This is a genomic window from Margalitia sp. FSL K6-0131, from assembly GCF_038008735.1.
Classification (GTDB): Bacteria; Bacillota; Bacilli; order Bacillales; family Bacillaceae_C; genus Margalitia; species Margalitia shackletonii.
Genome location: NZ_JBBOZS010000001.1, coordinates 5246105 through 5303775, shown reverse-complemented (window position 1 = coordinate 5303775; position 57671 = coordinate 5246105). Strand labels below are relative to the sequence as shown.

Below are 57671 nucleotides of genomic sequence, written 5' to 3'. Positions count from 1 at the left end.
ACGTGAAATAAAAGAATTACATGATTATGGAATCTCCTGGATTTTTTCTCCCGATGATGGAAGGAAATATGGCCTTCAAGGGATGATTAATATCATGCTGGAGGAATGCGACCATCCTACTCTAACCGGTTCTTTACAGGAAGAGATAGAAAAGCTGCAAGCCGGAAATATCAATGCGGTCGCGAAGCTTATCACTATTGCTGAAAATCAATTAGATTTAAAAGATGAGGCTGCAACAGCTGTTGAAAGTGCTCTTCTTGAATTGAAAAATGTTTCGTCCAAGTCTCCGGTAATCGGAATAACCGGTACAGGGGGAGCGGGTAAAAGCTCTTTGACGGATGAATTAATTCGTCGTTTCCTAAACGAAATACCTGAAAAAAGAGTTGCGATTCTATCTATTGATCCGACAAAACAAAAAACGGGTGGCGCATTACTAGGGGATAGAATTCGTATGAATGCTATTTTTAACTCACGTGTATATATGAGAAGCTTGGCAACCCGCGGTTCAAGAACCGAGCTATCCCTTGCAATAAAGGATGCCATTAATATAGTAAAAGCGGCAGGATTTGACCTTATCATCGTGGAAACAAGTGGAATCGGGCAAGGTGATGCTGAAATTACGGAGATTTGCGATATCTCGATGTATGTCATGACAAGTGAGTTTGGAGCCCCTTCCCAATTGGAAAAAATCGATATGATTGATTATGCCGATCTTATCGTCATTAATAAATTTGAACGCCAAGGATCAGAAGATGCTAGAAGCCAGGTTCGCAAGCAGTATCAACGCAGTCATCTGCTATTTGATCAAGAACTGAAAAAGATGCCTGTCTACGGTACCATTGCAAGTCAATTTAATGATCCGGGAACGAATGCGCTTTTTGCCGCACTTATTGAAAAAGTAAATGAAAAAATGGGCTTTAATTGGGAAGTGTCATTTTCAAAGGATGCAAAGGTTGAAAAGCAAAATGTCATTATTCCGAATAGCAGAAGATATTATTTGAGGGAGATTTCTGATACCGTAAGAAATTATCATAAAAAAGCGAAAGAGCAAGTCCAGTTTGCAAGGAAGTTATTCCAATTAGAGGGTGCAATTGCAGCAGCAAAAGAAACCGGATTAAATCAAGAAATTATTTCACCGCTTGAAGTATTAAAACAGGATACTGAAGAAAAACTCACGACGGAATCAAAAAAAATATTAAAAAACTGGCAGGAACTTAAAGAAAAATATGCAGGTGATCAATTTATCACGAGAATACGTGATAAAGAAATTGTAACAGAACTAAAAACAACCAGCTTATCTGGTCTTAAAATTCCTAAGGTAGCCCTGCCAAAATACGAGGATTACGGAGAAATTTTAGGCTGGGTGTATAGAGAAAATGTTCCTGGTTCCTTTCCTTTTACAGCAGGAGTATTTCCGTTTAAGCGTGAAGGCGAGGATCCAAAAAGGCAATTTGCTGGAGAAGGAACTCCGGAAAGAACAAACCGAAGATTTCATTACTTATCTAAGGATGACTCTGCAAAACGTTTAAGTACAGCATTTGACTCTGTTACTTTATATGGGGAAGATCCTGATTATCGTCCAGACATTTATGGAAAAGTTGGAGAATCAGGGGTAAGTATTTGTACACTGGATGATATGAAGAAGCTGTATGCTGGATTTGATCTTTGTCACCCATCCACATCGGTTTCTATGACGATTAATGGACCTGCGCCAATCATTTTAGCAATGTTTATGAATACTGCCATCGACCAACAAGTGAAAAGAAAAGAAGAGGAACTTGGCCGGTTAGTGACACCCCAAGAATTTGCTGAAATAAAAGAGCAGACATTACAGGTAGTACGAGGAACGGTGCAAGCGGATATTTTAAAAGAAGATCAAGGGCAAAATACATGTATTTTTTCTACTGAATTTGCCCTAAGAATGATGGGTGATATTCAGCAATACTTTATTGATCATAAAGTACGCAACTATTATTCCGTCTCGATCTCTGGTTACCATATCGCGGAAGCTGGAGCTAATCCAATTTCACAGCTTGCTTTTACATTGGCAAATGGCTTTACCTATGTAGAATATTATTTAAGTCGCGGTATGAATATTAACGACTTTGCACCAAATCTATCTTTCTTTTTCTCCAATGGTCTGGACCCAGAGTACTCCGTGATTGGAAGGGTAGCAAGGAGAATTTGGGCAATCGTTATGAGAGATAAATATGGAGCAAATGAGCGCAGCCAGAAATTGAAATATCATATTCAAACCTCCGGCCGGTCCTTACATGCTCAGGAGATTGATTTTAATGATATTCGTACAACGCTGCAAGCATTAATGGCTATCCATGATAATTGTAATTCTCTTCATACAAATGCATATGATGAAGCCATTACGACACCGACTGAGGAATCGGTAAGACGGGCAATGGCCATTCAAATGATTATTACAAAGGAACACGGTTTAACGAAAAATGAAAATCCATTACAAGGTTCCTTTATTATTGAAGAATTAACAGACCTAGTAGAAGAAGCCGTCCTTCAAGAATTTGAGAGAATTAATGATCGCGGCGGAGTTCTTGGCGCTATGGAAACCCAATATCAACGTGGCAAGATCCAGGAAGAATCCATGTTTTATGAAATGAAGAAACACACTGGCGAGCTGCCAATTATTGGGGTTAATACTTATTTAAATCCAAACCCTCCTTCCGAGGAAGAGATGAATAATATTGAACTTGCCCGTGCAACTACCGAAGAAAAAGAAACACAAATCCGCAACCTTCATGATTTCCAAGAACGGAATAATGACAAAGTAGAGGATGCGTTAAAGAAACTAAAACAAACAGCAGTGAATAACGGTAACATCTTTACAGAATTAATGGAAACGGTAAAAGTGGCAAGTCTTGGACAAATTACCCAAGCGCTTTACGAAGTTGGCGGACAGTATAGAAGAAATATGTAGGTAAGTATCAAAATAGCTCTGATTAAAAAGACAGGGCTATTTTGTTTCTAAAAAAAATTGCCTACGTCTAGTGCAAGCAGCCATCGGCTAGCGGATTTCTACGTCTCCTCGCCACGATAAGTCAACATCACCTCAGCACGGTTTCCTTTATCTCGAGGTGAGCGACTACGAAATCCGTACGCCGATGAGCAAGGCGCTTTCGCATTTGTATATTGCATATGACTAAAAAACAGGTAAAATGAATATTGAATTATTATATAAACTAATGAATATTAATCGTGTACATACATACTCTTAGTGGAAAAAAGATAACCAAATGACATGGAAAGGGCACCCTTGCTAGCATAATTGTTATAAATTTGTTTATAATGGTAAATATGTATTTTGCCCTAATGATGTTTTTTGCCTTTTTTCACTCTAATGAGTGTAAATATAGAAAGGGAGTGCGAAGTTGAGTTTACAGCAATTATCTAAAGAAGATTTAAAAGAAATGTCTCTTATCGAGCTTGCCTACCAGCTAATGGAGGAAAAAAAACAAGCCTATGCATTTTCAGATTTAATAGAAGAAATAGCAACTCTGCTTGAATTATCACAAGATGAAATTCGTTCACGTATGGTTCAGTTTTACACAGATTTAAATATTGACGGTCGTTTTCTTAGCTTAGGTGAAAATCGTTGGGGATTAAGAATTTGGTATCCATATGATCAAATTGATGAAGAAATAGCACCGGCTGTTAAGTCTAAAAAGAAAAAGGCTAAAAAGGCTTATGAAGAAGACGATGATGATCTTGAATTAATGGATGATGATCTAGACTACGATGATTTAGATGATTTTGAAGACGAAGATTTAATCGATGATGAGGATGAAGACGAAGAAGATGATGACTTCGTGGATCTAGACGAAGAAGATGATGATGCATTTGAAGAAGATGAAGATTTAATCGGTGAGGATGAATACGACCTTGATGTCGACGATGATGATATAGATGAGGAAGAAGAGGAAGAGGAAGAAGAATTTGATGAGGAAGAAGAAGATAAATAATCCACTTGACTTCTTTCATTTAGACAGGTAGTATTTTATTTGGGCTCCTTACAAAAGGAACTGAAAATATATAAACTATGCTCCCCTTGCATTTATTGCGATAGGGGGCTTTTTTTGTTTTTATGAAGGTTTTGCTCGTAAGCACACTCCTTTACTCACTTTAATTGTGCGAAAATGAGGAAGGAAAAGTATCAAAATTATTACATGAGGAACAATAATTTTTGACCAGAAGGGGGAAAAATTGTGACAAAATACATCTTTGTAACAGGCGGTGTCGTTTCTTCTTTAGGAAAAGGAATCACTGCAGCATCATTAGGAAGGCTACTTAAAAATCGGGGTTTAACCGTAACCATTCAAAAATTTGACCCCTATATTAATGTTGACCCTGGAACCATGAGCCCTTATCAACATGGGGAAGTCTTTGTAACGGATGATGGTGCGGAAACAGATTTGGATTTAGGGCACTATGAGCGTTTTATCGATATTAACGTTACAAAATATAGCAGTGTAACAACAGGTAAGGTATACTCCGAAGTTTTGAGAAAAGAGAGACGTGGAGAATATTTAGGTGGGACGGTTCAAGTTATCCCTCATATAACTAACGAAATTAAAAGCAGAGTATTTCGTGCAGGTGAAGTTACGAATGCTGATGTGGTTATTACTGAAATTGGCGGTACTGTTGGCGATATCGAATCACTGCCATTCCTTGAAGCAATTCGCCAAATTAAAAGTGATATCGGCCGTGAAAATGTAATGTATATCCATTGTACATTGGTACCATTCATCAAAGCAGCTGGTGAGATGAAGACAAAGCCTACCCAACACAGTGTAAAAGAACTGCGTAGCTTAGGGATCCAACCAAATATTATAGTTGTAAGAACGGAAATGCCAATTTCACAGGATATGAAAGATAAAATTGCCTTGTTCTGTGATATTGATCCAAAGGCTGTTATCGAATGTCGAGATGCCGATACATTATACTCCATTCCACTAGCCCTGCAAGACCAAAAACTGGATCAAATTGTTTGCGATCATTTGAAGATTCAATGTCCGGAAGCTGATATGACCGAATGGATTCAGCTAGTTGAAAGAGTACGAAACTTAAAGAAATCAACAAGAATCGCTTTGGTCGGAAAATATGTTGAGTTGCAGGATGCTTATCTTTCAGTGGTGGAAGCATTAAAGCATGCAGGTTACACGTATGATGCGGATGTTGACATTGATTGGATTAATGCCGAGCATGTAACCGCAGAAAATGTAAATGAATTACTAAAAGATGCAGATGGAGTATTAGTGCCTGGCGGTTTTGGTGATCGTGGAGTGGAAGGGAAAATCCTTGCGATTCAATTTGCTCGAGAAAATAAAGTTCCTTTCCTAGGTATTTGTTTAGGTATGCAGCTTGCTTCCATTGAATTTGCGCGTAACGTACTTGGATTAAAAGGAGCACATTCTGCAGAAATTGATCCAACAACAAAATATCCAATTATCGATCTATTGCCTGAGCAAAAGGAAATTGAAGATCTAGGCGGTACATTAAGATTAGGCTTATATCCATGCAGAATAGAAAAGGATACAAAGGCATTTGATGTATATGGAAATGAAATTGTCTACGAAAGACATCGTCATCGTTATGAATTTAATAATCATTACCGTCAAGCTATGGAGGATGAAGGTTTTGTATTCTCAGGAACAAGCCCAAATGGACGTTTAATTGAAATTATCGAATTAAAAGACCATCCATGGTTCGTTGCTTCACAATTTCATCCGGAATTTACATCAAGACCAACAAGACCACAACCATTGTTCCGCGGATTTATCGAAGCTACACTAAATAATAAGTAGCACGAAAAGGATAGGAAAATCTATTTCCTATCCTTTTTTTCCTTAAATACTATCTTCCAGGTACTCAGACATAATCTCATCTAATTGAAATTTTATACAATGATAAATAAAAAGCCCTGCTAATGCAGATGGAAATCCGACTCGATCACCAGTTTCTGAAGGCAGCATTGGTTTTAGTAAATTCGTATTGATATGCACATCTGCCAGGTCTGCTAAATCTTCTGTATCACTTTTTACCTTACCTGCAACGGATGCAAATGGAATATCTTTTTCTTTTAATTCTTTCCCCAGTAAAATTGCCTCTTCATCGGTTGTAAAACGTGAAATGATCAATACACGGTCAGCATCTGTTAAGTCTTTTGCATGTTGAAAAGGGGTGGCATAATTTAAAGGCTCGGCTCCAAAAAATGCTTCCTTGCAAACCGCTTCCATTTCGTTAAAACCTTTTAAATAAATTTTCCCTTCACCTATGGCTGCTTGAGCCAAAAGCCTTGCAGTATCCTCGATAGTTTCTTCTTCTTTTTCAAATATTCTTTGCTGTAATCCATTTAATTGCGTTAAAAACATTTTCAACAAGGTTTAAACACACCTTTCTAATGGGTATAAATCAATGGTTTTTCCAAATGTTGAGCGCAGGTTTTTTCTGCTTATCCACCAACATTTTTTACGTTTTTTATATATTTAAGTCGATTTTCGTAGAGATTGTTGCTTTCACTCTTTATGCAAATACTAAAACAGTATAGATTCTCGGGTTCTCTACTGAAAAAAGGAAATATAAGCAGGAAAATTTATGTGGTTTTTACTAAAAAAAGCAACAATTTTTAGGAAATTAGTTTAATCCAAATATAGATTGAATAGCATTTAAGATTTAGCAGGAATAATCCATATTTAAATAGAACTATACTTAGAAGAATAATACAATTAATATCATAAGACAAAGTGAAATATTTAAATTAAGAGTGGGGGGAGAGTTAATTAGGCTTTAAATAAAACGATATACATATGTTGAACAGCGAAATACCGGGTGAAAATAGCCAAGGCTTAAGAAAACAATTAAGGAAGACCATACATATTTTTAACAGGAATAACAGGGGGTAAGAAAATGGGTGAAGGGAAAGAAAAAATACTGATTGTAGATGACCAGTTCGGCATTCGTATTCTGCTTAATGAAGTCCTGCAAAAGGAAGGTTATCGTACATTCCAAGCAGCCAATGGTGTACAAGCACTAGATATAACGGAAAAACATTCGCCTGACCTTGTGCTTTTGGATATGAAAATCCCTGGAATGGATGGTATTGAAATCTTAAAAAGAATGAGAAAAATTGATCCAGATATAAGAGTCATCATTATGACCGCCTACGGAGAATTAGACATGATTCAAGAGGCAAGGGACTTAGGTGCACTTACGCATTTTGCTAAGCCATTTGATATTGATGATATTCGTTCGGCTGTAAGGAATTACCTGCCATTAAAAAAATAAAAAGGTGAACTATTGATTGCGCATTTGTTTTATGTAACAAAAGTAAATATTTTAAATTTTACTTCTTCAAAAATTGAGTATTGCCTATTGGTAAAAAATGCGGTAGTTTGATATGATGAAATTGCCGTATAAACCTGTATGAAGTCAAAATGTTTGTGAATGATAATGATGAGAACATATACTTACACATTTTGATAAATCTGAAGGAGGAAATCATTATGCCATTAGTTTCTATGAAAGAAATGCTTATTAAAGCAAAAGATGGCCATTATGCAGTTGGTCAATTTAATATTAATAACTTAGAGTTTACTCAGGCTATTCTTTTGGCTGCCCAAGAAGAAAATTCACCAGTAATCCTTGGCGTTTCAGAAGGTGCTGGTAAATATATCGGAGGGTTTAAAACAGTTGTAAAAATGGTCGAAGGTTTAATGGAAGACTATAAAATTACTGTCCCTGTTGCGATTCACTTAGATCATGGTTCTAGCTTTGATAAATGTAAAGAAGCAATCGATGCTGGTTTTACTTCTGTCATGATTGATGCTTCACACCATCCGTTTGATGAAAATGTAGAGATTACTTCTAAGGTAGTGGAATACGCTCATTCAAAAGGTGTTTCTGTTGAGGCAGAGCTTGGAACTGTAGGTGGACAAGAAGATGATGTAGTAGGTGGAATCATCTATGCTGATCCTAAAGAATGTCAAGAGTTAGTACAACGAACTGGTATTGATACTCTTGCTCCTGCTCTTGGATCCGTTCATGGTCCTTATAAAGGGGAACCAAACCTAGGATTTAAAGAAATGGAAGAAATCGGTGCAGCAACTGGCCTTCCACTAGTTCTTCATGGTGGAACTGGAATTCCTACAAAAGATATTCAAAAAGCAATTTCTTTAGGAACTGCAAAAATTAACGTTAATACTGAAAACCAAATTGCTTCTGCAAAACGTGTTCGTGAAGTATTAGCCGCAGATACGGAAATGTATGATCCACGTAAATACTTAGGACCTGCACGTGATGCAATTAAAGAAACAGTTATCGGTAAAATTCGTGAATTTGGTTCATCTAACAAAGCATAATAAAATTTTTAACATAAACTATACAGCAGCAGAATAAACATCAATGAGAAACCGCCTTTATAAAAGGGCGGTTTCCGTTTATTATTAGAAAAGCGAAAGCGCTTTTGTCATCTGTGTATGGATGAGTGAAATTCGCACTTCAAATTTTACCTACGCAGTCGCAGGCTCAAGATAAAGGAAACATTACGAGGGAAGAGTCGATGTTGACTTATCGTAGGGAGAAACCGTAGAAATCCACTAGATGATAGGCGCTGTAGCTAGACAATAGAAAAGTAAAAAATAAGGAGTGATAAAAATGAAGTTTTTCATCGATACAGCAAATATGAAAGAAATTGAAATGGCATATGAATTGGGAATTATTGCAGGAGTTACTACCAATCCCTCTTTAGTCGCAAAAGAAAATGTCTCGTTTGAAGATAGGTTGAAGGAAATTACAGCGTTGGTTTCAGGCTCTGTTAGCGCTGAGGTTATTGCGCTTGATGCAGAAGGGATGATTAAAGAGGGAAGAGAGCTTGCGAAAATTGCACCAAATATAACAATTAAAGTTCCAATGACACCTGAAGGCTTAAAAGCAGTACATACCTTTTCTAAAGAAGGTATTAAAACAAATGTTACCTTAATTTTCAGTGCTAACCAAGCATTAATGGCTGCTAGAGCGGGTGCATCCTATGTCTCACCATTTCTTGGCCGCTTAGATGATATAGGTCAAAGTGGTGTTGAGCTAGTTGGTGCCATTGCGGAAATTTTTGCAATTCATGATATAAATACAGAAATTATCGCCGCTTCTATTCGTCATCCACAACACATAACAGAAGCTGCTTTAGCAGGTGCTCATATTGCGACAGTACCTTATAAAGTAATTATGCAGATGTTTCACCATCCATTAACTGATAAGGGGATTGAATCCTTTTTAAACGATTGGAATAATCGTAAATAAACCAAGCTCCTTTTCAAAAATTGGAAAGTGTTAGAAAATACCAAATAAATATCAAAAATTTTTTACATGTTTTTCGAAAATTAGTTTATACTAACAACGATACTGTCTTTTTATTGAAAATATTATTGGAAATAAAATCCATTTATTAATAAAAACCATGGAAGGGAGTTTAAAATGGAAAAGCTTAAAATTGCAGGGGGATACCCACTAAAAGGAACGATAAAGGTTAGTGGGGCAAAAAATAGTGCAGTTGCCTTAATACCTGCTACTATTTTGGCGGAATCCCCTGTAACGATCGAAGGACTACCCGATATTTCTGATGTACAAATTTTGAAGTCACTATTAGAAGAAATTGGTGGGAACGTAACATTTGAAAATGGCGACATGATGGTAGATCCACGTTCAATGGTTTCCATGCCGCTTCCAAATGGTAAAGTAAAAAAATTACGTGCTTCTTATTATTTAATGGGTGCGATGCTTGGCAGATTTAAAAAGGCGGTTATTGGGCTGCCTGGAGGATGCCATTTGGGCCCACGGCCAATAGACCAGCATATTAAGGGATTTGAAGCCTTAGGAGCAAAAATCACCAATGAACAAGGTGCCATTTATTTGCGCGCGGATGAATTGAGAGGTGCCCGTATTTATTTGGATGTTGTCAGTGTAGGTGCAACGATTAATATTATGCTGGCTGCTGTTAAAGCAAAAGGAAAGACCATTATTGAAAATGCGGCAAAGGAACCTGAAATTATTGATGTGGCAACCCTTTTGACCAATATGGGAGCAAAAATCAAAGGTGCAGGTACAGATGTCATCCGTATTGAAGGGGTAGAAAGTCTTACTGGCTGCAAACACACTATTATTCCTGATCGTATCGAAGCCGGTACATATATGATTTTAGGTGCTGCTGTTGGAGAAGGAGTCTTAATAGATAATGTGATTCCACATCATATGGAGTCATTAATTGCAAAATTAAGAGAGATAGGTATACCTATAGAAACTGGCGACGAACAAATTTACATTGGAAAAGGGGAACAATTAAAGGCTGTTGATATAAAAACATTAGTCTACCCCGGATTTCCAACTGATTTACAGCAACCATTTACTTCTTTGTTAACAAGAGCAGAAGGATCAGCGGTTGTCACCGATACCATTTATTCGGCTAGATTTAAACATATTGATGAATTAAGAAGAATGAATGCGAATATTAAAGTCGAAGGCAGAGCAGCTATTGTGAATGGCCCCGTTACCTTACAAGGAGCAAAAGTGAAGGCCAGCGATCTGCGTGCAGGTGCAGCACTCGTAATTGCTGGGCTGATGGCAGAGGGAATAACCGAGGTTACCGGACTTGAACATATTGATAGAGGATATAGCAATCTAGTTGAAAAGTTAAATGGTTTAGGCGCTACCATTTGGCGCGAGAAAATGACAGAAGAAGAAATTGAACAGCTTAAAAATTAATGATGGATTAACCCCTACTATTTAGGTTAAATGGTATAACACATTCAGGGATTATTGTGATATAATAAATAAGTGAATGTGATATACTATTTATCGAATTAAAAATAATAATAATAATAATAAATCTTTTTATGTAGTAGGGGGAAAAATCGATGGAACGAAGTTTATCTATGGAACTTGTTCGTGTAACAGAAGCAGCCGCACTTGCCTCTGCAAGATGGATGGGCCGCGGCAAAAAGCCTGAAGCTGACGATGCAGCAACAAGCGCGATGAGGGATGTATTTGATACAATTCCGATGAAGGGGACAGTTGTCATTGGAGAAGGAGAAATGGACGAGGCTCCAATGCTATATATTGGTGAGAAACTAGGTACCGGTTACGGTCCGCGTGTGGATGTGGCAGTTGACCCACTAGAAGGAACAAATATTGTGGCTTCAGGTGGATGGAATGCATTAGCGGTATTAGCGGTTGCAGACCATGGAAACTTACTTCACGCACCAGATATGTATATGGAAAAGATAGCTGTTGGGCCTGAAGCGGTTGGCCAAATTGATATTAATGCTCCTATTATCGATAATTTGAAAGCAGTTGCAAAAGCGAAAAATAAAGATATTGAAGATGTAGTGGCAACAGTATTAAACCGTCCAAGACATGAACATATCATTGCCCAGCTGCGTGAGGCGGGTGCAAGAATTAAATTGATTAATGATGGGGATGTAGCTGGTGCTATCAATACTGCGTTTGATCATACAGGTGTAGACATATTATTTGGTTCAGGTGGAGCACCAGAAGGAGTTATTGCTGCGGTAGCATTGAAATGTCTCGGCGGTGAAATCCAAGGCAGACTTCTTCCGCAAAATGACACTGAAGTAGAACGTTGTAAAGGCATGGGGCTAGATATTCATAAGGTTTTAAGAATGAATGATTTAGTTCGTGGAGATGATGCCATTTTTTCAGCTACAGGTGTAACGGATGGAGAGTTACTTCGCGGTGTACAGTTTAAAGGTTCGTATGGGTCTACCCATTCCATCGTAATGCGTGCCAAATCAGGAACTGTTCGTTTTATTGAGGGCCAGCATAGCTTAAAGAAAAAGCCCAACCTTGTCATCAAACCATAAATTCTAATGCAGACTTAGTTTCGGGTATCCTTTCTGAATGTTAAGAGTTTTGGTTTATAAAAAAGCAGGCATTATTTAAGAAAAGGAACTATAAGTGAAATCTGAAAGGTGGTTTCACATTGGGAGGCCACCTTTAAAAATTTCCCGCCTTAAATCAATTACCAGTTAGAAAGAGGATTTTTACTCTATTCCTTTCATTTTCAACTCAGGTTTCTCCTTTCATTTTTGTTTTCGTATTTTGTATAAAATCCTAATGAATATTAGTTTTAGAGCATCTTTTTATAACAAGAACAAAGTTCCAAGCTAATTAAATAAATTTAGAAGATTTTAGATTCTAATGCAATAAAGTTTAAGAAAAGAGCCTTTCATATTGATTCTTTTCGATAAATATGGTTAAAATAGATATTGTTTTAAAATTTTTTTCGTAAAAATTATTTCTTTTCGTACATTGTTCAACCTACTGAAAGTGTTTAATTTCGGGTCATCTCTTCTTTAAGTTATCCCCGTTCCGAGGAAAATGGAAGAATCGAATAGATTTCCGATTAAAGAAGTAGTAAAGTTTAAGAAAAGAGTCTTTGTTAAAATGAAATAGTAAGAAATCAATTTATGCACTTCATAAACTTCTTAATATTCAGTCTCTTCTAACAATGCGATAAAGATTTATTCCTACCAACAAAAATTTCAAAAAATATAAAAGTGTGGTGTATATATGGAAGGTTTATCAATTACAAGTCTTGAGAATATGACATTAAAAGAGCTATATTCTTTAGCTCGTGAATATAAAATTTCTTATTATAGCAAATTGACAAAGAAAGAGCTTATTTTTGCTATATTAAAAGCTAGGGCTGAGCAAGAAGGTTACTTTTTCATGGAAGGTGTTTTGGAAATTATCCAATCGGAAGGATTTGGATTTCTTAGACCGATCAACTACTCCCCAAGCTCAGAGGATATTTACATTTCAGCATCACAAATTCGTAGGTTTGATTTGCGTAACGGGGATAAAGTATCTGGAAAAGTTCGTCCTCCAAAAGAAAATGAACGCTATTACGGATTATTACATGTGGAGGCTGTAAATGGTGATAATCCTGAATCAGCAAAAGAACGTGTTCACTTCCCTGCCTTGACGCCACTATACCCTAATCGTCAAATTAACTTAGAAACAACTCCGACAAAGCTATCTACGAGAATTATGGACCTAATTGCTCCAGTTGGTTTTGGACAGCGTGGATTAATTGTTGCACCTCCAAAAGCAGGAAAAACGATTCTTTTAAAAGAAATTGCCAATTCTATCACTGAGAACCATCCTGAGGCTGAACTAATTGTTTTATTAATCGATGAACGTCCAGAGGAAGTAACTGATATTGAACGTTCCGTTGCTGCGGAAGTTGTTAGTTCAACCTTTGATGAGGTTCCGGAAAATCATATTAAAGTAGCTGAATTAGTGCTTGAACGGGCTATGAGACTTGTAGAGCATAAGAGGGACGTTATCATACTTATGGATAGTATTACCCGTTTGGCTCGTGCATACAATTTAGTTATTCCTCCAAGCGGAAGAACTTTATCTGGTGGTATTGACCCTGCTGCATTTCATAGACCAAAGCGGTTTTTCGGAGCTGCACGTAATATTGAAGAGGGCGGCAGCTTAACGATTTTAGCAACTGCATTAGTGGATACCGGTTCAAGAATGGACGATGTGATTTACGAAGAATTCAAAGGAACAGGAAACATGGAGCTTCACTTAGATCGCTCATTAGCAGAAAAACGAATCTTCCCTGCAATTGATATTCGTCGTTCTGGAACTCGTAAAGAGGAATTATTGATTCCTAAAGACCATTTGGACAAGTTATGGGCAATCCGCAAGTCGATGACAGACACACCGGATTTTGCAGAAAAGCTTTTACGTAAGCTTAGACAAACAAAGACGAATCAGGAATTTTTCGATCTATTGTCGGTAGAACAGAAGAGAACCACTTCCGGAAACGGAAAAAGAACAGTTTAAAGAAAAAAATACATGAATTCTATCTAATAGATGCTAGTGTTTTACAAAGAATGGATAACATGACAATGTATTATTCTGGATATCTATGTAAGAAAATTGGAAATGATTTATTGTATTGAATAGTTGCATTTCAATAGAGTGCTTGCTATAATTAATTCATGTGTTTATAAGAATTCTTGCGGAAATCCCGCAAAGGAATATATAACTCTGTCTCGAAATGATTCAGGGCAAAGGAGATGAAAAGAATGAAAGCAGGTATTCATCCTGATTACAAAAAAGCTTTAGTTAAATGTGCTTGTGGTAATGAATTTGAAAGTGGTTCAGTTAAGAGCGAAATCCGCGTAGAGGTATGCTCTGAATGCCATCCATTCTATACTGGACGTCAAAAATTTGCTTCTGCAGATGGACGTGTTGACCGCTTCAATAAAAAATACGGTCTTAAATAAGAAAAGCTTAAATGCTATATGCATGAAGCTGAATAAGTTAAAAAACAGGCAAGAATGCTTGCCTGTTTTTTATTTCGCGTATTTTTAATATAATGGACGATAATTAGATAGATCAGGGGAGGATGAACGGAAAAAATGTATATTTTGAATCATCATTCTGGCTGGATTGAGGTCATTTGCGGAAGTATGTTTTCTGGTAAATCGGAAGAATTGATTAGACGCATTCGTCGCGCACAATTTGCAAAACAAGAGATCCTTGTTTTTAAGCCGAAAATAGACAATCGTTATAGTGAAGAATCGGTTGTATCACATAATGGGACATCAGTTATTGCCCATCCGATTGAAATGGCTAAGGATATTTTTAACTTTATTCAGGAAAAAGTTGATGTTATTGCAATTGATGAGGCACAATTTTTTGATCATGAAATTATTGAAGTGGTACAAGCGTTGGCAAATAAAGGGCATCGTGTAATTCTGGCCGGTCTTGATCAAGATTTTCGCGGAGAGCCTTTTGGACCAATGCCACAATTAATGTCTATAGCTGAACAAGTAACAAAGTTACAAGCAGTTTGTACTATTTGCGGCTCCCCTGCAAGTAGGACACAAAGATTAATTAACGGCAATCCAGCTTGTTATGAAGACCCTGTTATCTTAGTTGGCGCATCGGAGGCATATGAAGCTCGCTGCCGTCATCATCATGAAGTACCATCTGGAAAGAGCATTCAAATAGAACAAATGGTAAAAACAAACTAAACCTACTAGTCAGGTTTAGTTTTTTTGTACTTTAGAAAATTTATCACTGTTGATAACTATTTTTGCAAAAAAATCAAGGTCTAGCTTCAGCGTCTATAGGCTAAAGTAATTGTTTTTACTTGCTACAGTTTCGGATAATTTATAAATAAGTTTTCATAATAAGCATATGGAGGTGTTTTTTTATGTGGAAACCAATCATATGCTTTGTATTATGTTTATTGATACTTGTTGGATGCAGCTTCCCGCATAAAGAAAAGAAAGCTGAAAATAATGGAACGGACCAAGTGAAATATCAACGATTAAGCACGGAGTCGCCAAACAAAAGTCAGCAAAAGGTAGATTTAACGGGTCAAACGGAAACAGTAGGCACAGAAATAAATATCGCCAAAAAGATTATTAGATCTTATAAAGAGTATAAACTCGTTTCTGTCTCTATAAACGGAAATAATATGTGGGTTACAGCCCATACAAGAAACCGAATGGGTGTACATGAAAGAATGAGAAGAGAAGCAGAAGTGCATAAAAACCTAAAAAATGCACTCCCGCAGTATAAAATAAATGTGAAGCTGGAAGAAAAATAATGTAGGGATGAAAAGAGTATATATTTATTTTTGTCTGGCTCAGCGCCTATCGTCTAGCGGATTTCTCCGTCTCCTCCCTACGATAAGTCAACATCAGTTGAAAATTTGAAGTGCTATTTTCACTTGTTCGTGAACTACCTCACTGTGTTTCCTATATCTCGAGGTGAGCGACTACGAAATCCGTACGCTAGAGCTGCGGCGCTTCCGCTTTTCCTTATAGTAGCTTTACGGTATTTCCTGAGTATTATATAATAGTACCAGTGTGAAAAATATGTACGTAAAGCAATAGCCCTTATCATCTTAGGGCTATATGATAGAGGTGAATGCCATGTTTGATCGATTACAAGCAGTTGAGGATCGCTATGAAAAGTTAAATGAGCTTTTAAGTGACCCTGAAGTTATAAATGATACAAAAAAGTTAAGAGAATATTCAAAGGAACAATCGGATATTCAAGAAACCGTGCAAGCATACCGAGAGTATAAAGATGTAAGTCAGCAATATAAGGATGCTAAAGCGATGCTGGAAGATAAGCTTGATCCGGAAATGCGCGAAATGGTAAAGGAAGAAATTAGTGAACTCGAGGAGCAAATTCAGAGTCTTGAAGAACGGATGAAGATTCTTCTTATTCCCAAAGATCCTAACGATGACAAGAACGTTATTATGGAGATCCGCGGAGCTGCTGGAGGAGATGAAGCTGCTCTATTTGCTGGGGACTTGTATCGTATGTACAGCCGCTATGCGGAATCGCAACGCTGGAAAATTGAGGTTATTGAAGCTAGTTCGACAGGAGTTGGCGGATATAAGGAAATCATTTTTATGATTAATGGCCATGGGGCATATTCAAAATTAAAGTTTGAAAATGGTGCCCATCGTGTTCAGCGTGTTCCTGAAACGGAATCAGGCGGCAGGATTCATACTTCCACTGCAACAGTAGCGGTTCTTCCGGAAGCAGAGGAAGTAGAGGTGGAAATCCATGAAAAGGATATTCGCGTTGATACGTTCGCTTCCAGTGGTCCTGGCGGTCAAAGTGTTAATACAACGATGTCTGCAGTTCGTTTGACACACTTGCCTACAGGAATAGTTGTTTCATGTCAGGATGAAAAATCGCAAATTAAAAATAAGGAAAAAGCGATGAAGGTTCTGCGAGCACGTGTTTACGATAAATTCCAGCAAGAAGCACAAGCAGAATACGATGCGAATCGTAAATCTGCTGTTGGAACTGGAGATCGCTCTGAACGGATTCGTACTTACAATTTTCCGCAAAATCGTGTTACAGACCACCGTATTGGTTTGACGATTCAAAAGCTAGACCAAATTCTTCAAGGGAAGCTTGATGAAATTATTGATGCATTAATTTTAGAAGACCAATCCAGTAAACTAGAAAGTGTGGAGGAATAATGGTCGGGCACCTTAAAGTGTTTGAAGCCCTTAAATGGGCTTCTTCTTTTTTACAAGAAAATGACCGCGATGCAAATGCAGGAGAAATCCTCCTTTGCCATTTATTCAATAAAACGCGAGCTCAACTTTATGCAGATATGAGAATGGAGCTTCCCGAGGATATTCAGTTGAAATTTGAACAGACAGTAAAAGAGCATGTTGGAGGAGTACCCATTCAGCATATCATTGGATATGAGGAGTTTTACGGCAGGAAATTTCAAGTGAATGAACATGTTCTAATACCAAGACCAGAAACAGAAGAGTTGGTCGTTGGAGCCATTCAAAGAATCAAGAAGCATTTCGGTGAGCAGAGAGAGTTAAAAATGATTGATGTAGGCACTGGAAGTGGTGCCATTGCTGTTACCATGAAGCTTGAGTGTCCATTTTTATCTGTCACTGCAACGGATATTTCTCCCTTGGCTTTAAATGTGGCAAGGGAAAATGCTAGGTTGGCAGAAGCGGAAATTGACTTCAAACAGGGAAATTTGCTCCAACCGCTTATAGAAGGCGGAGGAAAGGTAGATATTGTATTATCAAATCCGCCATATATTCCAAATCGAGACAAAGATGTACTTTCAGTTGTAGTAAAAGACCATGAACCTCATCTTGCATTATTCGGAGGAGAAGAAGGGCTGGACTTCTATATTCGTTTTATGAAGGAGCTCCCATTAGTCATTAATAACAGGGCTTTAATAGGCTTTGAAATTGGAGCTGGTCAAGGAGAGCAAGTGGCGAAGTTATTAAAGGAAACCTTTGCCGAGAGTAAGGTAGAAATCGTGAATGATATAAATGGGAAAGACCGAATGGTGTTTTGCAGAGTACCGGGTTCTGAGTAACCCGGTTCTTTAATATTAACAATTCTATATAAATTTTTTTAGTTTACTAGTTTAAGATTCCTGCTTATTGTCCACACTGTTTTTAGAAGGATGGTGTGGGGAAAATGAAAAACAAATCTATCGCATGGATTTATATAGTAGTTTTATCACTTAGTACGATATTAAGTTTATATATACCGAAGCAAGAGACTGCTGCAAAGGATACGATTATCATTCCTAAGGAAGCAATTCGGCTGCGCATATTGGCAAACAGCGACACTCCGGAGGATCAGGCATTAAAGAGAAAAGTAAGAGATGAGGTAAATAAAAATATTACAAAATGGGTGAAAGACATTGATTCTATTAAGACCGCCCGTAAAGTAATTAAATCTCATCTGCCAGATCTTGAACAAATTGCTGAAAAAGTAGTCAAAGAGGAAAATAGCCATCAATCTGTCAGAGTACAATTCAGCCGTGTTCAGTTTCCTACAAAGCTATATGGACAGTATTTATATCCTGCCGGAAAATATGAAGCCATCTTAATCACCCTTGGTAAGGGTGAGGGAGCAAATTGGTGGTGCGTCTTATATCCACCGCTATGTTTTTTGGATTTTTCAAATGGGGTTGCCGTAAGTCCAGGGATTGATGAGAGTCATCGTACCAAAATAGAGACAAAGTCAAAAAGCAAGGAAAAGCCGAAAGCGGATGCTGAAGTAAATAAAGATACTGAAGTAAAAGAAGATAAGAAAAAGCAAAATAAAACAGATTCATCCACAACAGAGAATCAAGCAGATGCGACGGAAAGTGATTCCAAATCCCCTGTTTTTACAGCGGAAAAAGATGATGATGTACAAGTCAAGTTTTTCATTGTAGAACTGTTTAAAAAAATATTTTAGGAAAGCTCCTTATTGGGCTTTCCTATTTTTGTTTTGGAAATTATAAAATTAGAACCTGGGGATAATTTTCTTATATTTTCACTATTTTGTTCTAATTTATTCCTCTTCACATATGGATGGAGTATAGAAGTTTACTAGATTCTATCAATAAGTTAGGAGAGGAATTAGAAAATGGTAGAAATTATACGTCAAGCAGAAAGTATGGATGTGGATAAAATCATTTCTTTTTTAACGGATGCTAAGCTAAACTGTGATGGAATAAAAGAAATGATAGACTATTTTGTTTTAAGTGAGGATGAAGAGGGAAATATAACAGCGGTATTGGGAATTGAGCCTGTTCAGGGCATTGGAGTTCTTCGTTCGCTTGCAATCCGTTCCACCGTTAAAGAGGAGGGGCTTGTCCAACTTTTTCAACATGTGTATAACTTGGCAAAAAGTAAAAAGTTGCCCACATTAATGTTAATTACAAATAAAGAGGCCTTTATCCCGCTGCTTCAATTCATGGGTTTTGAACGGATTGCAAACAATGCTATTCCGAAGGAGCTGGAATATTCCACACATGTGAAGCAAATAAGTGGTTTAGACGGAGTATTTTTTATGAAAAGGGCTATTTAATGGATATAATTTATTCACACAATTCCCAATAGTTATCCACCGTTAAGGACGATTTATCCACAATATGTGGATAATGGTTGTTCATTTCTATTGTATTCAGTATAATTTTTACAATAATGGTCTAGACAATTCGACAAATATCTACTTTTTCTTCTAAAATAAAAGTAGATGCGTCAAAAATAGAAAAGGTGAACATGAATGAAAACATTGGAATGGAATGTGGATAACCATGTGGATAATTTGAAAAATAATCCACAGATTGTGGAAGCAGCAAATTTGTTAAAACAAAATGAAATTATTGCTTTCCCGACTGAAACAGTGTATGGATTGGGAGCAAATGCTACATCAGATGAAGCAATTGCAAAGGTTTATGAAGCGAAAGGACGTCCAAGTGATAACCCGCTCATTGTGCATATCGCTAATTTTTCTCAATTGCATGCTTTAGTTTTAGAAATTCCGGAAAAGGCAGAGAAATTAATGAAGGAATTTTGGCCGGGACCTTTAACGATTATTTTCAAAGTAAGACCTGGGTTCCTTTCCAAAAAGGTGACAGCCGGTTTAGATACAGTGGGTATTAGAATGCCTGATCATCCCTTAGCATTGTCTCTTATAAAAGCAGCGAATTTGCCGGTTGCCGCGCCAAGTGCAAATAGCTCAGGAAAGCCAAGTCCCACAACAGCTAAGCATGTACACGAAGATTTATTTGGACAAATAGCCGGTATTCTGGATGGCGGTGAAACTGGGATAGGGGTTGAATCAACGGTTGTTGATTGCACAGTAGAGGTACCGATTATTTTACGCCCGGGCGGTGTGACGAAGGAAGCGATGGAAAGTGTAATCGGGAAAGTAGAAATAGATCCTGCCCTAAATGAGAACTTAAAGTCAAAGCCAAAAGCTCCGGGCATGAAATATACACACTATGCACCCAATGCACCAGTTTATTTAGTAAATGGAACACCGGAATTTATTCAAGTGCTGGTCAAGAAAAGCCGCGAGGAAGGCTTGGTGGTTGGAGTTATTGCAACAGATGAAACGGCTGACCTATACGACGCGGATTATGTAAGAGCTTGTGGAAGCCGTCAAGATTTATCAACAGTAGCAAATAGGCTATATGATACTTTGAGATCATTTAATAGCAAAAATGTAGATATTATCTATTCTGAGGTATTTTCAACAGAAGGTGTTGGACTTGCCGTTATGAATAGACTGGAGAAAGCTGCTGGCCACAAATGGATTTATGAAAATGATTTAACTAAATAAAATACGATTTTAAACGGATTTTACTATCGATGATTCTAAACCGACTTCGGCATGCATAAGTATTCAATAGGCATGTCCGAAGGAGGAAAAAATATATGACAGGAGTCATCGCAGAAGTATTCACATTAATGTTAATGGCATTTGCACTTGGTATGGATGCATTTTCAGTTGGAATTGGATTGGGAATGTTTCAGCTTCGCTATAAACAAATTTTCTATATAGGATTAACTATCGGCTTTTTTCATGTCTGGATGCCTCTAATTGGGATGCTCGCAGGACATTTTCTTTCTGATACATTCGGAACCATTACGAAATATATTGGCGGAATATTAATCATTGTGCTCGGCATCCAAATGATCCTTTCAAGTTTTAAAAAAGAGGAGCGAAATTTGATAAAGCCTGAGGGATGGGGGCTAATAATATTTGCATTTAGTGTAAGTTTGGACAGCTTTTCAGTTGGTTTATCTCTGGGAATATTTGGAGCGCGGGCGGCTGCAGTTGTCCTTTGTTTTGGCATTGCTGCAACGATCCTTACATGGGCAGGGCTCATCATTGGTCGAAAAGCACAAGGCCTGCTTGGTACATATAGTGAAGTTTTAGGTGGAAGCATCCTTTTTGCCTTTGGTATTAAATTGCTTTTACCTTAAGGAGACACACTTGTAGAAGTGTGTTTTTTTCATACACCAGAAAGTTTAAGTAGTTAATTTAGATAAAAGGTTTAGTCTATGTCTTTCTGCAAGAGCCTATCAGCAAGCGGATGAGCATGACGCCTACGTTTTTTCTAATATTTTCACAAAGTTTTATCATTTCCCTTATTATATTGACTATGGAAACTAGGACTTTTCCACTATAATAAAAGCAAAACTTTAAAACAATATCCTCAAAGTTTGGAGGTTACAACACTTTGAACATTTTATTTATTTGCACAGGGAATACATGCAGGAGTCCGATGGCAGAAGCAATTTTAAAAAATGAAAATTTGGACGATATAAAGGTTAGATCAGCAGGGATTTTTGCCTCTAACGGGAGTAATGCAGCGGCTAATGCCTTAAAGGTGCTGGAGGAAAACAATATTTTTCATCAGCATTCATCTAAATTACTGACAAATGAGGATGTTGAATGGGCGCATTATATTTTTACCATGACGGAAGGACATAAGGAATCGCTTATCTATCAATACCCTTCTGCTGCAGATAAAACCTTTACACTAAAGGAATTTGTCTATGACTCAAAAGCTGACATGGATGTTCATGATCCTTATGGAGGGAGTCTTGATATATATAGAAAAACTTACAAAGAGTTGGAAAAGCTTATTAAAGAAATGATAAAAAAAATATGAAAGAGGTATTCCGATGGGGAGAAAGAGGTATAAATTCAGTTTACGGAAAAAGCTTGTCTTGTTTGTGACCATTTTGGCGATTATTACATACTCCACTAGTATGTTTTGTTTGGATTTTGTTTACGGCCATTTCGCCAATAAAATAAATGAATCATTATTTACCATTATAACATTATTGTTAGGAATTATTTGGACAGGTATTTTAGCGTTTTTGGTGGCAGGTTTTATTACAAAGCCGCTGCAGCGTTTAGAAAAAGCAGCCATTAACGCTAGTCAAGGGGAAATACATACGGATGTTATATTGCCAAAAACAGACGATGAAATTCGTTCTTTAGGTGTGGCTTTTAATATTATGTTAAAGAATTTAAGAGAAATGGTACAAAGCATTGAAGATAATTTTCAACAAACAAATGAAAATGTTATCTCTATTTCTGAAAAAGCTTCAAGTGCTACTGCACAAGCAGAAGGGATTGCTCAAACCATAAGTGAAATCGCTGCCGGAGCAGAAAGTTCTGCTATTGCCATCCAGTCAACGGCAGAATCCGCCCAGGATATGATTCGAATTGCAGAGCAGGTTCAGGATAATGCAAGATCATCGGAAAAAGTGTCGACGGAAATGCTGGATGAATTAAAGGAAAGTCAAGAAGTTGTTTTTTCTCTAGTCAATGGAATCGAAAGACTGGCAAAAGAAAATCACGAATCTTTACAGGCTGTTAAAAGGCTTGAGGATAATGCAAAAGAGGTTGAACAGATTATTTTACTTGTTGGAGATATTGCTGCTCAGACAAATCTTTTAGCTTTGAATGCATCTATTGAGGCTGCACGTGCAGGGGAACATGGTAAGGGATTTGCAGTAGTGGCGGAAGAGGTTCGGAAATTAGCAGATGAAAGTGCTAAAGCAGTACAAGGAATTACGGAATTAATTCACCGAATTCAGCAAGAAGTGGAAAGTGTTGTTAAACATATTTCTAGTCAAGTAGAGACCGCTAATCAAGAAGCAGCAAAAGGGACAAAAACGAATCAAGTAATTGAAAAAATGACAGAAATTATTCATGAGGTTGCGGAAAAAGTAAAAGGCATCTCTGGTTTAGTGGATAGGCAAATGGAAAGTATCCAGCTTACATCCCAACAATCACAAGAAGTAGCGGCAATTGCAGAGGAAACTTCAGCTGGTGCAGAGGAAGTAACAGAAGCAACGAAAGAGCAAGCTGACGTCATGGAAACGATTGATCAATTAGTCCTTGAATTAAAAGGTCATGCAGATAGACTAAAAGGAACAATTTCACGTTTTCATTTATAGGCCAAGACACAATGTCTTGGTATTTTTTTATTTTTGCGGGGAGCTTTCTTATTTATATTTTCGCTGGTTTATGTGAAAATTATTGTAGAAAAAAGAAAGGGGATATCACAATGAAAGTAGCATTGGCATCTGATCACGGCGGCATCCATATTCGTGAGGAAATAAAAGGATTATTAGAGGAAATGGGTCTTGAATACGAGGATTTTGGCTGTGACTGCGAGGAATCAGTAGATTATCCTGATTATGCACTTCCTGTTGCGGAAAAGGTAGCAAAAGGGGAATTTGATAGAGGTATTTTAATTTGTGGAACCGGCATTGGCATGAGTATTTCTGCGAATAAAGTAAAAGGAATTCGATGTGCATTAGTACATGACGTATTCAGCGCGAAGGCAACTCGTCAGCATAATGATAGTAATATGTTAGCGATGGGAGAAAGAGTTATTGGCCCGGGGCTTGCTAGAGAAATCGCAAAAGTATGGCTTACAACAGATTTTGAAGGTGGACGCCATTCACGCCGTATTGAAAAGTTAACGAATTACGAAGAAAAACACGAAAAGTAGAAGCGCCTTGTCCAGCGGATTTCGTAGTCTTCTACTTCAAGATTTAGGAAACAAGTTTAGGGAGCAGATGTAAAAATCCGCTAGCAGAAAGGCACTGAAACTATAAAGAGATTCTAATAAAAAACATCATGATTTCTTAGCTTTTAAATAAGGGAGGTTTCCCGTTTTGACAAGTGATCTAATCCATATAGAGAAACAGTTACAAACGATATTATCGGATTTTTCATCCCAAGTTACTTTTAAAAAAGATCAGGTTTTGGTAATTGGCTGTTCTACTTCGGAAGTAATGGGGGAAAGAATAGGCACCTCGGGAACCTTAGAGGTAGCCTCCTTAATATACGATAACCTTCATTCCTTTGCTGATAAGCATAGGGTTCATCTTGCATTTCAATGCTGTGAACATTTAAACCGTGCGCTTGTTGTAGATAGAAAAGTAGCCGAGGATAGAGGCTGGGAAGAGGTAGCTGTCATTCCCGTGAGAAAAGCAGGCGGAGCAATGGCGACCTATGCATATGAACATTTGGCAGACCCTGTCTTGGTAGAGTTTATCAAAGCAGATTTAGGTATTGATATCGGGGATACTTTTATCGGAATGCATTTAAAACATGTTGCGGTCCCTGTCCGCGCTTCCCTAAATCAAATAGGGTCTGCCCATGTCACCTTAGCTAAAACGCGTCCAAAGTTAATCGGCGGTGCACGGGCAGTATATGAATAATTGATAGGAGAAGGGGATTTTGCTATTATGTAAAGTCTCCTTTTTGCTATTCTGCGAATCGGTGAGTTAAGCTCATGACTTTATGCATTAATCTCGATAATTTAGTGCTTAATCGCTGAATTAAGAGTTTAGACCTATTAAGTTTCATACCATATAGTCTCGTATAAAGGCGGGATTTTTACCGAATAATGAAACATTCCAAAATCATCGCCATCTTTCAAAAGATTATGTTAGAATAAAAAAGTATTTTCATACTGATATTTGCACAAGGGGGATTATCATGAGTAACATTGCCCAGCAAGATAAAGCAGTGTACCAAGCTATTTGTGACGAACTTGGTCGTCAACGGTCAAAAATTGAATTAATCGCATCTGAAAACTTTGTTAGTGAAGCAGTCATGGAAGCGCAAGGATCAGTTTTAACGAATAAATACGCTGAAGGTTATCCTGGTCGCCGTTATTATGGTGGCTGTGAATATGTAGATGTTGTGGAAGATCTTGCGCGTGATCGTGCGAAGCAAATTTTCGGAGCAGAGCATGTCAATGTACAGCCTCATTCAGGCGCACAAGCAAATATGGCAGTTTATTTTACCATTCTTGAACAAGGGGATACTGTTCTTGGAATGAACTTATCACATGGCGGTCATTTAACACATGGAAGCCCTGTAAACTTTAGTGGTATTCAATATAATTTTGTTGAATATGGTGTAGATGAAAAAACACACTATATTAATTACGATGATGTTTTGGAAAAAGCACGTACACATAAGCCAAAATTAATAGTAGCTGGTGCAAGTGCTTATCCACGTGAAATAGATTTTAAAAAATTCCGTGAGATTGCTGATGAAGTTGGAGCATATTTGATGGTGGATATGGCACATATTGCAGGACTTGTTGCGGCGGGAATTCACCCAAGCCCAGTACCATATGCAGATTTTGTTACAACCACTACTCACAAAACATTACGTGGCCCGCGCGGCGGAATGATTCTATGTAAAGAAGAATATGCAAAGAAAATTGACAAGTCTATTTTCCCTGGTATCCAAGGTGGTCCATTAATGCATGTCATTGCTGCAAAAGCAGTTGCATTTGGCGAAGCACTTCAAGATAGCTTTAAAGAATATGCCGGAAAAGTGGTAGAGAATGCTAAGCGTTTAGCGGAATCTTTAAAGAGTGAAGGCTTAGACCTTGTTTCCGGAGGAACGGATAATCACCTATTATTAGTAGATGTTCGTTCTTTAAACATCACAGGTAAAGTTGCGGAAAAAGTGTTGGATGAAATTGGAGTTACGGTAAACAAAAATACCATTCCTTTCGAAACAGAAAGTCCATTTGTAACAAGCGGTATTCGTATTGGTACTGCTGCAGTTACATCAAGAGGATTTGGTCTTGAAGAAATGGATGAAATCGCATCTTTAATCGCATTTACCTTAAAAAATCATGATAATGAGGAAAAATTGGAAGAGGCACGTACACGAGTTGCTGAACTTACAAGCAAGTTTCCTCTTTATCCTAGTAAATAATAACAAAATAAAAAAGTTTGGAGTTAGGTCAAAAGGTCAACCCTTGAGGTCTAACTCCTTTTTCGTGTAAAATTGGTTTGGTAATAAATAAAACAATCTTATTTGATAGAAGCTGGTTCGCATAAATTGCTGCATTTCCATCTATTTATAAAATACTGAAACAGTATAGTTTCGGGGCCTCTTTTCTTAAATGCTACTTCCAGTTCAAAGTTGTTCAAAGAAATTTATATGGATATTGATTAAATTTGAAACAAAGTTTAAGAAATGAGCCTTGATAAAAGACAAGTCGTTAAAAAATATGGGACTAAAATACATAAAAAAGGAGAATCATTCATGAGTAATGTATATGTAATTGATCACCCGCTTATTCAACACAAATTAACCATCATCCGCGATAAAAATACGGGAACGAAAGAATTTCGTGAGCTAGTTGACGAGGTTGCTACGCTTATGGCATTTGAGATTACACGAGATATGCCTCTTGAAGAAATCGAGATTGATACACCGGTATGCAAGGCAAAAGCCAAAGTTCTTTCAGGGAAGAAGATTGGACTTGTGCCAATTTTACGTGCTGGACTTGGAATGGTAGATGGAGTATTGAAGCTCATCCCTGCTGCTAAGGTAGGGCATGTTGGTCTTTATCGTGACCCAGAAACATTAAAGCCAATTGAATATTATGTAAAATTGCCAAATGATGTGGAAGAACGTGATTTTATTCTTGTTGATCCAATGCTGGCAACAGGTGGATCAGCGGTTGAGGCGATTAACTCATTGAAAAAGCGCGGTGCAAAAAGTATTAAATTTATGTGCTTAATTGCTGCCCCGGAAGGCGTAAAGGCAATTCAAGATGCACATGATGATGTAGATATTTATATTGCTGGCTTAGATGAAAAACTTAATGATCATGGCTATATAGTACCAGGTTTAGGTGATGCAGGGGACCGTCTATACGGCACCAAATAAAACCGGTTTAATTTAGGGATTTTTTAAAGATTTGCACGTGATTTTTGAGCAAACGTTTAGCTGTATTGTGTTTGGCGGTAGACAAATAGAACGCAGTATTACATGGCCAAGAAAAAACCTTTTTAAGGGAGAATATACGTATGAATAAACGAATCAAAGTCATGATTATTTTTGGAACAAGACCTGAGGCAATAAAAATGGCGCCATTAGTTCTTGAACTACAAAAATATCCGGATGAGTTTGAATCCATTGTCACTGTAACTGCACAACATCGGGAGATGCTAGATCAGGTCTTAGCTATTTTTCAAATAATACCTGATTTTGATTTAAATATTATGAAGGACCGTCAAACATTAATTGATATTACAACAAGAGGACTTGAGGGCCTTGACAGGGTAATGAAAGAGGTAAAACCGGATATTGTACTTGTTCACGGTGACACCACTACAACCTTTGTGGCAAGTTTAGCTGCCTATTACAATCAAATTGTTGTCGGGCATGTTGAAGCCGGGTTACGTACGTGGAATAAATATTCACCGTATCCGGAGGAAATGAACCGTCAATTGACTGGGGTTCTCGCCGATCTTCATTTTGCTCCAACCGAGAAATCAGCTCAAAATCTCCTTTCGGAAAACAAGAAGAAAGAAAGTATTTTTGTTACAGGGAATACAGCAATCGACGCACTTCAAACGACGGTAAAATCTGAATATACCCATGAAATACTTGAAAAGGTAGGAGATGACCGTCTCATCCTGCTTACGGCTCATCGTCGTGAAAATCATGGGGAACCGATGAGAAATATGTTCCGCGCTATCAAGCGTATCGTGAATGAACACCCGAATGTTCAAGTTGTATATCCTGTTCATTTAAACCCGGTTGTCCGTGAATTAGCGGATGAAATATTGGGAAACGATGAGAGGATACATTTAATCGAGCCATTAGATGTTATAGACTTTCATAATTTTGCTAATCACGCTTATTTAATTTTAACGGATTCAGGTGGTGTTCAAGAAGAAGCACCTTCCTTAGGAGTTCCGGTCTTAGTACTTCGTAATACCACAGAACGGCCAGAAGGAATCGAGGCAGGAACATTGAAGCTTGCTGGTACTGAGGAAGAAACTATTTATCGATTAGCGACCGAATTACTTACTGATCAACAGGCTCATGATAAAATGACAAAAGCATCCAATCCATATGGTGATGGACAAGCTTCACGTCGTATTGTAGATACTATTCGAGAGTATTTTAAAGAAGAAGCTAGATAATACATTAAATAGTTTGATACCAAAAACGCATGGGGAAAGTAAAACCATGCGTTTTTGGTAACCTTTCGCGGACACTAAGTACGTTATTTTCATAAATAAGGTATTTTTGAGGGTGTTTGCGGACACTGAGTACGTTATTTGCCGAAAAACGGTTTAACCCCTTAATTTTGGACACTTACTTTGGAATTCTCTGTTTTTCTTAGTTTTCCATTTTATCTACCGCGCTATCGCTTGGTGGCCTGTAGATTTTAGGTAAAAGGGCTCCTTTTACCTAAAATCTACAGGATATAGGGTTTTACATGGCTAACCTAACTGGTTCTAGGGTTTTATTTTGCCACTTTTCGTAGTACTCCTTTGGTGTATTATCTTTTAGCCCACCGTGGAACCGTTCTTCATTATAGAATTTGATGTATTCATCAACCGTTTTATATGCTTGCTCAAAAGTTACAAACTCGTTTGGCTGGTAACACTCTCTTTCTAGTACACTATGAAAAGACTCTATATATGCGTTCATATTAGGTGATTTGGGTGGAATTCGTTCATGAAAAACCTTTTGATTCTCACAAAAATCTCTAAAATGTGTACTACAAAATTGAGGGCCATTATCCGTTCGAATGATTAAAGCTTTTTCATCGTCGGAGTCAGGTATATGAACTCCACGCTTTAACATCGCCTTTTGAAGCATTTTCGTAATATCCTTTGCTTCACAATGAGTCCCTTTAAAATAACCAACAATGGAACGATCAAAAACATCTATGGCACTGGCAAGAAAGAAAAAACGTCGTGAAGTTGTCACGTAACCATATTTAATATCTAGCTGCCAGAGCTGATTTGGTCCTGTAACCACTCTGTTTTTCGCTAGTTTTCTTGGAATCTTCCCCTTTTTCTCCCGTTGAGGCACCAGGATATCCAATTCCTTGCATAGGCGATAAACCTTTTTCTTATTAATGATTAATTTGTATTTCTTTCTTAAACTTCGAGTAAGCTTTCTGTAGCCATAGACGCATTCTTTCCTCTCCATCAATTTCATCAGATAGCCTTTTATCTTTTTGTCGCTCACTTTTTTGTTCGATTGCGTACGGGAAAATCCAGGTACAGGTCGTCCACCTTTTATTTTTTTCATTCCTTTAGGATGAGAGAGACGGTAGTAATAGGTAGAACGGTGAACAGAGGCAATCTTAAGGACCCGTTTAGCTGGGAATCCCTCCTGAATCCATTCGTGAGCTAATTCTACTCTCTCGGAAAGTTCGGAAACTTTTTTTTTAACATGTCACGAAGCATCGCCACTTCCAGCTCTTTTTCCCCTAACAATTTCATTGCTTGATCATATTTTTTTTGAAGGTCATTATTAGAAGGTGAAGAAGAGAGAGGATTAACCCCCTCCTGTTCCATTTCAGCCTCCACCTCACTCCTATATAGATTCACCCAAGCTTTTAGAGTAGATTGACTTACACCAGTTTTACGTGCTACAAATGCCATATTTCCAGATTCTAAAGCCATGCGTACATAATTTTTCTTTACTTCTTCTATCGGCCCTCTTCTTTTACTCATTTTATACGCCCCCTCGGATATATTTATTGTAATATCTTACGAAGTAGGTGTCCAAACGAGTTAGGGGGCTAAATAGAAAATACTCAGAAATGACTGCTTTTTAGCTAATAACGGAACGTCTGTCCGATAAAAACGTGAAATCGCCACTTTTGTCACAAATAACGGAACGTCTGTCCGCTCAGCTCCTGTACTGTATTCTTAGTGAGAGGTTTTTCCTAAGAAATTAATTACTTCACCATTATTTTTTGTCCGGGATAAATAATGTCCGATTTTAATTTGTTCAAGGATTTTAATTTTTTTACGGTTGTTTTATTTTTCTTCGCAATCTCCCATAATGTGTCCCCTTTAACGACCTTGTGGTATTTTGCCGCTATAGTAGTTTTTTTGCCTTTAGCTTGAATTTTTATTGTTTGCCTAACGCGAATGAAGTTAACATTTTTTATTTTATTTAATGACTTTAGCTTAGAAACGGTCGTGTGAAATTTTTGGGCAATACCACTTAATGTATCACCTTTTTTTACCTTGTAAGTTGTTGTTAATGCTGTGGAGGGTTTTGTTGTAAGTTTACTATTCTGAAGATTAATTTTAGCGGGTTTTGCACCAGCCTTCATTTTGGCAAGCAGGGCAAGATTCTGGGCTGCAGTACCATTATAATCCGCAATTCCATATTTAGAGGCTAGTTTTTGCCGTGCCTTAAAGGAGGAATCCATTTTTTTTGATTTTAAGTAATCTACGATAGATATAGGCTTGATAGTTCCTACATGATGAATAACCTTCTGGGTAGACTAGGTTTTTGTACTGTATTTGCCTGCGTAATCCTCTGACACGTCGAAATATCCATAGCTGCTCATTCCGATAAATTGATAGTCTTCCGCCCACTGCCATGCACCTTTACCATTTGAGAATTGTGCTGTGGGATTTCCTCTTTGTGGATATTCAGGATAGGACGCGAGCCAAGGTTTATCAATGATTAATGTTCCAGGTTTTAAATGATGGTTATAAAAATAAGATCCTGAATATAGATCCACCCGTGTATATCCAAGCTTCTTCATTTCAGAAATAAAAGTATTTGTATATTGTGTGAGATTGCCGGAATTGTTTGACAAATTATCTGCTTCTACGTCAACAACAACATATCCATCTTTCGCCTTGTTAAACCCAACCAACTTCAGTTTCTTATCAAACCATTGTGCTTCCGCTTTTGCGCTTGTATTGCTTGTAAAACGCGCATAATGATAAGCGCTGACAATTAATCCTGCCTGCCTTGCATTGGCTATATTTACACTTGCAGCGGGGTCTACAAAATACCTATCTTCCGAAACTTTAACTACTACACCTTTCACGCCGCTTGCTTTTATAGTTTGATAGAATGCAAGTGGTAATCCCAGTTCACGGTTATGATGAGAAACATCGATGAAATCTACATCAGGCTCTTCTGCGAATGAGCTTACTCCGAAAGAAAAAAATAGCCCGATAGAAAGGATGAGTAATCCAATCCATTTCGTTACTTTTTTCAAATTAATACACCACCTTCCATGAAGATGTTTTGATCTTGTTGTAAAAAGGACTCTTTAACAGATGGAATGGTAAAATCAAAACTTTGCACGTGTACGTATTTTGTTGATACTTTCTGATAACCGTTTTAAGCTTTTACAAAACTGATAAAAATGCCCATTTTTTGAGAGGGGCATTACTGTTAATACATGAAAGGAAGGATATTAATGTTGAATATTCCATTTCATTAAAGAAAAGCTAAGGAAAAAAGGGAAGATAATATGAAAAAAATATGGGTATTCGTTGTATCAGCCTATTTGTGTATAGGAATGCTGCACTCTAGCAATGCACAAGTCTGGAAGATACCTCCTCTTCCTAAGCCATCTTCAAATGAAGAAATGATCATGATTTTTTCTACAACCGAGCCTCCGAAAGAAGAAGTCATTAAAGAATTCCTTTCAGGTTTTCAAACATTGAAAATCAGGTATCTTTTCACGGAGGCATTTAACGGCTTTTCGTTAAAAGGAGAAAAGGAGGAATTAGAACGATTTGCAAAAAGCTTTAATAAAGTATCAGCTATATTCGAATCAAACGTATATACAACAGATTTTATGAACAGCGAAAGTAACCAATTGATAGGGATGGAAAATGCAAGGGGAATTTTTGATCAATATGGAAATCGTTTAACTGGGAAAGGAGTAAAAGTAGGTGTAATTGATACGGGTCTCGATTACACTCATCCAGATTTAATTGGAAGTTATAAAGGTGGATTTGATTTTGTCGATGGGGATCATAATCCAATGGAGGCCATGGATCAAAAAGGGATGACGATTCATGGAACTCATGTTGCCGGTATTATAGCCGCTAATGGTAAGATGCGGGGGGTGGCACCAGAGGTTGATCTATATTCCTACCGGGTTTTAGGTCCTGGAGGAAAAGGGACAACGGACCAGGTTTTAGCAGCAATTGATCAAAGTATAAAGGATAAAATGGATATCATAAATCTTTCTTTAGGGACAAATATTAATGGACCTGATTTACCTGTTAGTATGGCTTTAAATAAAGCAGTTGCAAAAGGAGTCGTTGCAGTTACATCAAATGGAAATTCAGGTCCAAATATGTGGACGGTTGGTTCTCCCGGCACATCGTCAAGCGCAATTTCCGTGGGTGCTTCTACCCCACCCTTGTATACTCCATATTTGTCTATCCCTACTATAAAAGTAAACATGCCTCTTTCTCTTTTACATGGGAGTAAAGATTGGAGCTTTGACCGGTCCGTTCTTATTGTAGATGGAGGACTCGGAAATAGGGGGGAAATAAAAGATGCAAATGGAAAGCTCGTATTAATAAAAAGAGGGGGGATCTCTTTTACAGAGAAAGTGATAAATGCGGCAGAAGCAGGAGCAGTTGGGGTAATTATGTTCAATAATACAGATGGTGATTTTGCCGGAATAATTGATAAGAAATGTCCTATTCCAGCAGCAACAATACCGAGGGATTCTGGTGAGCTGATACGATCTGAAGCAAAGCAAAAATCACTATTAGCTTCAACTATTTATAAAAAGGAAGAAGATTATCTAGCCGATTTTAGTTCTCGTGGTCCGGTAACTGTTAATTGGTCCGTTAAACCGGATGTAACGGCGCCGGGAGTAGCGATAAACAGTACCATTCCTAAAGGGAGTTATACGATGTTGCAAGGAACGAGTATGTCTGCCCCGTTTGTTACCGGCGCGGCGGCAATAATTAAACAAGCGCATCCGACGTGGAAACCGGAAGAAATTAAATCCGCCTTAATGAATACGGCAAAACCCCTCTTTGATCAACAGGAAAAGCAGTATAAAGTATTTGAACAAGGAGCTGGAAGAATTCAAGTAGAACAAGCCGTTAAAACTCAATCATTAATTATTCCGGGAAGTCTTTCTTTCGGGATATTGGCGGAGGATAAAAATAATCGGACAAAATATATAACGGTTAAAAACATATCGAATAAAACACTTAACTATTCCTTTAATCTAAATAAATTTAATCCGAATATAAGATGGGAATTACCTCAGTCTTTTTCTCTTCAGCCAAAGGAGGAGAAAAGCATCCCTATTAGAGCCATCTTAACAAGGGAATTTAATAAAACAAAAGAAATGATTGATGGGCGCTTAATACTCGAGGCTGGCAGTCAAAGGATTGAAATTCCATATTTATTTGCTGTTAAAGAACCAAGTTATCCACGGATAATGGGATTTTCCGTAGTACCTGGAGACAAAAGGGGGTATATAAGATACGAAGCATATTTACCTATGGGTGCTGAGGAATTTGGAATTGCTCTTTTCGATTCAGAAACGATGTCTTTTATTGGTTTTTTAGATATTAAGAATCACATAGGTGCCGGGATGGTAAATAATCAGCTTCTATTACCAAAACAAACTCATCTAAGGAGGATAACTGCAGTTGCATTCGCTAAAAATAAAGGGGAAGAGGATTTTGAAGAATGGTCTATTCCGTTAAGAAAGGAGGAAGCGCTTTGGTCATCCTCTATCAAATAGGCGATAGATAAAATCATTATACCTTCTTATATTTTTAAAATGCCGAAGATACTTATTAAAGAACCAACCCAGAAATGGAAAAAATAAGGTCTAGATAAATTTGCAAATTTCTCCTAAAATGAGCTTTGATAGATAGAAGGTTCACACCTAATTTTTAGTTATAAAAAAATAATTAAAAATTTGATGATTTTGTGACAATTTCCATTCTGTATGGGATGACAACACCGTTTTTCAAAGAAACACATTGACATTAAATTTCCCCTATTGTATGCTAACAGAGGGTGCAGAATGATAGGGTTTTCACTGGTTTTCATAGAAGTGAAAATTTCCATTCTATCATTTGCAAAACAAGAATATTTTATGACAAATGTTCTTGGAAAGTGGAGATGTGATGATGGGAAAAAAGGATAAAAATCCTTTGAATGCAATGACCTTATATGCCACAATCCTTTCCCAATTAGTAGGTTCTATTTTAGTTGGGATATTTGCTGGAAAATGGTTAGACGGTTATTTCCATACGGAACCACTATTTTTAATAATCGGACTACTTCTTGGCCTCGCAACAGGTATTTGGGCCATGCTTCACACAGTCCGACATTTCTTTTAGGAGATAGAAAGACATGCCGGAACTCCAACAACTATTTAACAGGCATCGCAAGTTTATGCTGTTTCTGTTATCCCTCCTCGTTTTAGGTTGGGGCTTTACCCCCTATCATTCCATATTTTTAGGTTTGATTCTCGGTACATCTGTTAGTCTATATAATCACTGGCTGACAATGAGGAAAACAAAACGTTTCAGCGATGCTGTTGTTAGCGAAAAGCGCCCAGCTAAGTCTTTGGGGACTTTAATAAGAATGGGTACTGCTGTCATCAGTGTGTTAATTGCTTTACGCTATCCGGATACGTTTAATGTTTTTAGTGTTATCTTGGGATTAATGACCTCTCACGTCGTCATTATGATAGATTTTATTTTCCTAACTATCCAATCACACAAAAGCGGAAAGTGAGGTGAGCACGCTTGGAACATAAAGCACCTGTGGTGGAGTTTTTAGGACTTTACTTTAATTTAGCAAACGTCCTGATGATAACAGTTGCAACTGTCATTGTACTTATTATAGCCATCGTTTCCACAAGAAGATTAGCTATGAAGCCCACTGGAATGCAAAATTTCATGGAATGGGTAATGGACTTTGTTAAAAATATTATTAAAAGCAATATGGATTGGAAAACTGGCGGATCATTCCACATCTTAGGGATTACAATTATCATGTACATCTTTGTATCTAATATGCTCGGTCTCCCATTTAATATCGTCATTGATGATACACTATGGTGGAAGTCACCGACAGCTGATCCAGTCATCACATTAACTTTGGCCGTAATGATTGTAGGTTTAACACATTATTATGGTGTGAAGCGAAATGGTTTATCTGGTTATGTTAAAGGATTCTTTTCACCAATTCCATTTTTATTCCCACTGAAAATTATCGAAGAATTTGCAAATACATTAACACTAGGTTTGCGTCTTTACGGTAATATTTATGCGGGTGAAATTTTGTTAGGGCTTCTATCGGCAGGTCTTGCATCTTCTGTAGGAGGCACTATCGGGGCAATTATCCCGACACTTGCATGGCAAGGATTTTCAATTTTCGTAGGTTCCATTCAAGCATTTATCTTCACCATGTTAACAATGGTTTATATGGCTCATAAAGTTAGCCACGACCATTAATATAATCCTGTAAAAAAATACAGGGGTAAAATATCAAAACTATAAATTTTTTATACATTTAAAGGAGGAACTTTATAATGAGTTTGGGTGTACTTGCAGCAGCAGTTGCAATCGGTTTAGCCGCTATCGGTGCCGGTATTGGTAACGGTCTTATCGTAGGTCGTACAGTTGAGGGGATTGCTCGTCAACCAGAAGCACGTGGAATGCTTCAAACAACTATGTTCATCGGTATTGCGCTAGTAGAGGCGATTCCTATTATCGCGGTTGTTATTGGTTTCATGGTTGTTAATAGATAGTATTTACATTTTCAAAATGGCGAAGATTACTGGAGAATCCTTCGCCATTCCTTTATGTAGAGTAAAAAATAAGGATAATAAGTATAGATATATCGGGTAAAAACCCGAAAAATACCTTGGATAATCAGGGGCAAAAAGAAATACTTAGTTTTATGAACCACCCATTATTGGGAATAGGATCAATAACTCTGGAAGGAGTGAATAATAGGTGTTAACGAGTGGCTTTGTACTTGGATTGGCTGCACATGGACATTTGAATACAGGCGATATCCTTTTCCAGCTAATCATGTTTATTATTTTGCTAGTATTGCTTAAGATCTTTGCTTGGAAGCCGTTAATGGGCATCATGAAACAACGTGAAGACCATATTGCGAATGAAATTGAAGCGGCTGAAAAAAGCCGAGTTGAAGCAAATAAATTATTAGAAGAACAACGCTCTATTTTAAAAGAAGCTCGTCAAGAAGCACAAACAATGATAGAAAATGCGAAGAAGCAAGGGGATATTCAACGCGAAGAAATTATTGCCATTGCCCGCGGGGAATCTGAACGCATTAAAGAAGCAGCGAAACTTGAAATTGAACAACAAAAGGAAAAAGCTGTTGCTGCGTTGAGAGAACAAGTAGCATCTCTATCTGTGCTAATTGCTTCTAAAGTAATTGAGAAGGAATTAAGTGCTGCTGATCAAGAAAAACTTATTAGCGATTATATTCAAGAGGCAGGAGAAAAACGATGAGTGCAGTAGCAAAACGTTATGCATTGGCGCTTTTTCAATTGGCTAAAGAAAATAATCAGCTTGAGCAGTATGAATCAGAACTTCGTGAAGTGAAAAAAGCACTTGCGGATAACGCAGATTTTAAAAATCTATTAAAATTGCCAAAGCTTCCTTCTGAAAAGAAGAAGGAAATTTTAACGCAAGTGTTCTCTAAAACTTCCACTTATGTTTTAAACACTCTAATGCTACTTTGCGATGCTCATCGTGAAGAGGAAATGGAAGCAGTAGCAGAGAGCTTTATTGAATTAGTAAATAATGAACGTGGAATTGCAGAAGCTGTCGTGTACTCGACTCGCCCGCTATCAGCAAGTGAAAGCGAAGCAATTTCCTCTGTATTTGCTAAAAAAGTTGGAAAAACATCTTTAAATATCGAAAATATTATTGATTCAAATATACTTGGTGGCGTTAAGGTCCGCATAGGCAACCGTATTTTTGACGGAAGCTTACAAGGAAAACTTGACCGTCTAAAACGTGAGTTAATCAGTTAAGAAATGAGGGGTGACATTCATGAGCATTAAGGCTGAAGAAATCAGCGCGCTGATAAGAAAACAAATTGAAAATTATCAGTCTGAAATGAAAGTTAGCGATGTTGGTACCGTTATATCTGTTGGGGACGGTATTGCTCGTGCTCATGGTCTCGATAATGCCATGGCTGGAGAGCTATTAGAGTTTTCAAACGGTGTTATGGGTCTTGCTCAAAACCTGGAAGAAAACAATGTCGGTATCGTAATATTAGGACCATTCCGCGATATTAAAGAAGGTGACGAGGTTCGCCGCACTGGACGTATCATGGAGGTACCTGTTGGGGAAGAATTAATCGGACGTGTAGTAAACCCACTAGGACAACCGGTGGATGGTCTTGGACCAATCAATACAACAAAAACAAGACCGATTGAAAGTAAAGCTCCTGGTGTAATGGATCGTAAATCTGTACATGAACCATTACAAACAGGTATTAAAGCGATTGATGCTCTTGTACCTATTGGACGCGGCCAACGTGAGTTAATTATCGGTGACCGCCAAACAGGTAAAACAACAGTAGCAATCGATACAATCTTAAACCAAGCAGATCAAAATATGATTTGTATCTATGTTGCGATTGGACAAAAAGAATCTACTGTACGCGGTGCAGTTGAGACTCTTCGCAAGCATGGCGCATTAGATTATACAATCGTAGTAACGGCGTCAGCTGCACAACCGGCTCCTTTATTATACCTTGCTCCATATGCTGGTGTAACAATGGGAGAAGAATTTATGTATAACGGTAAGCATGTATTGGTTGTTTATGATGATTTGTCTAAACAAGCTGCTGCATATCGTGAGCTTTCTCTATTATTACGTCGTCCTCCAGGTCGTGAGGCATTCCCTGGGGATGTATTCTATTTACATTCACGCTTATTGGAACGTGCAGCTAAGCTTAGTGACGCACTTGGTGGCGGTTCTATCACTGCATTACCATTTGTTGAAACACAAGCAGGGGATATCTCCGCTTACATTCCAACAAACGTAATCTCCATCACAGATGGACAAATTTTCTTACAATCGGATTTATTCTTCTCTGGTGTACGTCCAGCGATTAATGCGGGTCTATCCGTATCTCGTGTTGGGGGTTCTGCCCAAATTAAAGCGATGAGAAAGGTTGCCGGAACACTTCGTCTAGACCTAGCGTCATTCCGTGAACTTGAATCATTTGCTCAATTCGGTTCAGATCTTGATAAAGCTACACAAGCAAAACTAGCTCGTGGTGCTCGTACAGTAGAAGTATTAAAGCAAGATTTAAATAAACCTATTAAAGTGGAAAAGCAAGTTATGATTCTTTATGCCTTAACAAAAGGTTTCCTAGATGATATTCCTGTTCAAGACATCGTTCGTTTTGAAGGAGAATTCTATTCTTGGCTAGATCATAATCGTGCTGCGTTATTAGAACAAATTAGAACAACAGGTCAGCTAGCTGAAGATGAAGATATGACTTCTGCTATTAATGACTTTAAAAAGACTTTTGCTAAGTCTGAGTAAGTAATAGAAAATTAGAACTGTCCCAATGTAAGGATTGACACCACACTTCGCATAAAAGCTGCTCTTATTTTTTATGCTTGACGCAAGTGGTGTCAGACACTTATGGGACCTCTTTACTTAAAACGAGGGTGGTGAGACTTAGTGGCATCCTTACGCGATTTAAAATCTCGTATTAATTCAACGAAAAAAACCAGCCAAATTACAAAGGCGATGCAAATGGTTTCCGCTTCTGCCTTAAGCAGAGCCGAAATGAATGCGAAATCATTTGTACCATATATGGAGAAAATCCAAGATGTTGTAGCAAATGTTGCACTTGGAAGTAATATCGCTCATCCAATGTTAGTAACGAGACCTGTTAAGAAGACCGGTTATTTAGTTATTACATCTGATAGAGGATTAGCTGGGGCATATAATAGCAGTGTTTTACGTTTAGTATCTAATACTATTAAAGAGCGTCACAAATCAAAAGATGAGTATGCGATTATTGCAATTGGTAGAGTTGGTTACGAATTTTTCAAGAAACGCGATGAAAATATTGTGTTGAATATTGTAGGATTACCGGATCAACCATCATTTGCTGACATTATGAAGATATCTAGTAAAACAGTTCAGATGTTTGCCGACCAAACATTTGATGAATTGTATATGTATTACAATCATTTTGTTAATGCTATCCAACAAGATGTTACGGAGAAAAAGCTGCTTCCTTTAACGGATATTGGTGCTTCCGGAAAGAAGCTTACTTCCTATGAATTTGAGCCATCTCCTGAAGAAATCCTAGAGGTACTTCTTCCACAATATGCTGAAAGTTTAATTTATGGTGCTCTATTAGACGGTAAGGCAAGTGAACATGCCGCACGTATGACGGCAATGAAGAATGCAACGGATAATGCAAAAGAGCTTATTGACTCTTATACACTACAATTTAACCGTGCACGTCAAGCAGCAATTACGCAAGAAATTACGGAAATTGTCGGTGGTGCAGCTGCACTAGAATAGACCAAATGCGCAAGCGCCTTGCTCATCCACTAGCCGATAGACGCTGGTGAAATTTGAAGTACCAATTTCACTTGGAGCTAGACGTGGACAATTTTTCGCAGGGTTATTCACGGACTAAATGAGAAATAGAAGATTCAGGCGGGGCTTACTTCGCCTTAATGCAAGATAGGAGGTAAAATGATGAACAAAGGACACGTTCTACAAGTAATGGGTCCAGTTGTTGACGTTAAGTTTGAAAATGGTCAACTACCTGATATATATAATGCGTTAAAAGTTCAATATAAAGCGCAATCAGCTACTGAAGTCGACATCGATTTAACTTTGGAAGTTGCTCTTCACTTAGGTGATGATTCTGTACGTACGATTGCGATGGCTTCTACCGACGGTGTACAACGTGGTATGGATGCAATTGACCTTGGTGAGCCAATTTCAGTTCCTGTTGGTGACGTAACATTAGGCCGTGTATTTAATGTACTTGGTGATGCAATTGACTTGGACGGAGAACTTCCTGGGGGAATTCGCCGTGACCCAATCCATCGTACTGCACCAACATTTGAACAACTTTCTACAGAAGTAGAAATACTTGAAACTGGTATTAAGGTTGTTGACTTGCTTGCCCCTTATATTAAAGGTGGTAAAATCGGCTTATTCGGTGGTGCCGGAGTTGGTAAAACCGTACTAATTCAAGAATTGATTAATAATATCGCTCAAGAGCATGGTGGTATTTCTGTATTCGCGGGTGTTGGGGAACGTACTCGTGAAGGAAATGACCTTTACCATGAAATGAAAGATTCCGGCGTTATTAAGAAAACTGCCATGGTATTCGGGCAAATGAACGAGCCTCCAGGTGCACGTATGCGTGTTGCCTTAACAGGTTTGACTATGGCTGAATATTTCCGTGATGAACAAGGACAGGACGTATTGTTCTTTATCGATAATATTTTCCGTTTCACACAAGCAGGTTCTGAGGTATCAGCCCTTCTAGGACGTATGCCATCAGCCGTTGGTTATCAACCGACACTTGCTACTGAAATGGGTCAATTACAGGAACGTATTACATCTACAAATGTTGGTTCCGTTACATCTATCCAAGCGATTTATGTACCAGCCGATGACTATACTGACCCTGCACCTGCAACAACATTTGCGCACTTAGATGCAACAACAAACTTAGAGCGTAAACTTTCAGAGATGGGTATTTATCCGGCAGTGGATCCACTTGCTTCAACATCCCGTGCACTTTCTCCTGAAATTGTTGGGGAAGAGCATTATACTGTGGCACGTAAAGTACAACAAACCCTACAACGCTACAGAGAATTACAAGATATTATTGCGATTCTAGGTATGGACGAACTTAGCGATGAAGATAAATTAGTCGTTGCCCGTGCTCGTCGTATTCAATTCTTCTTATCACAAAACTTCCACGTGGCTGAGCAGTTTACTGGTCAAAAGGGTTCTTATGTACCAGTAAAAGAAACAGTTCGCGGATTCAAGGAAGTATTAGAGGGTAAATACGATCATCTGCCAGAAGATGCATTCCGTCTTGTAGGTCCAATTGAGGATGTAGTGAAACAAGCTAAAGAGATGGGCGTAGAGGTATAATAAGGGACCAGGAGGATCAAAGATGAAGACATTGAAAGTCAGTATTGTCACTCCAGACGGCCCAGTGTATAGTTCAGATGTGGAAATGGTGATTACAAAGGCGCAAAGCGGTGAACTGGGTATTTTACCTGGACACATTCCTACCGTAGCTCCACTTCAAATTGGCGCTGTTCGGTTAAAAAAAGGCGGCGACACTGAGCTTGTAGCAGTAAGTGGCGGTTTTCTAGAAGTGCGACCTGAACAAGTAACCATTTTAGCTCAAACAGCTGAAAAATCAGAAAGCATTGATATCGAACGTGCAAAACATGCAAGAGTTCGTGCCGAACAGAGAATAGAAGCTAAGACAGATGATATTGATCTTGTTCGTGCAGAACTTGCTCTTAAACGTGCGATAAATCGTATAAATGTTGCTGAACACCGCTTCTAATATAAGAGAACACCTTCTGTTTTACAGAGGGTGTTTTTTATCAATGAACTTTGTTAGAGACCCACTTGAGTGAGAGTTACCAAAAAATAAAAATTGCCTTGCGCAAAATTAGTCCATCCGGCAATTGAATTAAGGATTAAAATAAAAGGGGTGCAAAATATGGTAGCTGATTTCGGACAACAAGCTTTAATCAGTATAATCGTACATATATTTTTCTTTGCGATTACGTTTTGGTCATTACAAGCACTAAATTATGAAAAGCTTTTAAAACCAAATCGTGTATTTCAAGCAAGGCTGTTGATGATTATATTAACCATTGCCATCGGATCATCCATAAGTAATTTTTTTCTCAATTACCTTCTATGGTCACAACAACTTCCTCTTATATTTCAATAAAGGCTCTTTTCTTAAAATACGACACCTTAAAAATCTAATATCCAATATTTTTTTATTGTTTTTAATTATGAAAATAAATGAGAAAAGGTGCCCAAAACAGGAACTTCTTAGAAAGTTATAATGGAATAAAAGCAATAATTCTTAGAAACAGCTCATAATGTCATCATTTTGTTAAAAATAGGACTTCTTAAGTGTTTTCAAACGAACTATAATTCATTATGATGTAATATGAATTTAACTTTTGTGTAAAATAGTTGTAACATTACAAGTAGATAATCCGTCTACTTTAATGTGGTTTTTTATACCAAAGTTTTGCAAAACAACTGTCAAAAGATGACGACTTTTCCCAAGTATGTGTTGGCCCTTTCTGGTAAACACTTTTACTAAGGGAGAGGATACTTTTGAAACAGAAAATGATTTTTTTAATCTTTGTCATTATCACTTGTTTTATGTTCGCAAATTTTGGGAATAAAACCAATGCAGCTCTTTATACCACAGATTTAGACAAAATAGCTGAAATGGTCAAGAAGCAAAATGGGAGTATCAATGAATGGTCTTTATATGCAAGAGAATCCATTGAGATTCAATCAATGAATGATTGGGATAAGAAAGTAAAATCCCTCAAAAAGCAATATCCTTTTATGGATTGGAAGGTCGATCGCAAATCGGGGCTCGCAATAGGTATGAAAAACCACAAAGAATTTGTCGAAACAATAAAAGTTATGTCGACCCCTACAAAATTTTCTGCATCATCGTATTTATTATATGAGATTAAAGGTCGCAGTTGGAATTCTACTTTTGCGATGAAAATCGATCAAATCCTACCAAAAAAATTGGATGTTCTTTACAGGGATAAACCAACAATTTTCTCTTGTATCAAAGGCGAATTCAATGATAAAATTGAAAATGTTTTATTGACTGAAAAAGAGCAATTGTTGCAAGGATTTAACGCAAAGGAATTGGAATCTTTAAAGGAAAAAGACTTTTACTCAATTTCAGCGTTTTCGCCTTTATTTTCCGAGTCCATTCCAACAAAAAATAATAAAATGAATTTGCAAATTGGACTGAGAAAAAATGGATTGGGCGCTAAAACGACCTTCGTTATTGGCACACCTATCATAACGATTGAATATTAATATAGAGAAAATGGACGCGGAGGGGAATACTCTTGGAAAAAATCATCGTCCGCGGCGGAAAAAGGTTAAATGGTACGGTACAAGTTGAAGGTGCTAAAAATGCCGTATTGCCTGTTATCGCTGCATCATTGTTAGCTAGTGAAGGAAAAAGTGTTATACGTGATGTACCAACACTCTCCGATGTATATACAATTAGTGAAGTGTTACGCCATTTAAATGCAAATGTAACCTTTCAAGATAATGAAATCACTGTAGATGCATCAAGAGAGTTATTAATTGAAGCTCCATTTGAATATGTACGAAAAATGCGTGCTTCTGTACTTGTGATGGGACCATTATTAGCCCGTGTGGGAAAAGCTCGTGTTGCTCTTCCTGGCGGTTGTGCAATTGGTTCAAGACCGATCGACTTGCATCTTAAAGGATTTGAAGCGATGGGTGCCAAAGTAAAAGTAGGAAATGGATTTATTGAAGCAGAATCAGAAGGACGTTTAAAAGGTTCGAAAATCTATTTAGACTTTCCAAGTGTTGGAGCAACGCAAAATATTATGATGGCTGCAACATTGGCGGAAGGTATGACTGTGATTGAAAACTGTGCCAAGGAACCGGAAATTGTCGACCTGGCAAACTTCTTGAATAAAATGGGTGCCATTGTAAAAGGTGCAGGAACTGGAACAATTCGTATTGAAGGTGTAGAAAGTCTATTTGCAACGGAACATACGATTATTCCAGACCGAATTGAAGCCGGTACATTTATGATTGCAGCAGCAATAACCGGTGGAGATGTCCTTGTAAAAGGTGCAGTCCCTGAACATCTTACATCATTAGTAGCAAAGCTGGAAGAGATGGGTGTTCTTATTATCGAAGAACCACAAGGTTTAAGGGTTATCGGTCCAGAAAGGCTAAAGGCTGTTGATATTAAGACTATGCCTCATCCAGGCTTTCCAACAGATATGCAATCGCAAATGATGGCTCTTCTTGTTTGTGCAGAAGGGACAGGAGTTATTACAGAAACAGTATTTGAAAATCGTTTTATGCACGTGGAAGAATTCCGCAGAATGAATGCAGATATAAAAATCGAAGGGCGTTCAGTTATCATTAATGGTCCTAGCGAGCTGCAAGGTGCTGAGGTTTCAGCAACAGACCTTAGAGCTGCAGCGGCCTTAATCATTGCTGGTTTAAAAGCGGACGGTTATACACGTGTTACGGAATTAAAACATCTGGACCGTGGATACTTAAACTTCCATCTAAAATTAGCAAGCCTTGGTGCTGACATTGAACGAATTAATGATGAAGTGGAAATTGTAACCAAGGTTAACGAATATGTATCTGACGTAAATGTATGAAAATGAAGGAAAACCCGTACAATGTTTTGTAGGGGTTTTTTTATTTTGCAAAAATGCCATCCGTATAAGTCTTTTAAAAAAATCTCTTACCCAACTCTATCATCCCTTTTTTACTAGTACATATATTTTTCATAGAAATAATCATAAAAGCATGCTTCTCACCATAATTATGAGTAGTTGGGTTTATCAAGGCTATTTTCTTAAACTTTGTTGCTTTTATATATTAGAAAACTATAAGAATAAGTATCTTTTTTAAGAAAAGATGCCCCAAATCTAAGTCCAATTTAGGATTTAAAACAAATTACGAAAAGCAACAATTTATAAGAAAACAGCCCATCCTAAATACATTATGGAGGCATCAAGCATGAAACAAATAAAACCAGTCCTGCTAATTCTCTCTCTAGTAATTGCCGTATCCTTTCTTGTACCCACCTTACTCGTCCTACCTTTTTCATCCGAAAAAGTGAGTGGAAAGCTTGATGAAAAATTACAAAAACCAAAAACTACAGAACCTGCAATTGAGGTTGCGGTATATCGAACAAAAACAAAGGAAATTGAAAAGCCGGATCTAGAAGATTATGTCGTAGGCGTAGTTGCATCTGAAATGCCCGCCACATTTCAGAAAGAGGCTTTAAAAGCGCAAGCACTAACGGCCCGCACCTTTATTGTGAAACAGTTAATGTATGGCGGCAATAGCAGCCTTCCAAAAGGCGCTATGGTAGAAGACACAACGAACTTTCAAGTCTATCAAAATATGGATGAGTTAAAAAAAGAATGGAAAGATAAGTACAACCAAAACATAAAAAAAATTCGCGATGCTGTTGAAGCAACCGCAGGCCAAATTTTGACCTACAATGGAAGTCCTATTACAGCATCATTCTTTTCCACTAGTAACGGCTATACCGAAAACTCGGAAGATTACTGGGATCAACCAGTCCCTTATTTAAAGAGTGTAAAAAGCCCTTGGGATATATCATCCCCGAAATTCAATTTTAAAGAAGAGATTCCTGTTTCTGAATTTGAAAATAAACTTGGAGTTCAGTTACCCAATACAGGAAACGTTGGAACGATTACATCACGGACTCATGGGAATCGGGTTAGAACAGTTAAGATTGGCGGTAAACAGTTTACCGGACGAGAGATTAGAGAAAAACTTAACTTACGTTCAGCAGATTTTAGCTGGGTGCGTCAAGGCGACCAAATAATTGTTACGACGAAAGGCTATGGTCATGGGATTGGAATGAGTCAATATGGGGCTAATGAAATGGCGAAGAAAGGAAAGAGCTATAAAGACATTGTTAAATATTATTATCAAGGTGTTCAAATTACCAACACAGATCAATTCTTAAATAAGGCAACAGCGAAAAAATAAGCTTCTCAATCATTGAGGGCTTATTTCTTTTTGAAAATTCTGTTCAAAGATGCGAAAAAATTAATGAAAAAAATCATACATAATATCGTCATAAATGCTAAATAATAAGAATTTAAAAATTTTTTCAAAATAGATGTATATATTTCCCTGTATCTGTTCAAAATGGATGCAGAGGTGATGAAAATGAGAGAGGAAGAAAAGAAATTATCTTCTCAAAAAAAACGCGGAAAAAGCATATTTAAAAAACGTTGGGTATATCCGGCAATTTATCTTGTATGTGCTGCATTACTTATTTCGGGAATTTTCTGGTATCAGTCTAAAGGCAATGAATCTGCTAAAAAGAACTTTAGTTACCGTGGGGATAACTTAGTTGGAAAAAAAGAGTATGATAACCCTGCCACAGAGGTTAGTAAAACACTAGAAAATTTCAAATGGCCAGTAAAAAATAAAGATGCAGCAAAAATCGTAAAGGACTTCTATGATTCGAAAGCTTCAGCGGAAAAACAAGAAGCAGCTATCTTAGTATATAACGGCAACCAATTCCGACCTAATCGCGGGGTTGATATTGCGATGAAGGATGGAAAAGAATTTGACGTTGTAGCAGCTATGAGCGGTACTGTAATTAAGGTAAATGAAAATGACTCCTTACTTGGCAACGTTATTGAAATTGAACACACTAAAGGCGTTGTAACTGAGTATCAGTCTGTAAAAGATATTCAAGTTAAAGTTGGGGATATTGTAAAGCAAAATCAAATCATTGCTAAAGCAGGTACAAGTCAGTTAAATGAAAAAGCTGGAACACATGTACACTTTGAGATTCGCAAAGATAATCAAGCTTTAAACCCAAACACTTATTTTAATAAGTCCATATCAGCACTTGAAAATGTAAAAGCAGAAAGTAAATCCTCTGCCAGTGATCAAATGAATAGTGATGATCAATCAAGTAATTCAAAAGATGATAATGCAGCAGAGAGTAACGACGGTACCGACAATTCAAGTGATAATAGCAATTCACAAAATACAGATGATAGTCAAGGCTAATCTAATGTAATAAGAGTTAAGAGCGGAATTTCAAAGCATTCCGCTCTTTTTATCATTTTGTGATAAAAATGATCAATAGCAAAAAAGCAGTAAAGCCGTAATTAGGAATAATCGTTCAAACTTATAATTTTATTAGAGAATCAATGACTAAGTTAACGAATTTTCGGAAAATTATCCATACACCTTGTCCTTATTATGGTTTTTGTGCATATATTTTTACCCAAGCTAATACAATGTTACAAACCTGACAAAAACAAAGAGAGTGTTTGAGGTGAGTAATCGTAAAGTATTACTATATATAGTTGCGGTCATGAAGAATTTCTAGAAGGGGAGAGCATGATTGTTTGCTCTCTTGCGCATAAAAGGTAAAGGAAAAGCAGCGAAAGCCTTTTTCTTATGCGTTGCTACAGTATACTCCGTGGAAAGGGAAAGCGAGTCTCATTTCACACTTCTCTCATCCAATTTGGGGAGGGCGAGCGGTGTGCACGATTACATCAAAGAGAGAACTATCAAGATTGGAAAGTATATCGTGGAGACGAGAAAAACGGTTCGTGTAATTGCGAAAGAGTTTGGCGTGTCCAAAAGTACTGTCCACAAAGATTTAACAGAAAGATTACCGGAAATTAATCCTGAACTAGCAAATGAAGTGAAAGAAATATTAGATTATCATAAATCCATCCGGCATTTACGTGGCGGAGAAGCAACAAAACAAAAGTATAAAAAAGAAGAATTTCAAAATAACTAATGATAAAAAGAAGCAATTGACAAATTGATTGCTTCTTTTTCATTATGTCTGCCGCAAGGAGCCTATTGGTTAGCGGATACCTACATCTTCTCCCTGCGATAAGCCGGCATCGAATCGTTCCTCGCGTGTTTGTTGTATGTTGCGTCAAATGAGATTTGAAGTGTGAATTCACTCAAGCGTTAGCCGGAGGTGCGGCACTTGCGCTTTTCTTATTTCCTATTTTTTTACTAATTTTTAAAAGATTTTTTGACAATGAATGCCTAAACTCGACAAAAATATGTTAAAATATAAAATTAGGGAAATAGGGACTTTTGACATAAATAAAATTTACATAGATTGCCCTTTATTAACGTTCAAGCTAGTTTGCCCACTATGAAAGGAGTAACGTACATGTTTGCAAAGGATATAGGAATAGACTTAGGTACTGCTAACGTATTAATTCATGTAAAAGGACAAGGAATCGTTTTAAACGAGCCATCTGTTGTGGCTATTGATAAAAATGCTAATAGGGTTTTAGCTGTTGGGGAGGAAGCCCGTCGAATGGTGGGAAGAACACCAGGAAATATCGTAGCTATTCGTCCGTTGAAAGACGGAGTAATTGCTGATTTTGACGTAACAGAAACAATGCTAAAGCATTTTATCAATAAATTAAACGTAAAAGGATTTTTATCAAAGCCAAGAATCCTAATTTGTTGTCCTACTAATATTACAAGTGTAGAACAAAAGGCCATTCGAGAAGCTGCTGAAAAAAGCGGCGGTAAAAAAGTATATTTGGAAGAGGAGCCAAAGGTCGCAGCGATTGGTGCAGGAATGGATATTTTCCAGCCTAGCGGAAATATGGTAGTGGATATTGGCGGCGGTACAACCGATATCGCAGTTCTTTCCATGGGTGATATTGTAACTTCTGCTTCCATCAAAATGGCAGGAGATAAATTTGATAATGAAATCCTTCAATATATTAAAAAAGAATATAAATTGTTAATTGGTGAACGTACAGCGGAAAGCATCAAAATTAACATTGGCACTGTATTCCCTGGTTCTCGTAAGGAAGAAATGGAAATTCGCGGCCGCGATATGGTTACCGGATTACCAAGAACCATATCGGTAAATTCTAAAGAAGTTGAACAAGCTCTTAAAGAATCTGTGTCCGTTATTGTCCAAGCAGCTAAAAATGTATTGGAAAAAACTCCGCCTGAATTATCTGCAGACATTATTGACCGCGGTGTAATCTTGACTGGCGGTGGTGCATTGTTACATGGTATCGATCAATTATTGGCAGAAGAATTAAAGGTACCAGTATTAGTAGCGGAAAATCCAATGGATTCTGTTGCGATTGGTACAGGTATTATGCTTGAAAACATGGATAAAATTGCAAACCGTCGTTTAGTGTAATGAACTCACATTTGGGGGAATGAAAAATGCTTAGAGGATTCTATACGGCTGCAGCGGGAATGGTTGCACAACAACGCAAAACAGATCTTTTAACCAATAATATGGCTAATTCGAATACCCCTGGATTTAAAGCGGATCAATCGTCTTTAAGGGCATTTCCTGAGCTTCTTTTACAGCGCATGGGTAAGCAGACGGTTCCAGTTGAGAACGCATTTTCAATTCCTTCCTCTTCCATGGTTGGAGCTGTAAATACTGGTGTATACATGCAAGAGGTTCTTCCCAAGTTTCTTCAAGGAGATTTGCAAGAAACACAAAATAAAACGGATTTGGCCCTTCAGGATTTGAATGCAAATTCCACAAGCGCTGTATTTTTTTCCGTTCAGGATAAAGATGGCAATGTGAAATATACGCGTAACGGAAACTTTACCTTGGACGGAGAAGGCTACTTAACAACTGCAAATGGTCTTTATGTTTTAGACCGGGGTGGGAATAGAATTCGTTTAAACAGTGTGGACTTTACTGTGGACAGTAGTGGTCAGATAAGCGAACAAGGCAGACAGGCAGGAACTTTAGGGATTGCGATTGCGGCAAATTCCAATAGCTTGATAAAAGAAGGCGATGGATTATATCGAATGGATAAAAACTCCGCGCTTCCTCAAGCCCCTGGTGCAAGTTTTCAGGTAAAGCAAGGATTTTTGGAACGTTCCAATGTGGATGTATCGCAAACCATGACAGATATGCTATCGGCTTACCGAAGCTTCGAAGCAAACCAAAAAGTGTTGCAGGCATATGACCACAGTATGGATAAGGCGGTTAATGAAGTTGGACGAGTAAATGGCTAGGAAGGTGAGGGGTTTTTCTAATGAATAGATCTATGATTGTAGCATCCAATACATTGAATCAACTGCAAAAACAACTCGATATTATTAGTAATAATATGGCCAATATTGACACAAATGGTTTTAAAAAAAGAGAAGCAACCTTTTCAGACCTTCTTTTTCAACAATTCAATAATCAGCTGGATCCCAAGAAAGAAATCGGCAGAAATACCGCACTCGGCATACGTCTAGGTACTGGTGCAAAAATTGCTCAATCGCAAATGCTTTTAACCCAAGGCAATGTAAAGGAAACAAAACGTCCGTTAGATATTGCATTTACTACTGAGAATCAATTTTTAAAGGTATTAACGAATGAAAATGGACAAAGTGAAGTCCGTTATACAAGAGATGGAAATTTATCGCTTTCCCCGGTAGGAAACAACGAAGTGATGCTTGTAAATAGTTCTGGATACCCGATTTTGGACGAAAATAATAATATGATTACCTTCCCGAAAAATGCGGAAAGCTATACAATAACAAGCCAAGGTAACCTGCAAGTAAAGTTAGACAATGGACAAACAAGGTTCTTTAATCTTGGTGTGATAACTGTAAACAAGCCGCAGTTTTTTGAACAATATGGTGATAATTTGATTGGCTTACCGAACAATGGCGTCACTGGCACAAATGTATTTACTAATATGGTCGGGCAATCAAGGAATAATATTTCCATTCAGCAAGGTGCATTAGAAGGTTCAAATGTGAATTTAGGCCAAGAGATGACGGAGCTAATCAATGTCCAGCGTAATTATCAATTTCAATCAAGGGCTATCACGATTTCAGATCAAATGATGGGGTTAGTAAACGGTCTTCGCTAAAGGGGATATTAGAATGACAGAAAAAGGAATCCAGCCAAAATCAGAATCACGTTCGCAATATAAAAAGAGAAAAAAAATAGAGGAAAGACGAACAGCCAGAAGAGAAAAAATCCGTGTTCGACTTATTCCCATTTGGCTGAGAGTCGTTCTTGTATTGGTTGCAATTGTGATTAGCGTTTTATCCGGCCTTATAGTTGGATATGGCGTTATTGGCGATGGAAATCCTTTTGATGCATTATCGAAATCGACTTGGACTCATATTGTAGACCTTGTAAATAAAAAATAAGGGGGAAGGATTATCCTTTCCTTTTTTCGTGATATAAGAATTCGGCGCTTACTCATTCAAATACAGGAGGTTAAGAATATGTTAGATATTCAACAAATTAAAGAAATTATCCCGCATCGTTACCCGTTTTTACTCATTGATAAAATCACAGAGGTAGAAGAAGGAAAAAGAGCGGTAGGGATAAAAAATGTGTCAGGAAATGAGGAGTTCTTTAACGGACACTTTCCAGATTTCCCAGTTATGCCTGGAGTATTAATTGTCGAGGCATTGGCGCAGGTTGGGGCCGTTGCTATGCTTAAAAAAGAAGAAAACCGCGGCAAACTTGCCCTTTTTGCAGGAATTGATAACTGTCGATTTAAACGTCAAGTTAGACCTGGCGATCAATTGGTATTAGAAGTTGAGATATTGCGTTTAAAAGGTCCAGTAGGTAAAGGAAAAGGCGTTGCAAAGGTAGACGGCGAAATTGCATGTGAGACAGAGTTAATGTTTGCTATTGGAAAATGATGCCGTATCTACGCTTTTTGGAAGGACCAGTTTAAATTTAGTTATAGAATAGATTCTCAAAGGCTCCTTAGTTTTTCGTATGTTTTCAGCGGGGAAGGGGAAAGTTATCCATAGAGCACACCTCGAAAGGAGAAGTCTTCATGAATCGAAAAATGCTTAGATGGGTTTTAAGTTTTTCCCTGATCGCTATTTTGTTGACAGGATGTAATACGAAAAAACAAGAGCCACCACCGCCGAGTTTAAATAATGGTGTTAACGAAAATAGAAACATGAATAATGTAGATAAAGATAAATTTAATAAGAGCAATAATAAACAAATGAATACGGATAAGAACTTTAAGAATGTGAACGATATTAACGAAAATGATAATGAATATAATAAAGACCTCAAAAATGAAGACTATAAAAAGAGTAAAAAGTAAAATAAGCAGGAAGTAACCTGCTTATTTTGTCGTTACCCATGTTCATTAGTTGAAATGAAAGAAACAACATAGATTAAAAAAAGAGACTTAGTTGAAGTTTCTTGGTTTTTAGAGTAAAATTCAACAATAGTAGAGAATAGGTATAATAATATATCTAAATAGCTATTTATTTAGGGGGTTCTTTAAATAGATGTTTAATGAGCTATCACCAGGAATCAAAATAAGTATTAGTCGTTCCATTTCGACTGTATTTGAGCAATATATGGAAAATATCAAATGGGACGAAAATAAATATAATCTCGAGGATTTTATGAAAGAGTGGAGAGAATATATTAATAATCACGCCTCCTGGTTTGGACAGGTAAGCGATGATATTAAGAAAGATCCAAGGTTTCATGAAGATGTTGCCAAAAAAATCAATGAAACCATTGAGAAGATTTTAACTGAAGCGCCTACTCCGGATCAGGTAGAAAAAATAAATCAGCTACAAAAAGAGCTGAAAAAAGATTACTCCTACTCATGTAAGGCAGAAGCAAAATATTTAATTCAATCTTTAACAAGTCAAGTGAATTAGGCTCCTGAATATAACAGGAGCTTTTTATCTTTCGTTTATTCTTGAACCTTTTTAGAAGCTACATATTTAATTCGCTTTTTCATTCTATTTTTAAATTCCTCAATTAGTTCTTCGCCTGTAAATCCTTCCCTTACTATATCGCTCAGAAGAAGCTCTGCATAATTGCTCCTTTTCACCTTTAAAAAGCCTTCCAATAAAACGCTTATGTGATTTTCAAATTGTTTAATTCCCCGTATGTGCGTACTAAAAGGTGCAGGGTCGTTTGATTCGTGTGTAATAACTACTTGAACATTCAAATCATCCGGACTTTGTTGTGCCGTGCGGAAAAAGTCGTAATACTCCTTACTGATGTAAGCCTCAATTAGCCAAGTCTTTTTTCCATCCTCTTTATTAATAATCAGGCCATCCTCTAATACAATATCCTTAATGTTCCCATCACTTAAGATAACCTGTAAGGACACAATCTTAAAAGATTTCATAAATCGAAAACCTCCATTTCCTATCCGTTCATTTGGAGCAAGATGCATTATGTGTAAAAATTATAGCATACAACTGGGGGGCAGGTCCCTTGTCCAGTCTTTTAAGAAAAAAACTAAAATGAGTTAAGTGGACAGTCCTCTTATCCCAGTTTCATTAAACAAAAAAAGATTAATTTTTATTATAAACCTAATTCTTTACAACTTTTCATGCGAAAACAAGTTTTTTCCCATAGGAAAGTACCGTTATCTACAGAAAATGAAAGGGTGAATTGCTAATTTCCTAATTTTACTATTTGGATTAGGTTGTATATGATGTATTTACATTATAAGAGAAAGGAGTGAATACATGTTTTGATTAACCAGGTGATGCTTGTAGGCAGACTGACAAAGGATCCTGAACTGCGGCATACGATGGATGGAAAAGCGGTATTAAATGCCACCATAGCACTAAATCGAAACTTTCGGAATAGCTATGGAGAATTTGAAGCGGATTTCGTTCAATGTACATTATGGAACAGAACGGCTGAAAATACCGCTAAATATTGTGCAAAGGGTTCTGTTATTGGTGTAGTGGGACGTATCCAAACAAGAAGTTATGAAAATCAAGAAGGGAAAAAAGTATATGTGACAGAAGTCGTGGCGGAAACAGTGAAGTTTTTAGGAAGAAAACCGACGGAAGACCGTGAGCTACAAGCAGTGAATAATGAATAAAGGAGAAGTGAATTGGAAAATATTGATCAAAGATTAGAAGGGTTAGAAAAATTGGTGGAAGACCTTATTTTAAAGCTTGGAAGGGCAAACCATCGAATTTTTATACTCACCAAACGACTAGACTCCTTAGAACAAAACCCTCTGCCATTACCGCAAAATCATTATCATTCAAAAGTGGTTTCTCTATAAGAATTTGTATCTTCCCCAACATTCCTCATCAGAAATTGTCATGCAGCCTCATATATCTTCAAAAATTTGGACCAGTTTATCTCTAAGCTGGTCATTTTTTCGTTTAGGAAATACCATGTGGATAATTTATCCAAAAAGTTGTTACGTCAAGCTACAGCGTCTATCGGCTAGCGGATAAGCAAGGCGCTTATACATTTGTTCTTTGAGATAAAAGATATTAACCTGCATACAATTTTCCAGTTATCAAAATATAAAACTAAAATAATTTGAGGTGATTTATATTGCGTGTATTTCTTATTATGGTACTTCTATTTACTCCAATACATCCCATTCATGCCGCAAAATCCTCAACAAAGCCCAAAAATGTTATTTTTATGGTGATGGATGGTACAAATTCAGATGTTTTAACCTTAACACGGTGGTATAAAGGGAAATCCCTTGCACTTGATGGGATTCTTGTTGGCGGTGTTAAAACTTATTCTTTGCAATCAGGTATTACTGATTCTGCAGCAGCAGGAACAGCTATGGCAACGGGGTTTAAAACTTCGGTAGATATGATCGGCATAGTTCCGCAACTAAAGGGCGGAAAGGTTGAAGCAATTCGCCCCGCTGTCAGCATTTTGGAAGCAGCAAAACTACACGGACTTTCAACAGGAATAGTAACAACCTCTCCAGTACAGCATGCCACCCCTGCAGCTTTTACAGCCCATACAATCAGCCGCAATGGGTATGATGACATTGCCGAGCAGCAGGTGTATCAAGGATTGGATGTGGTCCTTGGCGGCGGTATGGTTTCTTTACTATCGAAAAAAAACACGAATCCATATTCAGCACCAAAAGGTATAGGCTCTAATATGCCTTCCTACCGAAAAGATGGGGAGAACCTGCTAGAAGAAATAAAAAATAACGGATATTCTTTTGTGAAAACAAAATCAGAGCTTGATGCGGTAAAAAAAACGAAAGTATGGGGAAGTTTTGCAGATATTGATATCGCTTATGAATTCGACCGTCCCACTCTTGCTCCTAAACAACCATCACTAGCGGAAATGACAAAAAAGGCCATTCACTTACTCGACAAGAAGCAAACGGGTTTTTTCCTCTTTGTCGAAGGTAGCAAAATCGATTGGGCAGCCCATAAAAATGATCCAGTTGGAATGATAAGCGAAATCTTGTCATTCGACTCAGCAGTAAAAGAGGCACTATATTTCGCAAAGAAAAATCCAAATACTTTGCTGATAGCTGTAACCGATCATGGAAACAGCGGACTTACAATGGGGAATCATAACACTAATAAGTCCTATTTCAAAATACCAGTTCATCAATTTATCGATCCATTAAGAAAAGCAAAGCTAACCGCTACAGGTGCTGCCGCCTTACTGAAAAAGGACCGCTCGAACATTAAGGAAATTGCCAAGTATTATGGGTTGTCTCCTCTACCGGAAAAGGAGTTAAAACGTCTAAAAGCTGCAAGTAATGTAGAATTAGAATTAGCTAAACAAATGGCTGAACGAGCAAATTTAGGCTTTACCACCCTAGGCCATTCGGGGGAGGATGTCTTTTTATATGCGTATGGTCCGGGGAAACCGACGGGACTAATCAATAATACTGATTTTCCATCATATATATCTAAGTTTTTAGGCATAACTTCATTAGACCGATTTAATCAATCTTTATTTGTGAATGCAACCGATTATTACGACAAAAAGGGTTACAAAACAAAAATTGATCTCTCTAATCCTCACAATCCATTGTTTATTTCCCAAAAAAATGAGGAAAAAATAGAGTATCCGATAAATAAAAACTATAAAATCGTAAACGGAAAAAGAAAGAAACTGTCCGGGGTCAATATATACGTGAATCATCAATTTTGGATTAGTAAAAAATAATAATGATGGTGAGGTATTGCAGCCTCACTTTCTTCATTTTATCGTAGAACCTTTGCCTAACCTTTTCTAAAATCATTTATTCCATTAAAATAGAAGTAGTGCCTTTTTTTCAAAAGATAAACGATTAGTTTAATAAAATATAAATTATTTAACAAGTTTTAAATCCTGTCTGGCGCAAGCAGCCGTTGGCTAGGGGACCTTGCGCTTTTCTTACAACCCGGAGGTGATATTCAAAATGAAAGCCCAACTTCAAGCATATGCAGAAAAACTCCAAACTTATTTAGATCCCACAAGCGACACTCACCAAAAGCTTGTTCAAAAAGGCTTGCTTTTATATCGCCAGCAGCTCGTTTCCAAAAAGAATTTTTCCTCTCCCATTTTTACAGCCAAGGTACAGGATGTAACACCTGTTCAGGTTACGTTGGATTTGGAAAATCCTGAAAACAATCATTGTTCATGTCCGCAGGAAGGTATCTGCCGCCACCAAATGGCGTTATTTTTCTCAGTTTATAACCAAATAGGAAGTGTATTTGATTGGGTACAAGAATGGAAAAAAAACGATTCTACCTTTGCTGTATTAAAGAATATGAAGCGTGGAAGTGATTTACTGGAGGAACAAACTTCTGCACCGTTAACCGGTCACGATGCATGGATAAATCGCTTTAAAAAATCCTTTCATAATATTGATATACCAAATGAATATGTTTTCGAAGAAAGATTAAAATCAGTATACTATCGTCTAATTGAATTCTCACCTGTTGAAAGGGAATGGAAACCGCTTTATCAATTATTCGTTGCTTATTATTCGATAAAAGCAGCGAATGAGCTAAGTATCAATCGGAATTTTCAAACACAGGATTCCTTCTTTTCCTTTATGATGCAAGAAGTAGAAGATGCATTAAAGAAATTATCTATCTCCGTTCAGCCATTTGCCTTTGACCCGTATATTGCTTTTTTGCGAAATGATTGTACGGCATTACTTACCTTAAACACCTACCATTCATCCGAAATGGTGGAACTATATATGATTCTTTGGTCGCACCTTTTCAAACAAACAATATGGCGTAAGCTGGAATTAGAGAGGCTGGAGTCTGACTCTGATCAAAACGACAGAATCCTGCTAGCCAGAATTCATTTAGCTATTCTATGTGGAAAAGACGAGATTGCATTACAGACACTGAAAGGGCTAAATAGAAACATTATTTACTTTTCGCAATATTGGTTTCAACATTTGCAATCGCAAAAGGCGTACAGCCGGCTTAGCAAATATATTACTGCCATGATACCTTTTATATCGGATTATTTATCTACACTGGAAAGTAATTTTGACCGTTATGCCTTTATGAGAATGTTTTTTAGAACAGTCGATGATTCTGCGTTATCTGATCATAATCCTGTCTTAATGGAAAAAATATATATGAAATTTCTTCCATATAGCTACACCCAATATAATGAATATCTCATCATAAAGCAAAAGTATCGATCATGGGTTGAACTACAGCATCTAACAGGCAAAGACATCGATTCTATTGATAAGTTGAAACTGGAAACTGTTGCGAAGGCAGATCCGCAGCTTGCTATGCCGCTTTACCATGATTCAATTGAAAATCTATTAGAAAATCGTAATCGTGATGCTTACAAGAAATCCGTAAAATACTTAAAAAAACTGCGTGTTTTATATAAAAAACAGAAAAAAATGCAAATGTGGGAATCCT

60 protein-coding genes (2 of these 60 running past the window's edge) are annotated in these 57671 nt (G+C 37.5%); 54 read left to right on the top strand and 6 right to left on the bottom strand.

Annotated elements, in window-relative coordinates; translation table 11 throughout:
* From icmF to NSQ59_RS25950, 3 genes are all read left to right on the top strand, one after another.
* Positions 1-2947 carry the 3' portion of a fused isobutyryl-CoA mutase/GTPase IcmF gene (gene icmF, locus NSQ59_RS25960; protein ID WP_055741433.1) on the top strand. Its footprint begins 320 nt before the window's first position, so 2947 of the gene's 3267 nt are visible here — the last part of the coding sequence; the start codon falls outside the window, past its left edge; it ends in the stop codon at positions 2945-2947.
* Between the two features lie 451 nt (positions 2948-3398).
* Positions 3399-3989: a DNA-directed RNA polymerase subunit delta gene (gene rpoE, locus NSQ59_RS25955; protein ID WP_055741432.1), complete on the top strand. Its 591-nt coding sequence runs from the start codon at positions 3399-3401 to the stop codon at positions 3987-3989.
* Between the two features lie 243 nt (positions 3990-4232).
* Entirely contained in the window at positions 4233-5831 is a 1599-nt protein-coding gene (locus tag NSQ59_RS25950; protein WP_055741431.1) for a CTP synthase, read from the top strand.
* A 42-nt stretch (positions 5832-5873) separates the two neighbouring features.
* Here NSQ59_RS25950 and NSQ59_RS25945 read toward each other — a convergent pair whose 3' ends face one another.
* Positions 5874-6398 (bottom strand): DUF2529 domain-containing protein, encoded by a 525-nt coding sequence (locus NSQ59_RS25945; protein ID WP_321198435.1) that lies wholly within the window; start codon positions 6396-6398, stop codon positions 5874-5876.
* A gap of 535 nt (positions 6399-6933) precedes the next feature.
* On the opposite strand from NSQ59_RS25945, the gene NSQ59_RS25940 reads away from it, so the two are divergent.
* From NSQ59_RS25940 to wecB, 22 genes are all read left to right on the top strand, one after another.
* The gene (locus NSQ59_RS25940; protein ID WP_055741429.1) at positions 6934-7311 is read left to right on the top strand and encodes a response regulator; all 378 of its coding nucleotides are present in this window, start codon (positions 6934-6936) and stop codon (positions 7309-7311) included.
* A 218-nt stretch (positions 7312-7529) separates the two neighbouring features.
* Positions 7530-8384, top strand: coding sequence for a class II fructose-bisphosphate aldolase (locus NSQ59_RS25935; protein ID WP_055741428.1), 855 nt, complete (start codon positions 7530-7532; stop codon positions 8382-8384).
* Positions 8385-8679: 295 nt separating this feature from the next.
* Positions 8680-9321 (top strand): fructose-6-phosphate aldolase, encoded by a 642-nt coding sequence (gene fsa / locus NSQ59_RS25930; RefSeq protein WP_126647165.1) that lies wholly within the window; start codon positions 8680-8682, stop codon positions 9319-9321.
* 174 nt (positions 9322-9495) lie between these two features.
* Positions 9496-10779 carry a UDP-N-acetylglucosamine 1-carboxyvinyltransferase gene (locus NSQ59_RS25925; protein WP_055741426.1) on the top strand — a complete coding sequence of 428 codons (1284 nt, stop codon included), beginning with the start codon at positions 9496-9498 and terminating at the stop codon, positions 10777-10779.
* Positions 10780-10931: 152 nt separating this feature from the next.
* A complete protein-coding gene (glpX, locus tag NSQ59_RS25920; protein WP_055741425.1) occupies positions 10932-11897 on the top strand; it encodes a class II fructose-bisphosphatase in 966 nt (321 codons plus the stop codon).
* A gap of 709 nt (positions 11898-12606) precedes the next feature.
* Complete coding sequence (gene rho, locus NSQ59_RS25915; protein WP_055741424.1) at positions 12607-13896, top strand: transcription termination factor Rho; 1290 nt, start codon at positions 12607-12609, stop codon at positions 13894-13896.
* A gap of 245 nt (positions 13897-14141) precedes the next feature.
* Positions 14142-14342, top strand: a complete 201-nt coding sequence (gene rpmE / locus NSQ59_RS25910; RefSeq protein ID WP_055741423.1) for a 50S ribosomal protein L31 — start codon at positions 14142-14144, stop codon at positions 14340-14342.
* 135 nt (positions 14343-14477) lie between these two features.
* Positions 14478-15095: a thymidine kinase gene (locus NSQ59_RS25905; protein ID WP_126647164.1), complete on the top strand. Its 618-nt coding sequence runs from the start codon at positions 14478-14480 to the stop codon at positions 15093-15095.
* Positions 15096-15277: 182 nt separating this feature from the next.
* Positions 15278-15676 carry a hypothetical protein gene (locus NSQ59_RS25900; RefSeq protein ID WP_055741421.1) on the top strand — a complete coding sequence of 133 codons (399 nt, stop codon included), beginning with the start codon at positions 15278-15280 and terminating at the stop codon, positions 15674-15676.
* Between the two features lie 328 nt (positions 15677-16004).
* The gene (gene prfA / locus NSQ59_RS25895) at positions 16005-17075 is read left to right on the top strand and encodes a peptide chain release factor 1 (RefSeq protein ID WP_055741420.1); all 1071 of its coding nucleotides are present in this window, start codon (positions 16005-16007) and stop codon (positions 17073-17075) included.
* Positions 17075-17950 carry a peptide chain release factor N(5)-glutamine methyltransferase gene (prmC, locus tag NSQ59_RS25890; protein WP_126647163.1) on the top strand — a complete coding sequence of 292 codons (876 nt, stop codon included), beginning with the start codon at positions 17075-17077 and terminating at the stop codon, positions 17948-17950. The genes prfA and prmC overlap by 1 nt, the downstream gene beginning before the upstream one ends.
* Positions 17951-18054: 104 nt before the next feature.
* Entirely contained in the window at positions 18055-18825 is a 771-nt protein-coding gene (gene spoIIR, locus NSQ59_RS25885; RefSeq protein ID WP_340833025.1) for a stage II sporulation protein R, read from the top strand.
* Between the two features lie 171 nt (positions 18826-18996).
* Positions 18997-19440, top strand: a complete 444-nt coding sequence (locus tag NSQ59_RS25880) for a GNAT family N-acetyltransferase (RefSeq protein WP_055741417.1) — start codon at positions 18997-18999, stop codon at positions 19438-19440.
* A gap of 198 nt (positions 19441-19638) precedes the next feature.
* On the top strand, positions 19639-20700 hold the full coding sequence (locus NSQ59_RS25875) for an L-threonylcarbamoyladenylate synthase (RefSeq protein WP_055741416.1): 1062 nt from the start codon (positions 19639-19641) through the stop codon (positions 20698-20700).
* A gap of 95 nt (positions 20701-20795) precedes the next feature.
* On the top strand, positions 20796-21347 hold the full coding sequence (locus tag NSQ59_RS25870) for a manganese efflux pump MntP (protein ID WP_055741415.1): 552 nt from the start codon (positions 20796-20798) through the stop codon (positions 21345-21347).
* A 257-nt stretch (positions 21348-21604) separates the two neighbouring features.
* Entirely contained in the window at positions 21605-22039 is a 435-nt protein-coding gene (locus NSQ59_RS25865) for a low molecular weight protein arginine phosphatase (RefSeq protein ID WP_083489473.1), read from the top strand.
* 13 nt (positions 22040-22052) lie between these two features.
* Positions 22053-23339 carry a methyl-accepting chemotaxis protein gene (locus NSQ59_RS25860; RefSeq protein ID WP_055741413.1) on the top strand — a complete coding sequence of 429 codons (1287 nt, stop codon included), beginning with the start codon at positions 22053-22055 and terminating at the stop codon, positions 23337-23339.
* 110 nt (positions 23340-23449) lie between these two features.
* A complete protein-coding gene (rpiB, locus tag NSQ59_RS25855; protein WP_055741412.1) occupies positions 23450-23899 on the top strand; it encodes a ribose 5-phosphate isomerase B in 450 nt (149 codons plus the stop codon).
* Between the two features lie 166 nt (positions 23900-24065).
* On the top strand, positions 24066-24614 hold the full coding sequence (locus tag NSQ59_RS25850; protein WP_055741411.1) for a TIGR01440 family protein: 549 nt from the start codon (positions 24066-24068) through the stop codon (positions 24612-24614).
* Positions 24615-24894: 280 nt separating this feature from the next.
* Positions 24895-26136, top strand: coding sequence for a serine hydroxymethyltransferase (gene glyA, locus NSQ59_RS25845; protein WP_055741410.1), 1242 nt, complete (start codon positions 24895-24897; stop codon positions 26134-26136).
* Between the two features lie 333 nt (positions 26137-26469).
* Positions 26470-27099 (top strand): uracil phosphoribosyltransferase, encoded by a 630-nt coding sequence (gene upp / locus NSQ59_RS25840; RefSeq protein WP_055741409.1) that lies wholly within the window; start codon positions 26470-26472, stop codon positions 27097-27099.
* A gap of 140 nt (positions 27100-27239) precedes the next feature.
* Positions 27240-28364: a non-hydrolyzing UDP-N-acetylglucosamine 2-epimerase gene (wecB, locus tag NSQ59_RS25835; protein WP_340833024.1), complete on the top strand. Its 1125-nt coding sequence runs from the start codon at positions 27240-27242 to the stop codon at positions 28362-28364.
* 295 nt (positions 28365-28659) lie between these two features.
* Here the strand turns inward: wecB and NSQ59_RS25830 are convergent, their stop codons facing one another.
* The 4 genes from NSQ59_RS25830 to NSQ59_RS25815 form a co-directional block, all read right to left on the bottom strand.
* On the bottom strand, positions 28660-29577 hold the full coding sequence (locus NSQ59_RS25830) for an IS3 family transposase (protein WP_152982338.1): 918 nt from the start codon (positions 29575-29577) through the stop codon (positions 28660-28662).
* Positions 29578-29594: 17 nt separating this feature from the next.
* A complete protein-coding gene (locus tag NSQ59_RS25825; RefSeq protein WP_055738127.1) occupies positions 29595-29915 on the bottom strand; it encodes a transposase in 321 nt (106 codons plus the stop codon).
* Between the two features lie 227 nt (positions 29916-30142).
* The gene (locus tag NSQ59_RS25820; RefSeq protein WP_445669248.1) at positions 30143-30652 is read right to left on the bottom strand and encodes a LysM peptidoglycan-binding domain-containing protein; all 510 of its coding nucleotides are present in this window, start codon (positions 30650-30652) and stop codon (positions 30143-30145) included.
* A 48-nt stretch (positions 30653-30700) separates the two neighbouring features.
* Positions 30701-31432 (bottom strand): GH25 family lysozyme, encoded by a 732-nt coding sequence (locus tag NSQ59_RS25815; RefSeq protein ID WP_340833022.1) that lies wholly within the window; start codon positions 31430-31432, stop codon positions 30701-30703.
* A 258-nt stretch (positions 31433-31690) separates the two neighbouring features.
* On the opposite strand from NSQ59_RS25815, the gene NSQ59_RS25810 reads away from it, so the two are divergent.
* From NSQ59_RS25810 to NSQ59_RS25690, 25 genes are all read left to right on the top strand, one after another.
* Positions 31691-33946, top strand: coding sequence for a S8 family serine peptidase (locus tag NSQ59_RS25810; RefSeq protein WP_055741406.1), 2256 nt, complete (start codon positions 31691-31693; stop codon positions 33944-33946).
* A 288-nt stretch (positions 33947-34234) separates the two neighbouring features.
* Positions 34235-34357, top strand: a complete 123-nt coding sequence (locus tag NSQ59_RS25805) for a hypothetical protein (protein ID WP_280513086.1) — start codon at positions 34235-34237, stop codon at positions 34355-34357.
* Positions 34341-34553, top strand: a complete 213-nt coding sequence (locus NSQ59_RS25800) for an AtpZ/AtpI family protein (RefSeq protein ID WP_055741405.1) — start codon at positions 34341-34343, stop codon at positions 34551-34553. The genes NSQ59_RS25805 and NSQ59_RS25800 overlap by 17 nt, the downstream gene beginning before the upstream one ends.
* A gap of 13 nt (positions 34554-34566) precedes the next feature.
* Complete coding sequence (locus tag NSQ59_RS25795; RefSeq protein WP_055741404.1) at positions 34567-34953, top strand: ATP synthase subunit I; 387 nt, start codon at positions 34567-34569, stop codon at positions 34951-34953.
* A gap of 11 nt (positions 34954-34964) precedes the next feature.
* Positions 34965-35675: a F0F1 ATP synthase subunit A gene (gene atpB / locus NSQ59_RS25790; RefSeq protein ID WP_055741403.1), complete on the top strand. Its 711-nt coding sequence runs from the start codon at positions 34965-34967 to the stop codon at positions 35673-35675.
* An 83-nt stretch (positions 35676-35758) separates the two neighbouring features.
* Positions 35759-35971, top strand: a complete 213-nt coding sequence (gene atpE / locus NSQ59_RS25785) for a F0F1 ATP synthase subunit C (protein WP_055741871.1) — start codon at positions 35759-35761, stop codon at positions 35969-35971.
* Between the two features lie 208 nt (positions 35972-36179).
* The gene (atpF, locus tag NSQ59_RS25780) at positions 36180-36704 is read left to right on the top strand and encodes a F0F1 ATP synthase subunit B (RefSeq protein ID WP_055741402.1); all 525 of its coding nucleotides are present in this window, start codon (positions 36180-36182) and stop codon (positions 36702-36704) included.
* Positions 36701-37231, top strand: coding sequence for a F0F1 ATP synthase subunit delta (locus NSQ59_RS25775; protein ID WP_055741401.1), 531 nt, complete (start codon positions 36701-36703; stop codon positions 37229-37231). The genes atpF and NSQ59_RS25775 overlap by 4 nt, the downstream gene beginning before the upstream one ends.
* 19 nt (positions 37232-37250) lie before the next feature.
* Positions 37251-38759 (top strand): F0F1 ATP synthase subunit alpha, encoded by a 1509-nt coding sequence (atpA, locus tag NSQ59_RS25770; protein ID WP_055741400.1) that lies wholly within the window; start codon positions 37251-37253, stop codon positions 38757-38759.
* A gap of 141 nt (positions 38760-38900) precedes the next feature.
* Positions 38901-39758, top strand: a complete 858-nt coding sequence (gene atpG / locus NSQ59_RS25765) for an ATP synthase F1 subunit gamma (RefSeq protein ID WP_055741399.1) — start codon at positions 38901-38903, stop codon at positions 39756-39758.
* Between the two features lie 180 nt (positions 39759-39938).
* Positions 39939-41360 carry a F0F1 ATP synthase subunit beta gene (atpD, locus tag NSQ59_RS25760; RefSeq protein ID WP_055741398.1) on the top strand — a complete coding sequence of 474 codons (1422 nt, stop codon included), beginning with the start codon at positions 39939-39941 and terminating at the stop codon, positions 41358-41360.
* A gap of 22 nt (positions 41361-41382) precedes the next feature.
* Positions 41383-41787 (top strand): F0F1 ATP synthase subunit epsilon, encoded by a 405-nt coding sequence (locus tag NSQ59_RS25755; RefSeq protein ID WP_055741397.1) that lies wholly within the window; start codon positions 41383-41385, stop codon positions 41785-41787.
* A 159-nt stretch (positions 41788-41946) separates the two neighbouring features.
* Complete coding sequence (locus NSQ59_RS25750) at positions 41947-42183, top strand: DUF1146 family protein (RefSeq protein WP_055741396.1); 237 nt, start codon at positions 41947-41949, stop codon at positions 42181-42183.
* Between the two features lie 401 nt (positions 42184-42584).
* Complete coding sequence (locus tag NSQ59_RS25745) at positions 42585-43319, top strand: YwmB family TATA-box binding protein (protein ID WP_055741395.1); 735 nt, start codon at positions 42585-42587, stop codon at positions 43317-43319.
* Between the two features lie 32 nt (positions 43320-43351).
* Positions 43352-44662 carry a UDP-N-acetylglucosamine 1-carboxyvinyltransferase gene (gene murA, locus NSQ59_RS25740; RefSeq protein WP_055741394.1) on the top strand — a complete coding sequence of 437 codons (1311 nt, stop codon included), beginning with the start codon at positions 43352-43354 and terminating at the stop codon, positions 44660-44662.
* A 364-nt stretch (positions 44663-45026) separates the two neighbouring features.
* Positions 45027-46034, top strand: coding sequence for a stage II sporulation protein D (gene spoIID / locus NSQ59_RS25735; protein WP_340833021.1), 1008 nt, complete (start codon positions 45027-45029; stop codon positions 46032-46034).
* A 183-nt stretch (positions 46035-46217) separates the two neighbouring features.
* The gene (locus tag NSQ59_RS25730; protein WP_083489501.1) at positions 46218-47075 is read left to right on the top strand and encodes a M23 family metallopeptidase; all 858 of its coding nucleotides are present in this window, start codon (positions 46218-46220) and stop codon (positions 47073-47075) included.
* Positions 47076-47556: 481 nt separating this feature from the next.
* Positions 47557-47820 carry a sporulation transcriptional regulator SpoIIID gene (gene spoIIID, locus NSQ59_RS25725; protein ID WP_055741870.1) on the top strand — a complete coding sequence of 88 codons (264 nt, stop codon included), beginning with the start codon at positions 47557-47559 and terminating at the stop codon, positions 47818-47820.
* A 390-nt stretch (positions 47821-48210) separates the two neighbouring features.
* Entirely contained in the window at positions 48211-49212 is a 1002-nt protein-coding gene (locus NSQ59_RS25720; protein WP_055741391.1) for a rod shape-determining protein, read from the top strand.
* A gap of 26 nt (positions 49213-49238) precedes the next feature.
* A complete protein-coding gene (locus tag NSQ59_RS25715) occupies positions 49239-50054 on the top strand; it encodes a flagellar hook-basal body protein (protein WP_340833020.1) in 816 nt (271 codons plus the stop codon).
* Between the two features lie 20 nt (positions 50055-50074).
* On the top strand, positions 50075-50905 hold the full coding sequence (locus NSQ59_RS25710; RefSeq protein ID WP_340833019.1) for a flagellar hook-basal body protein: 831 nt from the start codon (positions 50075-50077) through the stop codon (positions 50903-50905).
* 13 nt (positions 50906-50918) lie between these two features.
* Positions 50919-51191, top strand: coding sequence for a DNA-directed RNA polymerase subunit beta (locus NSQ59_RS25705; protein ID WP_126647590.1), 273 nt, complete (start codon positions 50919-50921; stop codon positions 51189-51191).
* 78 nt (positions 51192-51269) lie between these two features.
* Positions 51270-51695: a 3-hydroxyacyl-ACP dehydratase FabZ gene (gene fabZ, locus NSQ59_RS25700; RefSeq protein ID WP_055741387.1), complete on the top strand. Its 426-nt coding sequence runs from the start codon at positions 51270-51272 to the stop codon at positions 51693-51695.
* Between the two features lie 140 nt (positions 51696-51835).
* Positions 51836-52117, top strand: coding sequence for a hypothetical protein (locus NSQ59_RS25695; protein ID WP_055741386.1), 282 nt, complete (start codon positions 51836-51838; stop codon positions 52115-52117).
* Positions 52118-52307: 190 nt separating this feature from the next.
* The gene (locus NSQ59_RS25690; RefSeq protein WP_126647589.1) at positions 52308-52691 is read left to right on the top strand and encodes a hypothetical protein; all 384 of its coding nucleotides are present in this window, start codon (positions 52308-52310) and stop codon (positions 52689-52691) included.
* A 35-nt stretch (positions 52692-52726) separates the two neighbouring features.
* Here the strand turns inward: NSQ59_RS25690 and NSQ59_RS25685 are convergent, their stop codons facing one another.
* Positions 52727-53170 carry a YwpF-like family protein gene (locus NSQ59_RS25685; protein WP_055741384.1) on the bottom strand — a complete coding sequence of 148 codons (444 nt, stop codon included), beginning with the start codon at positions 53168-53170 and terminating at the stop codon, positions 52727-52729.
* A gap of 351 nt (positions 53171-53521) precedes the next feature.
* On the opposite strand from NSQ59_RS25685, the gene NSQ59_RS25680 reads away from it, so the two are divergent.
* From NSQ59_RS25680 to NSQ59_RS25665, 4 genes are all read left to right on the top strand, one after another.
* On the top strand, positions 53522-53881 hold the full coding sequence (locus tag NSQ59_RS25680; RefSeq protein ID WP_055741383.1) for a single-stranded DNA-binding protein: 360 nt from the start codon (positions 53522-53524) through the stop codon (positions 53879-53881).
* Positions 53882-53893: 12 nt separating this feature from the next.
* The gene (locus NSQ59_RS25675; protein WP_161809291.1) at positions 53894-54070 is read left to right on the top strand and encodes a hypothetical protein; all 177 of its coding nucleotides are present in this window, start codon (positions 53894-53896) and stop codon (positions 54068-54070) included.
* A 281-nt stretch (positions 54071-54351) separates the two neighbouring features.
* Positions 54352-55956 carry an alkaline phosphatase gene (locus NSQ59_RS25670; protein WP_340833018.1) on the top strand — a complete coding sequence of 535 codons (1605 nt, stop codon included), beginning with the start codon at positions 54352-54354 and terminating at the stop codon, positions 55954-55956.
* A gap of 235 nt (positions 55957-56191) precedes the next feature.
* Positions 56192-57671, top strand: the 5' portion of a protein-coding gene (locus NSQ59_RS25665; protein WP_055741382.1) for an SWIM zinc finger family protein. Its footprint extends 83 nt past the window's final position; 1480 of the gene's 1563 nt are visible here — the first part of the coding sequence; it begins with the start codon at positions 56192-56194; its stop codon lies off the right edge, out of view.

Bases quoted from the DNA above. Each gene is read 5' to 3' on its own strand.
- NSQ59_RS25945 (WP_321198435.1), bottom strand. From the start codon at position 6,398: ATGTTTTTAACGCAATTAAATGGATTACAGCAAAGAATATTTGAAAAA.
- NSQ59_RS25940 (WP_055741429.1), top strand. From the start codon at position 6,934: ATGGGTGAAGGGAAAGAAAAAATACTGATTGTAGATGACCAGTTCGGC.
- NSQ59_RS25935 (WP_055741428.1), top strand. From the start codon at position 7,530: ATGCCATTAGTTTCTATGAAAGAAATGCTTATTAAAGCAAAAGATGGC.
- fsa (WP_126647165.1), top strand. From the start codon at position 8,680: ATGAAGTTTTTCATCGATACAGCAAATATGAAAGAAATTGAAATGGCA.
- NSQ59_RS25925 (WP_055741426.1), top strand. From the start codon at position 9,496: ATGGAAAAGCTTAAAATTGCAGGGGGATACCCACTAAAAGGAACGATA.
- glpX (WP_055741425.1), top strand. From the start codon at position 10,932: ATGGAACGAAGTTTATCTATGGAACTTGTTCGTGTAACAGAAGCAGCC.
- rho (WP_055741424.1), top strand. From the start codon at position 12,607: ATGGAAGGTTTATCAATTACAAGTCTTGAGAATATGACATTAAAAGAG.
- rpmE (WP_055741423.1), top strand. From the start codon at position 14,142: ATGAAAGCAGGTATTCATCCTGATTACAAAAAAGCTTTAGTTAAATGT.
- NSQ59_RS25905 (WP_126647164.1), top strand. From the start codon at position 14,478: ATGTATATTTTGAATCATCATTCTGGCTGGATTGAGGTCATTTGCGGA.
- NSQ59_RS25900 (WP_055741421.1), top strand. From the start codon at position 15,278: ATGTGGAAACCAATCATATGCTTTGTATTATGTTTATTGATACTTGTT.
- prfA (WP_055741420.1), top strand. From the start codon at position 16,005: ATGTTTGATCGATTACAAGCAGTTGAGGATCGCTATGAAAAGTTAAAT.
- prmC (WP_126647163.1), top strand. From the start codon at position 17,075: ATGGTCGGGCACCTTAAAGTGTTTGAAGCCCTTAAATGGGCTTCTTCT.
- spoIIR (WP_340833025.1), top strand. From the start codon at position 18,055: ATGAAAAACAAATCTATCGCATGGATTTATATAGTAGTTTTATCACTT.
- NSQ59_RS25880 (WP_055741417.1), top strand. From the start codon at position 18,997: ATGGTAGAAATTATACGTCAAGCAGAAAGTATGGATGTGGATAAAATC.
- NSQ59_RS25875 (WP_055741416.1), top strand. From the start codon at position 19,639: ATGAAAACATTGGAATGGAATGTGGATAACCATGTGGATAATTTGAAA.
- NSQ59_RS25870 (WP_055741415.1), top strand. From the start codon at position 20,796: ATGACAGGAGTCATCGCAGAAGTATTCACATTAATGTTAATGGCATTT.
- NSQ59_RS25860 (WP_055741413.1), top strand. From the start codon at position 22,053: ATGGGGAGAAAGAGGTATAAATTCAGTTTACGGAAAAAGCTTGTCTTG.
- rpiB (WP_055741412.1), top strand. From the start codon at position 23,450: ATGAAAGTAGCATTGGCATCTGATCACGGCGGCATCCATATTCGTGAG.
- glyA (WP_055741410.1), top strand. From the start codon at position 24,895: ATGAGTAACATTGCCCAGCAAGATAAAGCAGTGTACCAAGCTATTTGT.
- upp (WP_055741409.1), top strand. From the start codon at position 26,470: ATGAGTAATGTATATGTAATTGATCACCCGCTTATTCAACACAAATTA.
- wecB (WP_340833024.1), top strand. From the start codon at position 27,240: ATGAATAAACGAATCAAAGTCATGATTATTTTTGGAACAAGACCTGAG.
- NSQ59_RS25825 (WP_055738127.1), bottom strand. From the start codon at position 29,915: ATGAGTAAAAGAAGAGGGCCGATAGAAGAAGTAAAGAAAAATTATGTA.
- NSQ59_RS25810 (WP_055741406.1), top strand. From the start codon at position 31,691: ATGAAAAAAATATGGGTATTCGTTGTATCAGCCTATTTGTGTATAGGA.
- NSQ59_RS25805 (WP_280513086.1), top strand. From the start codon at position 34,235: ATGATAGGGTTTTCACTGGTTTTCATAGAAGTGAAAATTTCCATTCTA.
- NSQ59_RS25800 (WP_055741405.1), top strand. From the start codon at position 34,341: ATGGGAAAAAAGGATAAAAATCCTTTGAATGCAATGACCTTATATGCC.
- NSQ59_RS25795 (WP_055741404.1), top strand. From the start codon at position 34,567: ATGCCGGAACTCCAACAACTATTTAACAGGCATCGCAAGTTTATGCTG.
- NSQ59_RS25775 (WP_055741401.1), top strand. From the start codon at position 36,701: ATGAGTGCAGTAGCAAAACGTTATGCATTGGCGCTTTTTCAATTGGCT.
- atpA (WP_055741400.1), top strand. From the start codon at position 37,251: ATGAGCATTAAGGCTGAAGAAATCAGCGCGCTGATAAGAAAACAAATT.
- atpD (WP_055741398.1), top strand. From the start codon at position 39,939: ATGAACAAAGGACACGTTCTACAAGTAATGGGTCCAGTTGTTGACGTT.
- NSQ59_RS25755 (WP_055741397.1), top strand. From the start codon at position 41,383: ATGAAGACATTGAAAGTCAGTATTGTCACTCCAGACGGCCCAGTGTAT.
- NSQ59_RS25750 (WP_055741396.1), top strand. From the start codon at position 41,947: ATGGTAGCTGATTTCGGACAACAAGCTTTAATCAGTATAATCGTACAT.
- spoIID (WP_340833021.1), top strand. From the start codon at position 45,027: ATGAAACAAATAAAACCAGTCCTGCTAATTCTCTCTCTAGTAATTGCC.
- NSQ59_RS25730 (WP_083489501.1), top strand. From the start codon at position 46,218: ATGAGAGAGGAAGAAAAGAAATTATCTTCTCAAAAAAAACGCGGAAAA.
- NSQ59_RS25720 (WP_055741391.1), top strand. From the start codon at position 48,211: ATGTTTGCAAAGGATATAGGAATAGACTTAGGTACTGCTAACGTATTA.
- NSQ59_RS25715 (WP_340833020.1), top strand. From the start codon at position 49,239: ATGCTTAGAGGATTCTATACGGCTGCAGCGGGAATGGTTGCACAACAA.
- NSQ59_RS25710 (WP_340833019.1), top strand. From the start codon at position 50,075: ATGAATAGATCTATGATTGTAGCATCCAATACATTGAATCAACTGCAA.
- NSQ59_RS25705 (WP_126647590.1), top strand. From the start codon at position 50,919: ATGACAGAAAAAGGAATCCAGCCAAAATCAGAATCACGTTCGCAATAT.
- fabZ (WP_055741387.1), top strand. From the start codon at position 51,270: ATGTTAGATATTCAACAAATTAAAGAAATTATCCCGCATCGTTACCCG.
- NSQ59_RS25695 (WP_055741386.1), top strand. From the start codon at position 51,836: ATGAATCGAAAAATGCTTAGATGGGTTTTAAGTTTTTCCCTGATCGCT.
- NSQ59_RS25690 (WP_126647589.1), top strand. From the start codon at position 52,308: ATGTTTAATGAGCTATCACCAGGAATCAAAATAAGTATTAGTCGTTCC.
- NSQ59_RS25685 (WP_055741384.1), bottom strand. From the start codon at position 53,170: ATGAAATCTTTTAAGATTGTGTCCTTACAGGTTATCTTAAGTGATGGG.